Raw genomic sequence first — 57,671 nt, 5'->3', positions numbered from 1 at the left:
GGTTTTCTCTGATCGTACCCGAAAACAGCTGTGTATCCTGGGTCACAAAACCGATCTTTTCACGCAGGGCATCTAAATCAATTTTCTTGCTGGAAATGCCATTGTATAAAATTTCACCCTGTTTTGGCGGATAAAGACCAACCAATAGTTTTACAAGAGTTGTTTTTCCGGAGCCCGATGGGCCAACAAAAGCAATGGTTTGCCCGTTATGTGTGCTGAAAGAAATGTTTTCTAAAGCATTGCGGTTAGCAGTTTGATGTTTAAAGCCAACATCGTTAAAGGTTAAATCATTAATTTTTTGAATTTCGGTCGGATTCTCCGGTTTCCTATCTATCGGTGTACTTAAAATCTTTTTAAAATTACCAAGCGAAACTTCAGCCTCTCTCCAGGCTAAAATTACATTACCTAACTCTTGTAATGGTCCGAACAGGAAAAATGAGTAAAATAAAAATGTTAAATACTGACCTGCAGAAATGGTGTTGTCAAAAATCAGCAATAATAAAACCAACACCATGGTACTGCGTACCAGGTTTACGGTTGTACCCTGTACAAAGCTCATGCTCCGCACATACTTGACTTTTTTAAGTTCCAAACCAAGTATTTTATAGGTGGTTTTGTTCAATCTTTCAATTTCCTGATCGGCCAGCCCTAAACTCTTTACCAGTTCGATATTTCTGAGCGATTCGGTAGTAGAACCAGCCAAAGCAGTAGTTTCACCAACAATAGCCCGCTGGATGGTCTTGATCTTTCGACTCAAAAACCAGCTGACGAAGCTAATGACAGGAATGGCTGAAAAATATACCAGGGTAACTTTATAACTTACCGTGAACGAATACACGATCACGAATACCATTCCGATTAAACTTACGAATAAGATACTGATGAATGCGGTAATAAATTTCTCAGAATCCAAACGTACTTTCTGTAAAATACCCAGGGTTTCGCCACTGCGCTGATCTTCGAAAACCTGATAAGGCAATTTTAGCGAGTGCTGCAAACCGTCTGCATACATTTTTGCACCAACTTTTTGCACAATAACGCTGGTAAAATAATCCTGAAAGTTTTTGGCAATCCGCGATACCATGGCTGCCCCGATTGCAAGGCCGATTAAGCCTATTGAACCCCAAAGATATTGAGCATAGGTTAACGTGTCTTTTTTATTGATGAAGCGATCTAAAATTTTTCCGGTAATAAGCGGATCCATCAAAGAAAAGCCAATATTTAAACCTGCAAGCAATAACGCCAAAGCCACAATCCATTTATGGCTTTTCAGGTAACTGAGTAATAATCCCATTAAGTTTTGTTGTTTTATTACAAACATAAAAAAAGGGAACGGATAAAAATCCATTCCCCTTTTTTATGACTTTAAGCTAAGAAAGTTAGCTAAGTTAAAGGTTAAAATCCATAACGTAAACCGATTTGTGCCTGCCATGGGTTACCTGATGGAATTACAATTCCGGTATTGTTTAAGCGGTATTTGTAATTAGAACTTGCTGCGTCAAAACCGGTAACGGCATACAGTGCCTGTGTTCCTAAAGTTTCTGAAGTACCCCAGGTTTTCTTGAACAAATTGGCTACGTTAAATAAATCGCCAGAAATTTCAATGCTTTGTTTTTTACCGCGGCCGAATTTAATCTGGTAAGCTAATCTTAAATCAAATGTGCCATAGAAACCGTTTATACCGCCATTACGCTCTGCAAATGTACCTTCGTACTTGGTGATATAATCTTTCAAGCTCTGGCTTGCAGCCCCGTTATCTAATAAGGTTTGTAAAGCAGTTCTAAGCGTAGCTGGTACATTGGTATTTGATCTGTTGAAGATGTAGGCCAAATCATTTGTTGCCACGAAATCACCATTGGTATTTCCACCCGATAATAAACTATATCTGGTACCGCCAATGCCCGAATAACGAATTCCGGCTTTAATACCTTTAAATGATGGTAGTGTTCCGTAAACGACTACTTTGTTTCTAAATTGACCATTTGAATAAGTCATTCTACTTAAATCGCGCGGATCATCAACTACGGGCAAAGATAAAGTTGCTGAGTTGGCTACGTTACCATTATACGAGGTGTTATCTTTTGTATCATTCCAGGTGTAGCTCGCCGTAATTTCCCCATCTTTAAAATATCTCCAGGTACCATCTACAACAACAGCAAACTGATTTACTTTCCCTTTGCTGTTCAATTCTAACACCCTGCCGAACATATTAGTTAAACGACCTGTTTTCCAGTCAGTATTTCCATTACCTGTATTAATTGTATTAGCAGGTACAAAAACACCTCTGTTTCCTTCGTTTGATAATCTGAAGAAAGGATCGGCAACCATATTTCTATCTACATACATATAGTTGTGACGTGCAAATGTGGCATAACCGGTAATGCCTATTCTAATTCTATCGTTAATCAATTTATTATAGGACAAATTGGCTTTATAAACCACCGGTACTTTGGCATCATCGGCATAGGTATTGATGGTAGGGATCTGTAATCCGGGTAGCGTTGGTGCCGTAGCGGTCCCATTTCTGTAACCGATAAAGTCTGGAGTTGGTACGCCCGAACCGGTAACATCAACTGTTGCGAGGTGTTTACCATCAAAAGTTAAGTTGTTAATGGTAACATAATTATTTACGTCCGATCCAAAAATTCCGGCTCCCAAACGAACGTAGTCGCTATGGTTTTCATTAATATCCCAGTTGAACTGGATACGCGGTTGAATTAAAAATTGCTTTAATTCATGGTCTGTTCTTACCCCTATGGCATCAAACAATTGTTGGTTTAACGGAGATGTTGGATATTTACTGTAATCTAAGCGTAAACCACCCGTAAAATCCAATCCTTTACCCAGTTTGGTTTGCATTTGGCCGTAAATTGCGGTGTTCCATAACTTACCAACAACACTCGGATCAGCAACTAAAGGGACTTCCCTGTAATAGTTTATGGGTATCAGGTTATTAAAATTTTGTAAAGCAGTTTGCTGGTTTCCTGCTTCGGCAGTACCCGATCTGTTAAACGTAAAACGTCCATTTACCTCGCTACCATATAATGACAAAGCGTGGGTATACATAATGTCTACACCAAAAGTGTATTTAATTTTATCTGTATTGTAATATAAATTATCTACTAACTGGAAAACGTTATTAGTGAAACCTTCTTGTCCAAAACGATGCCCTCCAATTTGAACTGCAGTAGTTAATATGCTTCCTGTAGGTGAGGTAGATTCTAAGTTAGACACAACAGCCCTTGGGATGGCAAAACCCAGTTCATCATTTTGCGTACTGGCCTGATAGGTGTACAGGTGCTGTAATTTTAATTCGTTGGTAACTTTGCTGCTGATTGTTGAGCGTAAGGTAGCCAATAAACTATTATCAACGTTTTTATCGTTACCGTAACTTTCGTAAAAGTTGATGGCCGTATTATCTGCTAATCCCAGCGGGTTTCTGTCGTTGGTATAGTTATCTCTAACGGTTAATAAATTTTTATCATCAATCTGCCAGTCTAAACGAAGAAAACCTGCATCGGTGCCTCTCTTTTTTGGAAAAGAACCAAATTGTGGCGTGTTAGCTACGCCATATTTTGATCTTGCAACAGCTAAGAAATTGTTTAATGTGGCGTTTGTAATGTTGAAACGGGCCACGTCCGCATCCGAGTTGATATCAGCAATAATTAATGGGCGAGAATCTCTTTGATGATCCCAGGCTGCAAAATAATGTAATTTATCTTTAATGATCGGACCGCCTAAGCTAAAACCATATTGATAGGTTGAAAAATCATTAGTTCTTCTGTTTCCTCTGATGTCATATTTACTCGCCAGGAAATCAGCACGGTTATAAGCGAATGCACTCCCTGTAATCTCATTTGTACCAGATTTGGTTACTGCACTAATTGTACCACCACCAGAACGGCCTAAACTGACATCGTATTGATTGGTTACTACTTTAAACTCACGTACACTTTCAATGGAGATAGAGTATGGTGCACCACTACGGCTTGTTGTACTCCCTGCCGAAGTTGGGTTTTTGGCTGTCATGCCATCAATAGTGAAATTGGTAGATGAACCTAACTGACCTGAAATACCACCTGGACCTGCTAATGGCGACAGATCTGTTAAACTGGAAAAGTTACGGCCGTTTACTGGTAGCAAGTTCATCGTTTTTGATGAAATTTCTGTTGAGGCACCAAATTGCTGCACTTTATTCCTTAAAGCTGATCCATTAACGGTGATAGCATCAAGCGTTTGCGCATCTTCCTGCATATTAACCGCTACCATTACAGCATCGCCCTGGTTAAGCATATAACCTGTTCTGTTTTGCTCAGCATAACCAATGTAAGTGGCTTTAATAGTATAAGGACCGCCTAAAGGAAGCTCTTTAAACGTGTATTCTCCCTGAGCATTAGTAGATGTTCTGGTGGTGAAACCAGTAGAGTTATTTTTAATTTGAACAGAAACGCCGGGGATGGGCTTCTTTTGATTATCTGTTACAACTCCGGAAATTGATGCTTGGGTAGTTTGTGCCATGGCAGGGTTACTGGCATAACATAAAAACAGCATCACTGCAATAAGTAAATTTTTCATCATAATTAATTTTCTGATTTATGATGCAAAGGTGTTGTTGCAGTATTAAGCCGGTTTGGATTCTAGATTATGAAATGGTTTAGGATTATTTAGTTTTTTGGCTTATTGTTAAGCTAATGTTAATGACGTTATGTTTTTTAGGGACGAGAATTGAGGTTGTTAAGTATAGATTGGTGTGAAAATAATCCAGAAAAATGCTGTATCATAAATATGGAATTTCAATCCTGAGCTTGTCGAACGACCTTTGTTTAACTGCTTTTAAGGCGTTTCGAAAAGCTCAACGTGACAAACAAATTCGATTTAAATACCGCCTAGGATACAGCCTCTTCTAATTTTAAGCTTAACAGTCGATCAACGATTTAAACAATTAACCAGTTAACCACCTGAAATCTATTTCTTTTCTGCACTATATTTTTCACTGAACTTCTTATCCAATTGTTTGTGCAGGTTATCCAGGTTAATATCCCTGCCCTGAATAAATGCCTGTTCAACTTTGTTGGTACGCATATCCAATGCATCGCCAGCAGAAATAAAGAACGTAGCGTCTTTGCCAGACTCGATACTGCCGGAAGTTTTATCTACACCCATGGCTTTTGCTGCATTTAAGGTAATGGTCGATAAAGCTTTTTCTTTGTCTAAACCCCAGGCTGCAACGGTACCCGCCATAAAAGGGAGATTGCGCTGTTGCCAATAACCATCAATACTCAATACCACATTTAAGCCAGAGTTGGCCAGTATTGCAGCATTTTTGTAAGGCATGTTTACATCATCATCATTGTTGTTTGGTAAGGCATGTGGTTGTTTAACCACCAGCGTAATGTTGTTGTCTTTTAAGAAATCAGTAATCAGGTAAGCCTCGTCGGCTCCGGTAATTACCGGGCTAATACCGAACCTTTTGGCAAAATTAACTGCTGCAACAATATCTTTCTGGCTTTCGGCTGCGATAAACAACTTTTCATCTCCTTTAAATACCTTTTTCATCGCCTCGAAACGGGTATTAATAACCTCTGGTTTGCCCATTTCAGAATAAGCTTTAGCTTCCGCAAAAAATGAAGTTAACTGCGCAATGGCAGCCTGTGTTCTCTCGGCTAAAACTTCTGGCGACTGTTGCGGACGACCCAAGCCATTTCTAAAACGCGGTGTAACCGGCCAGGTCATGAGCATGGCATCGTCAGTTTTAAGTACTGCATCTTCCCAGTTCCAGGCATCAAGCTGAACAACAGACGAACTGCCCGAAACTGTTCCACCCTGTGGTGTTGGCTGCGCCATTAAAATTCCATTGCTGCGTAAAGTTGCCGGAACTTTCGAATCGGTATTATAAGCCACTATAGAACGGATGTGCGAATTAAAATCGCCAATTTCCTGAAAATCAAGCGTTGCTTTTACAGCTTCGATTTCTGTCAATCCTAAATTGGTGGTAGCTGCGATAAAGCCCGGATAAATATGTTTTCCTGTGGCTATAATACGCGTTACATTGTCCAGTGGTACTTGTCCATTGGCAGTTACAGAAATAATTTTCCCATTTCCAAAAAGGATGGTGCCATTTTCGATCACCGTACCATTACCCACATGCACGGTTGCACCGGTAATGGCAATGGTTTTACTTTGTTTTTGAGCTGGCGAAATGTTGGCTTGTGCAAAACCCATCAGGCTTGTTGCGGATAAAGCCAGGCTTATTAAATATGTTTTCATGTTAGTGTGCATGTTCTTTCTCAGTTAATTCTGCTGAATAATTTTCTAAAGTTTCGCAATTGTAAAGGCGTGGTGCATCACCCAAGGGGCGCTGTGTACGGCCACCTTTACTTTTACTATCTAACATTTTCTGGATCAGGCGGGCTTTCTCAAGCTGCATGGCTTTAATAGCCTGAGCATCTTTCTCCATATCCCAATAAGCAATTCCATCTACAAAGGTTTTTTCTGCCTTGGCATAAATGGAAAGCGGATTGGCGGTCCAGATGACTACATCGGCATCTTTACCTGCTTTTAAACTGCCCACTTTATCATCAATGTGCAGTATTTTTGCCGGGTTTAAGGTTACAAATTTAAAAGCTTCTTCTTCAGGTACATTTCCATATAATACTGATTTACCCGCTTCCTGATTTAAGTGACGGGCCATTTCAGCATCATCCGAATTAAAAGCTGTTGTAACGCCCACATTATGCATAATTTTTCCGTTGTAAGGAATAGCTTCGGCCACTTCATTTTTATAAGCCCACCAGTCAGAGAAGGTTGAGCCGGCAATACCATGTGCTTTCATCTTATCGGCCACTTTGTAACCTTCCAAAATGTGTGTAAAAGTGTTGATTTTAAAGCCTAAACTATCTGCAACGTGAATGAGCATGTTGATTTCGCTCTGTACGTAAGAGTGACAGGTAATGAAACGCTTGTTGTTTAAAATTTCTACAACCGCATCCAGTTCCAAATCGCGTCGTACGTTGTTGCCTTTCACCGCGAGGGCTTTGGCATATTCTTTTGCGCGGGTAAACTCATCAACAAAGGTTTGCTCAACACCCATGCGCGTAACGGGAAAACGGGCACCGGTACCGAAATTGCTTTGTTTAACGTTTTCACCTAATGCAAATTTGATAAAGCCATCCGCACCTGCAAATTTTAGTTCTTCCGGAGATTTACCCCAGCGTAATTTAATTAACTGTGATTGTCCACCAATGGGATTAGCTGAACCGTGCAGAATTTGTGAAGTTGTTACCCCTCCGGCCAATTGGCGGTAAATGTTTATATCTTCAGAGTTGATGATGTCTGCAACACGTACTTCGGCAGAAACTGATTGTGCACCTTCATTTATCCCCCCGGAGCCTGCAATATGTGAATGCTCGTCAATAATACCTGCGGTAACGTGTTTACCGGTAGCATCAATTATTTTAGCACCGCTTGCCGAAAGGTTTTTGCCCACAGCTTTAATCTTCCCATTTTCTAAGAGTACATCCGCATTTTGAAGGATGCCGTCTCTTTCGTTTGTCCAGACGGTACCGTTTTTAATCAGTACGGCTTCCTGTTTAGGCAATTCCGTATTTCCAAAAGCAGAGAAAGGATAAATTACAGGTCCTATGGCTAAAGCCGCTTTAGGCTCATCTTTTTTAGCTGTTTCTTTAGCTGCTTCTTTATAAGTAGCGGTAAATTTTCCGATAGTACCATCAGCTAATGCCGATTCGCCTTTTAAGGTAACCGGGTTGGCTGAAGTGATGTAACCGCTTAAACGGATATCGCCTTTAGGATTTTTCTTTAAGTTGAAATTGATGTTTACCCAATCGCCGTTCCTGGTGAAGGTAGCGGTCGTTTTGATGCTATCTACACCAACCCTTTCAATTGCTCCGGCAGAGCCACCACCTGCGCCGGTTATTTTTAAGGTTAAAGCACCAACACCATCAACATTTAAATTATAAGTGCCGCGCAAATCGCTCACATCCATCTTATTTACGATGAAACGTTTGCCCTGTACCCAGTTTTCGAAAATAATATTTCCGTTTTTGAACAAGTTATCGGATGAGATCAAAAAGTTGGCTACTTTTCCTTTTTCTAAAGAACCTACTTTATCGCTTATGCCTAAAAGCGAGGCAGGTATTTCTGTGATTGATTGTAAAGCTTGTTTTTCAGTCAGGCCATTTTCTATCGCGGTGCGGAGATTTGCCCAGAAATCGCGGCTGTTTTCTAAACCAAATGACGTGATGGCAAATCTAATTCCCGCTTTCTCCAGAGCTGCAGGATTGGTTGGCGCCAGTTCCCAGCCTTTCATTTGTGATAAAGTTATATTTCTGGCTTCTGCAGGATCTTCCACATCGTAAGCTTTAGGGAAAGTTAGAGGGATAATTAAACTTGCGCCGGTAGCTTTAACTTCATTAATGCGCTGGTATTCATCGCCGGAAGATTTAATAATGTATTTCTTGCCAAATTCTTTACCTATTTTATCCGCACGCAGGATGTTTTGCCATCCATCTACTTCAAAAATCTGTGGAATATTTTGTTGCCTGGCAAATTCATCCAACGAGATATTATATTCATCTTTTTGTTTACTGTACCACTGTGCATCATAATAGGTTTGGCGCAATAATGCAATAGATCCCATTAAGGAGGTCGGGTAATCGTTTGATGAACTTCCTTTGTTGAAGGAATAGTTTGCTGCGGTCTGATCTTTTAAAAATACATTGTTATCAGCACCCTCGTTTAAGGTTACCGCCGCAGAAATACCACGTGCAATGCCATCGCGGTTAATTACATTTACACTCCCAAAACCGACTTTCCGCAATTCATCTGCCTTTTTACTATCAGTTGAAAAAATATTTTTTACATAGGTTTCAGGCCTGATCGCTTCATTCCAGCCATAAGCACCTTTTTTCGTTGAGACAAAGATAGATTGACGCTGACCACCAAAACCGCGTTGTTGCGCAGAAACTTCAGTAAGTCCATAGTTGCTAAAGGCGTCAACCATTGATGGGTAAATGAATTTTCCCTTTAAATCGATCACCACATAACCTTTTGGCACGGCCAAGGCGGTCCCGACAGCCTGAATGGTTGAGCCTTTAATTAAAAGGGTTGCATTTGTTAAGGTTTGGTTGGCATTTACTACTATCGTTGCATTGGTGAAGGCAAACATTCCGGGTCTGGTATCATAAGAGCCATTAACAGGGAAGGAGGTTTGCTGTGCAAACAGGTAGGTAGCAGAAAATACCAGCCCAAGGGCAAGTAAAATTTTCTTCATAGTAAGTTTAGGTTTTAATTGCTTAAAACTAATATAAATAAGCGTTCATTTAATAGAATATCCTATTTTTTACAATTAATTCCTACTTTTGATTAAACATATTTTAGAAAAATGTACAATATCTTAAAATCTGCGCACTCCGGATGGCGCTACATCGTATTGATTTTATTGGTTATCGCGGTAGTAAATGCATTATCGGGCTGGTTTGGAAATAAAACATACACAGAAGGTAACCGCAAACTGAATGTATTTGCGCTAATTAGTGCACATATCCAATTTTTGATAGGTTTGGTATTATTCTTTCTAAGTCCGCTAACCAAATTGCCAATGAGCGATACCATTGGCCGCTATTTTAAAGCTGAGCACACCTCAATGATGCTTATAGCAATCATTTTAATTACAGTAGGTAATGCGAGGTCGAAAAAAGTAACCGATGCCGTAGCTAAGCACCGAACCATTGCTATTTTCTTCGGATTGGCATTAGTTCTAATTGTAGTAGCTATTTTATTAATGGTTAAGGCAGTTCCGGGAAGATCGTTTTTTGGAATTTCTTAATTGAAAATATCCTGTAATTGATATGAAATCCCGTTTTAAAAGAGCGGGATTTTTTTTGTTGTAAGCTGTCATGCTGAATGCAATGAAGCATCTGAAAGCGAAGAACTACAGGTCATTGAATGCCGCCTTATGTAAAAGATTCGTCGCTGCGCTACCATTGACAGACTCCAATAGAATGGTCGTCCTCTCGACCGGAGCAACGCGAAGTGGAGAGATCTATTTAGTTAGATTTCTCAACTGCGTTGCACTCCGCTCGAAATGACGGTAACATGAGGGATTATCCCTCAGGATGACAGATCATGTTAATTTCTCGCTGCTTTGCGTTTACCTTCGCGTTCGTTTCGGTTAAATAGAAATCTAATATAAAGACCGTTCTTTACAATCGGGGTGACAAGGGGATTGGGACTCATAACTTCTAACTAAACTTATTTTCATAAATATTTTGCTTTTTCAAAATTCTTTATATTTTTGTGGCTCATGATCAACAATATACATACCTGGCTTTGGCAAAGTAATTCGAAAACGGATTGCGCTGGCTGCGTATGAAAGAAATATAGTTTATCAACCTAAACCTTATTAAAGAACCATTAAAGCCCGGCGTAGAACCACACGCCGGGCTTTTTATTGTTAAAAATAATTTAAACGTTATTGCGATGCACGAAGCAATAGCAACATAGTAAAATCATGTATAAAATAAATACGACCTACAAAAAACTACTTGCCGATACCACCACGCCGGTAAGCATTTACCTGCGCTTGCGCGATGTTTATCCAAACAGCATTTTACTGGAAAGTTCAGATTACCACAGTCGTGAAAATTCCATGAGTTTTGTTTGCGCCGATCCGGTTGCAGGGATCATTTTAAAAGGTTCTAGACTGGAAACCTATTTTCCTGATGGTACGGTTGAGATTACCGAGAGCAAAAATCTGATCGATGAAATTGCTGATTTTAAGGGTAAGTTTAAGGAAACTGAACTGCCCGAAATCAAATTCATCTCAAGCGGCCTGTTTGGCTATTTTACCTGGAATGCCGTGCAGCATTTTGAAGATATCAAGTTCACTTCCGAAACACCCGAAGGAGAAGAAATTCCGGAAATGCAATACCACTTGTATCGTTACATCATTGCCATTGATCACTTTAAGAACGAAATTACGCTTTTCAAAAATACTTTCGATGGAGAAGAAGAGGGTGGATTGGAAAAAATGGAATACCTGATCCAGAATAAAAATTATCCTGAATACAAGTTCCAGCTTCGTGGTGAGGAAAGTTCAAATCTAACTGATCAGGGTTTTATGGATCTGGTAGAAAAACTACAGAAGCATATTTATCGTGGTGATGTTTTTCAGATTGTGCCTTCAAGGGCATTTAAACAAGCTTTTACCGGAGATGAATTTAATGTATACCGTTGTCTGCGTTCGATCAATCCATCACCTTATCTGTTTTATTTCGATTACGGTAATTTTAAATTGTTTGGTTCCTCACCAGAGGCACAGATTACGATTAAAAACAATTCGGCGAATATTTTTCCAATCGCAGGAACGTTTAAAAGAAGTGGAAACGACATTGAAGATGCAGAGCAGGCCAGAAAATTGGAACAAGACCCTAAAGAAAGTGCCGAGCATGTAATGCTGGTTGATCTGGCCAGGAACGACTTAAGCAGGCATTGTAACCGCGTTGAAGTAAAATCTTTTAAGGAAGTGCAGTACTATTCGCACCTGATTCACCTGGTGAGTAAAGTGAGCGGTCATTTGCAGGAAAATGTAAGTGCTTTTAAGGTAGTTGCCGACACTTATCCGGCAGGAACTTTAAGCGGGGCACCAAAGTATAAAGCCATGCAGCTGATTGATGAAAATGAAAAGCTGGGTAGGAACTTTTATGCAGGAGCCATTGGCTTTATGGGTTTTAATGAGGATTTTAACCATGCCATCATGATCAGGACTTTTATGAGCAAAAACAACGAACTGCATTACCGTGCGGGAGCGGGTATTGTAGCCGATTCGGTACCTGAAACCGAAATGCAGGAAGTAAACAATAAAATTGCCGCATTGCGTAAAGCGGTGCAAATGGCAGAGCAGATTTAGTTTGGAGTTTGGAGTAAAATCCAATAGTAAGGAATACAATGGAAAAAAATATAAATAATAATCCCCATTCAGAGGGCAAGGGGGTGGTTCTGGTGATCGATAATTATGACAGTTTTACCTACAACCTCGTGCATTTAATTAACGAAGTTGGTTATGAAGCTGAAGTTTGGAGAAATGATAAATTCGATTTGGCTGATGTAGAGAAATACGATAAAATATTGCTTTCACCAGGCCCGGGTATTCCGGAAGAAGCGGGTTTATTGCTGGATGTAATCAGAACTTACGCGCCGACAAAAAGTATTTTTGGGGTATGTTTAGGGCAACAGGCCATTGCAGAAGCATTTGGTGGTACATTGTACAACTTAGGCAGGCCAATGCACGGTATTGCTACGCCGGTTACTGTTGTAGATGGTGATGAGCCTTTGTTCTGGGAATGTCCGCAAACCATTAACGTTGGACGTTACCATAGCTGGGTAGTGAGTCAGGATAAATTTCCTTCATGTTTAAAAATTACAGCCAGAGATCATAAGAATGAAATTATGGCGTTAAGACATGAAACGCTGGATGTGCGTGGTGTACAGTTTCACCCTGAAAGTGTGCTTACAGAACATGGCAAACAAATGATGGAGAATTGGTTAACCGCTTCGTTCTAGCACTTTTTTCACCCGGTCTTCATGCTGAATTTGCATCAGGGTTTCAATTGATTGAAATGATAAAATTTTAGATGAGGTATATCAACCTTTTTTAAAATTTTGTTACGTTGAGCCTGTCGAAAACGCCGCGCAAGAAGTTATTAAAACTTCTTCAATAAGCCCGGGATGGAAATTACATATTTGATGATGCCCCTCTTAACAGATTGATAGATGAACATACTAGATAAAATCGTAATACGAAAAAAAGAAGAAATTGCTGATGCGAAAGCCTTGGTCTCCATAACGGATTTAGAAAATTCGCCCCATTTTAAGCGGAAATCTTATTCTTTTAAAGACTTTTTATTAGCTGAAGATCGGACGGGTATTATTGCCGAATTTAAGCGCCGATCTCCTTCAAAAGGTTTAATTAATGGCATTGCCGATGTTGGAGAAGTAACGCAGGCATATAATGCTGCCGGGGCATCTGCACTATCGGTATTAACAGATGTAGATTTTTTTGGTGGTAAAACCGATGATATTCTGGCTGCACGCGCTGCAAACAATATTCCGATTTTAAGAAAGGACTTCATGATCGATGAATACCAGATCCTTGAAGCTAAAGCCTGGGGTGCTGATATTATTCTGTTAATTGCTTCGATATTAACACCGCAACAGATCAATGATTTCGGAAAGTTTGCACATAATCTTGGTTTAAATGTGCTTTTAGAAGTGCATAACCTCGAAGAGCTGGAAAGAAGTATTTCGCCTCATTTAGATGCTATTGGGGTAAACAACCGGAACCTGGCTGATTTTACAGTCGATATCCAGACTTCGTTCGATTTAGTAAATAAAATTCCGGATGAATTTTTAAAGATTTCGGAAAGCGCCATTAGTGATCCGCAGACCATAAACGAATTGAAAGCCGCAGGGTTTAACGGATTTTTGATTGGCGAAAATTTTATGAAAACCGATAATCCCGGAGCTTCTATCAAAGAATTTGTGGCGCAGATTTAGCCTTTTATAAACCCCGCAGGTTTTAAAAACCTGCGGGGTTTGAACAAAAAAGATACACGTTCGCAAATTTTGTATCTTTGTATCAATTACATGGGAAAACAAAAATTTTATGATACTGCCGTAGTGCAGGAAAGGGCAATTTTAGTCGGTGTGGTTACGCCTGGCGAGAAGGAAGCCCAAACAAAAGAATATTTAGACGAGCTGGCCTTTTTGGTAGATACAGCCGGTGGGAAGGTGGAGAAAGTTTTTACGCAAAAAATGCTTAAGCCTGATCGTGCTACCTTTGTGGGAACCGGAAAACTGGAAGAGATAAAAGCGTATGTAAAATCAGAAGAAATTGATACTGTAGTATTTGATGATGAATTATCACCATCGCAACTGCGGAATATAGACCGTGAACTGGGTGTTAAGGTATTAGACCGGAGTAATTTAATTCTTGATATTTTTGCCAACAGGGCTCAAACTGCTCAGGCCAAGACTCAGGTAGAACTGGCCCAGTTGCAGTATGTTTTACCTCGCTTAACGGGGATGTGGACGCACTTAGAACGCCAGAAAGGTGGTATCGGGATGCGCGGTCCGGGGGAAACCCAGATTGAAAGTGATAGGCGGATCATTTTAAATAAAATCTCTTTGTTAAAAGAGCGTTTAAGAAATATCGACAGGCAGAATGAAACACAGCGTAAAAACCGTGGTCAGCTGATTCGGGTAGCTTTGGTAGGCTATACCAACGTGGGTAAATCAACCATCATGAATATGTTGTCGAAATCGGAAGTATTCGCAGAAAATAAACTGTTTGCTACTTTGGATACCACTGTACGCAAAGTAGTGATCGAGAATTTACCATTCCTGCTTTCTGATACCGTTGGATTTATCCGCAAATTACCTCACCATTTGGTAGAGTGCTTTAAATCTACTTTGGATGAAGTTAGGGAAGCAGATTTGCTGATCCATGTGGTAGACGTTTCGCATCCAAATTTCGAAGATCAGATCAATACCGTTAATGAAACCTTAAAAGATATTGGTGCAATTGATAAGGATATGATCCTGGTATTTAATAAAATTGACGCTTACGTTTCGCCGGAAGTAGAAGGAGACGACGACGACGGTAAATTAACACTGGAAGAATTTAAAAACAGCTGGATGAGTCATGGCAAAGTACCAGTCCTGTTTATTTCAGCCACTCAGAAAGAGAATATAGAAGAATTTAAAACGTTGTTATACGATAAAATCAGGGCTGCACATGTAGCAAGGTATCCGTATGATAGCAATTTGCTTTATTAGATTAAATTCCGTTGTTAAATAGAGAAATAAGCCATTAGTTTTTAAACCTAAACCACAGATTTGATTATATAATTTCTACTAAGATGCTTCTACGTATTTTTTGAACTTAGAATCGTCACCCTGAATTTATTTCAGGGTCTATTTGCTGGAGAGATGCTGAAATAAATTCAGCATGACGATATGCATAGGATATTATTAATTGAGTCCAGGTGGTGAGGTTTCAAAAGTTTTTTAGAATATTATTGTTAATGCCATTTAATATTAGCAGATGAGTTATGGTCTGATAATTGAACATTGGTTATTGATGATTTTAAAACCTTATCAATCGATATTATCTGGATTGAATCGTCTGGTAATTGATCATTGGTAATTGATAATTATAACATTATGGAAAGTAAACGTCAGCAGAAATTTGCAGGAGTATTACAAGAGGAGTTGGCACAGGTTTTTCAGCGTGAAGGTGCTGCATTTTTGCCTAATACATTGGTAACCATTACCCGCGTAAGGGTTTCGCCTGATTTGGCAGTGGCTAAAGTTTACCTCAGCTTTTTAAATACCAATAATACTACACTTTCAATCAATACGGTGAATTCGCATGCCGGAGAAATCAGGTATAAACTGGGAAGCAGAATCCGCCACCAGGTAAGGGTGGTGCCAGAACTTACTTTCTTTGTGGATGATACCAACGAGTATGTAGAACGCATGGATCATCTTTTTGATAAGATTGCAAAAGAGCCGAGGCAAAAAGACGAGGACAGCGAATAATTTTTGTGAGGAAACTAAGGGAACCCGTTAATTTCTTCACGCACTTTATACCGGCTTTGGTAGCAATCCCGGCCGGATACTTTTTGCTCCAAAAATGCAATACACCAATTGAATATACCGCTGCGTGGATTTACAGCATCGGAACTTTTATTCTTTTTGGTGTTAGTGCCATGTATCATGGTTATCCGGCTACCGATTACGGGATACGTTTCTGGCAAAAGTTTGACCATTGCTGTATTTACCTTATGATTGCCGGCTCTTACAGTCCTACAGCCCTAATGGTTTTTGATGGCTGGCTAAGTTGGGGCTTGTTTGCTGTTGTATGGATTATTGCCATTGCCGGCTGTCTGCTCAAAATTTTTAACCGTTTAAAAAGTACAGCCATATCGTTATCCATCTATATCTTAATGGGCTGCTTAATCGTTCCTTTGCTTCAGAAAATGTTGGGGACTTTGCCCTTAGGGGCCATTTTCTGGTTGCTTTTGGGCGGTATTTTTTATATAGGCGGCACTTATTATTATGCAAAAGATAAGCAATTATCCAGGTGGATGCACAGCCACGAACTTTGGCATCTATTTGTAATTGGTGGTGCATTATCGCATTACATTTATAATTTCGTGTATATCTTTAAATAATTACAGATGCGAACTTTCGGTCAGGTTATTCAATCAAATGCTGCATTAATCCAAAAGGTTGTTGATTTCGATGTAAAAAACGATCGGCTTTTGCCCCTGGATTTTACCGCATCCAATACGGAATTAACAGATGAGGTTTTGAACGATACCAATATGTTTTCCGATTGGGTAAATGAAAAGCTGCTTAAAAATGATGCGCGATACGGAATTGGCGGATACAACGAGCACCGTAGCATTTATTCGCGAAGCGCACATTTTGATACGGAAGAAGAACCCCGCAGATTGCATTTAGGGGTAGATATCTGGGGGATGGCAGGAACACCAGTTTACAATTTTTACGATGCAACCGTTCATAGCTTTGCCAATAACAACAACTTTGGCGATTACGGTGCAACCATCATTCTGACTTATAATATTGCAGGGTATAAATTTAATGCACTTTACGGGCACCTGAATTTAGCTTCTTTAAGTAATCTAAGCGAAGGAATGCAAATAAAAGCAGGTGCAAGATTTGCCGAATTCGGTAATAAGGATGAAAACGGTTGCTGGCCGCCACACCTTCATTTTCAGCTTATCGAAGATATGCACGGATTAGAAGGCGACTATCCGGGTGTATGTAAGTTTAGTGAGCGCAAAAAATACCTAACCAATTGCCCTGATCCGGAGTTTATTTTGAGAACAACTTTTTCTTAGTGTTTAACCACAGAGAAAATAGAGGGGAAGGCACGGAGACCACAGAGAGAGAATTGTTTGCGATGACGTGCTGCGGGGAACATCATATAACAAGAATGCGCTTTAAGATTACCCGCCTGCGTGGGAATGACGACCTTACCTTTAAATTAAAACGCTCATTTTCTCGGTGAAAAACTCGGTGTCTCTCTTTGGTAAAATGCTTTCAGCTTTTTTTAGTAAATTAGTACAATGAAAAAACTGTTCACCATTTGCTTGTTTTTCTCTTGCTCGCTGGCCATAGCCCAGGTTCAGTTTAAATCCGGTAAAAATGGTTTTACAAACTTCTTAACGCAAAATACCATCTATCCACAGTTCTCTAAAGATAATTGTATCCAGGGCACAGTGAACATCAGTTTTAAGCTTGATGCACAGGGGAAAGTTTATTTTTCGAAAGTGAGCAAAGGCATATTATCTGACTTAGACCAAGAAGCACTACGCTTAATTAGAATGAGCAGCGGTAAGTGGCAGGTTCCGGCGGGTTATGATACAACCGTTTCGATCGTGGCTCCGGTTAATTTTAAACTGCAAGGCTACAATTGCGAAGGGAAATCAAATGAAGCGGTTCAAGAAGCCATTCGCAATTATCAGGCTGAAGAGGCACTCACCAATTCAGTAATTAATTTCTATAAGAACATTGATCAGGCCAAACCCGGACAAGAAGTTCAGATTATAGCAATCAAAAATCAGCTGGGTATAGATGATGAATACCTCGACGACCGCGTTCAAATGGGCTTAAAAAAGATAAAACAGGGCGATAAACAAGGCGCCTGTGAAGATTTTCTTTTTGTTAAATACATGGGGAGCAAAAAAGCAGATGCTTATTTAGCAAAGTATTGTAAGTAATGAAGAACACCGGCCGATTTTTTGCTTTTTTGGATCTCATCAGTATTGTTTTGTTAGCCAGACAATTTTGGCAAATTTTAACGCATTTAAATGAAATCCCTGATCAGATCCTTTCACAGGCTAAAGTAATTTTACTATTGCCCTTATTTGTATCATTGTTTATTTCGGCAATCGGATTAATCTTATTTAAGAAATTTGGTTTTATTACCTATTACATTCAATTTCCCTTCCGTTTAATCGTATGGGTATTTTCAATCGGTTTTATCACTTTTTTGCCTGAAATGTTAAGTCTGGACGATAGGTGGTTTGATATTTTATTCCGAATCTGTTTTATTGCCGAATTTTTCAGGTTATATTTTACGATCAAAATTCATCGATCAGTTTTTTAATGCCTCAGGTAAAACCACTGTTATGGCGGCAGGAAGGATTGTTGCTTCGACTGTATTTAACTTTCCAATGTATTCTCCATCTACCTGGAAATGCGCTTTATGTTTAGAGGAAATTTTTACTTCAGCAGTTTGAAACACCTCTATTTTTTTTGGGTTGAAGGGTAATTTAGTGATCCATATCTTTATAATTTCCAGGTAGGAGTAATCTTTAACTAAAACCACTTCAAAAAGATCATCATCTAATTTTCCGTCAGGATTAATCTTTAACCCGGTTCCGTACATGGTAGCATTGGCAATGACCACCATAGCTGCTTTAGAAGTAATGGTTTTATCTTCAAGTTTCAACTGTACATCCATTCGCTTATGGTTCCACAAGGCATGCCATGTAGCTTTTGCGTAGCCCAACATACCACGTTGTGGCAGGGTATCAAATTTCTTTACCAGATAGGCATTAAAGCCCAAATCGGATAAGTGGATGCAAATCTCGTCGTTAAGTTTAACCACGTGGATTTTTTGCAGATGGCCTTCATCCAGAATGTCTAAAGCCTGTTCAATATCAGTAGGTATACCCAATTCTTTTGCCATCCCATTAGCCGAACCCGCAGGAACTATACCTATGGGAGTTTCAGTATGCAATAAACATTCTGCAACCAATTTTAAGGTTCCATCGCCACCAACGGCTACCACACGATCTGCTTTTGCACTTTTGATCTTCTCTTTAATCTTTTCTAAAGAGCAGTCTTCCGGTAGTTCAAAAAGATCAATTACTGTATTTTTTGAATCGAAATGGGTAGAAATTACTTTCTTTAAATTAGTATCATGGCTGCCTGAGCCCGGATTGATGACGAATAATAATTTCATGTGTTACCTAATGGTTTAATCAACAAACAACTTTAAATAAACTCTGTTTTAAAATAGATGAATAAATCTGTTAGTGTAAAAGTATATCACGGTTATGGCCATGCGCACAATCTGGTTGTTTATGGTCATGTTTTTAAACGTAGGGCGAAAACACGTCAGGTTTACAGTAACAATTTGTTTGTGAACATTATCCATCTTTTAAAACTCTTTATCCTGAAACCTTATGCTTTCGTTGAGGTGCGGTTGCAATTTTTGGATCAGACGGTTTACCATAAAACCGAAAGAGATGGTTTTTTTAAGTTTGAATGGGATGCCCGACATGATGTTCCGGCGGGCTGGCACGATGTTAAAGTGGAGGCTGTTGATCAGGATGGATCTGTTTTGAATACCGGAGAGGGCAGGGTATATGTACCACACATTACTCAATACGCTTTTATTTCTGATGTGGATGATACCGTGATGGTTTCTCACTCGGCAACTGTTGGCAGAAGGTTGAGAGAGTTGTTTATCAAGAATCCGCATACCCGTAAAACCTTTTCCGATACAGCCAGTCACTATCAGCAACTCGCCCTTTCACATACGGAGCCAAATCAACCCAACCCTTTTTTTTATGTCAGCAGCAGTGAATGGAACCTTTACGATTATTTGGTCGAAACTTTCAGGTTTAATAAACTGCCTGATGGTGCTTTTCTGTTAAATACAATTAAAAGATGGAAAGATTTAATTAGAACAGGCAAAACCGGCCATGAAGGCAAATTATTACGGGTGATGAGGATTTTGGATACCTTCCCCAATCAAAAGTTCGTGTTCTTTGGCGATAACTCGCAGCAGGACCCGAAAATTTATAGTTCGATAGTAGAAAAATACCCGCAAAACATTGAAGCAGTTTATATTCGAAATATCCGGCCTGAAAAAGAGGTGGAAACCATAGAATTGCTCAAAAAAGTAAAAGACAAAGGAGTGGAAGCTTGTTTATTTAGAGATAGTGAAGAGGCGATAGCGCATTCTAAATTAATAGGATTGATTGTGTAGATGATATGGTCTCTTCTTAAATTTGTATAGCTTAACTTATTACCATGCTGAAAATACCATAGGAACAGTTGCCGTCCTTTTCGACTGGAGCGCAGTCCCGAACGTTCGGGAGAGAAATCTTTCTATGCTTAAAGTCCAAAGATCTCTCCACTACGGTCGAGATGACGATTTTTGGAAGAAAGAAATCGCTCCAATTATCCCATCTCCTCCCTGCAACCCGGCCTCGCAGATTTTTTAGTAAGGATCGGTCGTCATTTCGACTGGAGCGAAGCGGAATGGAGAAATCTATGGAAGAACTTTATATTGCAGATTTCCGCTACGGTCGAAATGATGGATTTATATAGATGATAATATCAGGAAATCGATTTTCCGAAAGGTGTAAAGGCCAGATTCATTAGCTTAAAATGCTGACGACCGAACGGAATGCCCACTATACTAATGCAAAGCAGGACGCCGAAAAACAAATGCGTTAGGGCAATCCAGAAACCACCACAGAAAATCCAGATTAGATTCATGATGGTAGACAGGCAGCCGGTATTTGAGGAGGTATCGGTTATTTTAACCCCAAAAGGTGCGAGGCCTACAATGGCAAATTTAAAGCACTGAATGCCAAAAGGAATCCCAATAATGGTAAGGCAAAGGATTAACCCTCCGATAACATATTCGAAGAAAATAAAGATACCGCCAAAAATAATCCAGATAATATTGCCTAAAAAGTTCATGGTGTTTTTTACGTTAAGATTTAATATCGGATATTTTGTTACAGCTCATTCATATATTCTATTTGGATTCTTTGTAATTTAGAATTACACACAAAGGAAAGACAATATGAAAAAATTGACACTTGCAGCGGCAATAGTCGCAGGCTTTGGCCTATCTAATGCCAAACACAAAATGTTAATGGCGTTAAACTGAGCGAAATTAAAGTAGAATACATCGAAATTCGACCTGTTTATAATGGTGCTGACACTTATATCGCCAGAATAGACTTTGGACAAAAGTTTAAACGTTTAAAAGATTTGAATGTACGAGATGATGATGGTAATGATTTACTTTTTAACTCTCGGGTAGATTGCCTGAATAAATTAAGGAATTATGGCTATGAACTTTTTAGTACCTACACTGATGTGATTGATAATGACAACAATAGGCCGGTATATGTATTAAAAAGGAAGTAAATAATAAAGAAGTCAAGTTTTCATAGCAAGAGTCGGTTATTAAACTTGACTTCTTTGTATACCTTATATAAAATCCAGGGTATTAAATTTCTTATTCAGGATGTCAGCATTATTTACATCCAGCCATTTATCTAAAATAGTACCGTAAACCTGTCTGAAATCCAACTGGTATTTTAAATCTCCGGTGTCTAAATCACTCAGGTTGGGTGCTGGATTGAAAATCCCCTGTTTCTTCAATCTGCCGCCAAAAACGAACATATTATTTGCGGTTCCATGATCGGTACCGTTACTGGCATTTTGCTCTACCCTACGGCCAAATTCAGAGAATGTAATCACCAGGGTATCCTCAAGTTTATTGTTCGATTTTAGATCTTTTAAGAAAGCAGCTATACCCTCGCTGTATTGTTTAAGCAGATTGCCTTGCTGACCAATCTGGTTCACATGTGTATCAAAACCGCTTAACGATACATAATACACCCTTGTTTTTAATCCTGAAGAGATAAATTTTGAAACCGTTTTCAATTGATTGGCAAAGCCTGAATTAGGGTAGGCAAATTTAGACTGATAAACTTTGGAAGTATTTTGTATATAACTGGCTGAAGAAGAGGTTTCGATCATGGTTTTATATAAATAACCTAAGTTATCTTCATCCAAATGTTCTTTATCATTCTGCAACATGGCCTTAAAAAACGGATCGTTGGTATTGCGGAACAAAGCTGCAGGATCTTTTAACGCAATTCCCTTTTTAGTCTGACCTTTCATGGCCAAAGAAAGTGAGTCGTCAACTTCTATCGCGGTATAAGGGAATTTGCAGGTTTGACAATTGCTATCTAAATAGCGGCCAATCCATCCGGTTGATAAAAATTGATTGCTATCACTGCCGGTTTGCCAGATATCCATCGATCTAAAGTGCGAACGGTCGGGATTCGGATAGCCAACGTCATTGATTATCGCCATCCAGCCCTGATCGTAAATTTCTTGCAGGGCAGCCATGTTGGGATTTAGCCCCTGCATATCATTCAGTTTAATTATTGATTCGGGTTTAATGGCAATACTATTTCGCTTTTGATAGTAAATATCATTTCCAAAAGGAATAACTGTATTAAGGCCATCATTTCCGCCAGAAAGCTGTACAACAACCAGATTTTTATAGAGGCTTAATTCATCAAGCGCCATAGCCTCAAGCGGTTTCATAAAAGCAGGAACAAATAGCGAACCTGCTGCAACAAACCCTGTATTTCTTAAAAAATTTCTTCTGTTCATCTTGTTAGTGTTTTTGTTCACTTGTTCTGTTTGATGGTCTGGCTTTTTAGTCAAACGGCTATCAGCCATCAAACCATCAGCCAACATTTAGTCTAGCACAGCTGGTACTCCGGCATGCTGGTAATTTCTACTGCTGTACTTCGCAACCCTTTATTATCACTCACCATGGTGGTGATTTTGGAGTTTAATTTGGGTTGCAATAAAAACTCGGTAAGCTGCAACGGCGTTAATCCTTTTGGTAAAGTGCTTAAAAATTTAGGCCAATCTGCATTTGCATTGACGTATGATTTTGGTTTTGCATTGGCATTTGCGTTAGTGGTTGCCGTGCGGCTCAAAGCAATTACAGCTTCATCTTCAGGATCGGCTTTTCCGCTAAAATCAATTTCCCCATCATTTAGCACAAGCGAAGGAATCCGCATCCTTAACATTAACGATGAACTATCAATCCAGCTTTGTCCGCCAGGCCAGCCCGCAACATTGGGTGGGTTAAATAAATATTGGCCCAAACTGCTTTGTAGCTGTATTAAAACCTGAGGTTTGTTATACGTAACATAAAACTCACGGCTTAAACCAACTAAAAATTCGGCTGGCGATTTAATCTTTGTGCCTACATTTTCCGGGCTATAAAACCAATCGGAAGTAAACATTTTTTTCATCATCGACGCGATATCGTATTTCGAGTTATAAAAATGTGTGGCGAGTTCGTCAACGTGTGTCTCATTTGGATGATCATTAACGAAGAATTTATATACTTTCCAGGCAATAAATTTTGCGGTTTCTGGTTTCTCGAGAATAATATCGATAATGTTTTCGCCCTCAAAATTCCCGATTTTGCCGAAAAACGTTTTTGTGCCGTTATCGTGCTGGTTCTTCCTGAAAATAAACGAACCGTCTTTGTCGTACATCCAGCCGGTAAAGGAACGGGCAGATTCTTTAATGTCCTGTTCTGAATAATTTCCCCTTCCTAAGGTAAAAAGCTCCATCAGCTCCCGGGCGAAATTCTCATTTGGCTTACCCTTTTTATTTTGTTGGTTATTGAGGTATTGCAGCATGGCAGGCGACTTAGATACCTCGACCAATAAGGTTTTAAAGCTGCCTAAGGCATTTGCCCGTTGGATATTGTTTAATTGTTGCGCAAAAAACGGATTGTTACTGCGGCAGGCAAAATGTCCATGCCAAAACAGCGTCATCTTTTCCCTCAGTGGAGCATCAGTATTGATCATTTTGGTAACGAAAGCAATATTCAGGTCGCGGCTCACTTCATTCTGTTCACGGATAATCTGCTGACGCATTTTCTTTTCGTCTTCTGAAAGATCTTTTTTCGCATATAAACCGGCTTGTACCAAAAGTTGTCGTCTTGATTCAAAATCATTTACTAATTGAATCGGATCGTCTTTTTGGGAATCCTTAAGCAAATTGTCTACTACTTTATCTAGTTTTTTTCTGCTTAATTTTTGTAAGTCAGCATAAGAAATGCCAAAGCCTGCCCGGTTGTAAAGATGTTTTACTTTTAAAAAATTATCTTTCGTGTTCATAATGGACCGTTTTACAATATGACTTGTTTAAAACCCAAGGGTTTAATCTTTGTTTTCTTTCTTATTTTTGACCATGCTTTTTCAGTTACTAGATGATCACCCAGGTTTTCCTGATCCGGCTTTGGCAGAGGACGATGGTTTATTGGCCATTGGAGGCGACTTAAGTATGGAACGGTTACTGATTGCCTACTCAAATGGTATATTTCCATGGTTTAGTGAAGGTGAACCGATTCTCTGGTATTCGCCGCACGAACGCTGTGTGATTTACCCCTATAAAATCAAGATCAGTAAAAGCATGAGAAAAATTTTAAACCACGCGGTTTTTAAAATTACTTTTAACCAGGCTTTTGCCCAGGTGATTCAAAACTGCGCCACATCGCCTAGAAAAGGGCAGGATGGCACATGGATTACCAATGAAATGCAAAAAGCTTATATCAGGCTCCACAACCATGGATATGCATACAGCGTAGAGGTTTGGCAGGATGAGAAATTGGTGGGGGGCTTGTATGGTTTAAAGATTAACCGTGTTTTTTGTGGAGAAAGTATGTTCAGCCATGTAAGTAATGCTTCAAAAGCAGCATTAATCTTTTTAAGTAAAATGAATATCGATTTGATCGATTGCCAGTTGCCAAATGATCATTTAATGAGTTTAGGCGCTGAAATGATCAGCAGGGAGTTATACATGGAAATGCTTCAAAGTCGTTAAAGTTATAACAGCTAACGTTAAGGGTATCAATGTATAGTTGTCAGCCAAATTATAAATAAAACAAAACCTGCAAACTTTTGGTCTGCAGGTTTTTTATTGTTGTTTTTTGAAATTATAATTCTCTTACTTGTATCGTCCCCGTTTGCAACGGGGATGTATGAGATACACATTTTTAATGTGACTATAGTTCCTTTAAGCGATACAATCGCAATTCTCGTTGATCCTCGTTATAAACGAGGGCCATATTTCGTTCTGTTGAAATTATAATTCCCTTACCCAAATATTTCTGTAGCTAATGGCAGGGCTCGGATCACCGTGATCTTGTAATTTTATCGAAGCCGGACCATGTTTTTTATACTCAGGAGTACCGATATACCTGGTTGCCCCTTTTAATACAAATCCGTTCTGTAAAAGTACACCATTTAAAAACAAGGTCACACTTGCTGGTTTTAATACGGTTCCGTCTTCGTTAAAACGTGGTGCATTCCAGATGATATCATAATATTGCCATTCGCCAGGTTTTTTGTTGGCATTAGCTAAAGGAATTGCTTGTTTATAAACACTTCCTGTTTGTCCGTTCACATAAGTTTTATTATTATAAACATCCAGAATCTGGATTTCGTAACCATCATCACCGCCACCGGTTGAAGCTAAAAATACGCCGCTATTTCCACGTGCCTGACCTTCTCCAGAAATGTTCTCAGGGATTTTCCATTCCAGATGCAGTTGGTAATCTGTAAATTTTTTATTTGTCTCGATATTTCCTGTCCCTTTTTTAACGGTAAAAAATCCATCATCAATTGTCCATGCTGCTGGCTTAGATGGGTCTTTAACAGAGTGCCATGCATCTAAATTTCTACCATTAAAAAGAATAATAGCATCAGACGGTGCATCCTGTGGCAATTTACCCGGCGTAACAATTTTCGGAACAGGTTCCCAAACCTCCGTTGTTTTCGGATCATTGGCAGGATCTGGTTTCTTATCTTGTGCCATAACTTGCCCTGCAAAAAGTGCCGGGATAAATAATAGTGTGTATTTGTTCATGATTGTGGTTTAACTTGTTAAAGTTAACCAGTTTATTAAGAAATAGAAATTTAGTATTTAAAATTTTACCCTAAATCGTCAACAACATAGGTTTCTGTAATTACTACTTCATCAGGGGCGATATCTTCTTTGCGTTGCTCTGCCAGATCGCGCATGGGGCAATAGCCTGTAATACCACGGTAAAGTAGCCCGGCACCAATGGCTGCGCCAGTTAAGCCAATTACAGGATGTGAGAAAATGCTGGTAATACCCTTGAAAAGAAGATATGTGCCTGCAGCGCCTGATAACCAACGCTCTGATTTTGAAACATTTTCAAATAATTCTGGATATTTCCATGCCTCTTTTACATTGTTTACTGCGGTATTAAAATCTTGATTTGTCATAATGGTAGAATTTATGTTCTACTGTATAACAAGTAAGGAGGGAATGAGTTTGAAAAGAATTTTAAATGTAGGATCACCCTTTAGGATCGTCCTGCTGAACTCGTTTCAACATCTCATTGGTTATTAAGACTTGAAATAAATGACCTTCAGTTTGCTCGCTTAAGGCTCGGTTTACTTCGTACTTTTCGCTGCGATACAGGTCAGAGTGACATATACGGCTGATTTACCTTCAAAATTCAACTTACTCATATGGATTATATTAATCAATGATTGTAAATACTTTCTATTAATTCAAAATATCCCTGATATCCTCTTTGCTCAGCGATTTAAAGAAACTTTCTTCTGTGGTAATCAATGAATTGGCTAAAGATTTTTTGCGGTTCTGTAAAGCCAGGATTTTCTCTTCAACCGTGTCTTTTGCAATAAATTTATAAATGAAAACCTTTTTATCCTGGCCAATACGGTGCGTTCTGTCAATAGCCTGCTGTTCTACCGCCGGATTCCACCATGGATCGAGGATGAAAACATAATCGGCTTGGGTTAGGTTTAGACCAACACCACCAGCTTTGATGGAGATTAAGAAAACCTTCAGGTCCGAATTTTGCTGAAATTCAGAAACGATCTCCCCACGGTTACGGGTTGAGCCATCTAAATAAGCAAAAGGGATATGTTCAGCTTCAAAATGTTTTTTGAAAATATCCAGGTGTTTTACGAATTGTGAAAAAACCAAAACCTTATGCCCCCCCTTAAGTACATTATCCAAAGTATGGATTACATTTTCAAATTTGCCCGAATCGGATATGTACTCACCATCAATCATTACAGGGTGGTTGGCCAACTGGCGCAAAGCCGTTAATCCCTGTAAAAGCTGAACCTGTTTCTGCGCGAAGGTTCCATCATCCATACTTTGCAATAAATCGTTACGGTAGGCCGATTTGGTTTTTTCGTAATAGGCGGCCTGGTCTTCGCTCATGTCGCAGTAAATTACCTGCTCTGTTTTAGGTGGTAATTCTGCCGCTACCTGTTCTTTTGTTCTGCGCAGCACAAAAGGTTTGATAATAGATTGCAGCTTACGCGCTTTTTCTTCGTCTTTTTTCTTTTCTATTGCCTGCACATATTCTTCGTAAAAAAATGCCTGCGTACCCAATAAACCAGGGTTTAGAAAAGTTAATTGAGACCATAAATCACTTACCGAATTTTCTACCGGAGTACCACTCAGAATCAGTTTGTGTTTCGACTTTAAGCTCCTAACCGCCTTGAACGATTTTGAAGCTGGGTTTTTGATATTCTGACTCTCATCCAGAATAATATAATTGAAATAGAAATTTTTCAATTCGTCTATATCTACCCTGGTTACACCATAGGTAGTAATGATAATATCGTAATTTGCAAAATTGGCTACATCTTTATTGCGATTGGTGCCTGTATGCGCCAGTATTTTGAGCTTTGGTGTAAATTTTTTAGCCTCTGTTAACCAGTTATAAATTAAGGAAGTGGGCATGATAATGAGCGAGGTAGTCTGCGTTTCAAGCAATTGATCCTCTTCTTTCACTTTTTGCAGCATGGCCAGTGTTTGGATGGTTTTACCCAATCCCATGTCATCGGCCAAACATCCACCAAAGTTGTATTCGCGTAAAAAGCTGAACCAGTTATAGCCGGCTTTCTGGTAATCGCGCAAACTGCCTTTAAAATTTACCGGCATCTGTGTGTCGGCAATATCTTCAAAGTCTGATAACCTTTGGAGCTTGCGTTCGAGGGTCACATTTGCCAAACTATCTTCTGCCAGGTCATTGATTAAACTAATATGGTGTTTCTTTAATTTAAGCGTTTGTCCGGCTTCTGCAAGACTGAACAAACTGCCGTATTGTGTAAACCATTTGTCAGGAATAATGGCTACCTCTCCATCAGGCAGTAAAAACTCACGTTTTTTATGTAAAATATGCTGTTTTAACGATAGGAAAGGGATCTGGTATTTACCGAACCAAACCACGGCATGGATATCGAACCAGTCATTCCCTTCTTTAACCTCCAGGTCGATTTTACTGGCACCAAGTACAAATTTTTTCTGCCCGGTAGCCTGTTCAATTTCAAAACCCGATGCCTCTAAGATTTCAATATGCTCATTTACCCAGTTTATTGCGGCATAACTCGGGTTTTCTTCAGCAGAAGCTACTTCCAGATTACTGAATAAAGAACTTGTTTTCTTTAGTCCTAATGAGAGAAGTAGGTTAAACTGCTTTTTCTCCCAGTCTGCAGAACGTTTAATGCGGTGGAAAATATAGTTATCAGCCGTTTTTTCTAAACGTACGGTAACTTTATGTGCATTTTCTACCGGAAAAGTATATTCTCCATATTTGAAGTATAGCTGAATCTGAGAAAGACCACCATCAACATATAATACCTTAATCACTGGTATAGCTTCAAATTGTTCGGTCCTGATTTCGAAACCTTCCGCATATACGTGGTGTTTTTCGATCAGGGGTGCAACAAATTTTTCGAAATATGTAGCTTCGGTTGTTTTGGGTATCGCAATAAAGCGTTTGTTTAAAAAGGGCTGTAATTTTTTGCCTTCGATATCCTGGTCGAAAAAGTATAACACATCGTTTAGCAATAACCAGGCAGGTTTATTGCTGATAATCTGCGCTTCTTTAAACATGAATTCGATGCGCAGGTTCTGATATTTGATGGTCGGAAAATAACGGGTTTCTGTTTCGTTCCTCCGGAAATGAAAAAGGATAGATGCAGGCTCGTTGGCAAGTTCGATTTTACGCTCTACAGGCCAGCCATCTTTGTCCATTATATAAAGTTCATTTTTTACCTTTAAGATTTCTAAAACCTCGGCAAGTTTCTTTTCAATTTTAGGACGGACGTTTTCATAAAACTTATCGTCGAAAATTTTGGTAAAGAACTCAGTAGGCCTGATTAATTTTTTATAATATTTTTTAATCAGCGAATCCTGCTCAATATCATCCAAAATCCTGATCAGCTTATAATCAATGTCACTTAAACAGGCATTAAATTCTTCCGCGGTATGTGTGAAAATTCGTTGATAAGTAAAAGAAAAATCTCCCTGTGGATTTAGCTGAACTACATGTGGTTCAATTAAATAGCCCAAATACTCATGTTTGCACAATGAGTACACCACTTTACAGGCTTTAGCGCTATCTACACGTAACATTGATTGGTTTAAAAATTTTTCTAAGCTAAGCGCTTAAAAAAATTTAAACTTACAATATTTTGCGTTTACATCAAAAAAACCGGACCATTTTGGGGATAAAAATATACTGAATTTTAAGCTACATTGAAAAGGGACTGTAATGCAGTAGTTTAATTTTCTGATCCCGCAAAGGAGATATCTTATTTTTTAAGATTCTTCGCTGCGCTACCATTGACAGAATTTACTTGTAAGGTCGTCATTCCCGCGCATGCGGGAATCATAATGCGAACGTTTTAAGATTATTCATCAGTGTTTGCTTTTATATAGCGGCATTCATGAGCACTTCGTGGTTCCCAATCAGGTTGGGAATGACGATTTCTCGATGGACACTATCTACTTAAAATTTACCTGTCATTCATATTGATTTTTATACAATAAATAATCCCTCAGGATGAAAATTACCTCTTTATTTAACCACAAAAAAAGGCATCCTGTAATTCAGAATGCCTTTGATTTACTTTTTAATGATTATTTATTTCCAGCCACCGCCCAATGCACGGTACAGATTTACCACTGATTGCAGTTTTTGTAATCGATCGTTAATCCCATTTAATTGAGCTGTTAATAAACTTTGTTCTGAAGTTAACACATCAGTATAATTTGTTGCCGAGCTGTAGCGTAGTAACTCTTTGGTAAAATCTACTGCTTTTGTTAAAGAGGCAATTTGTTTCGTTCTTGTTTCTTCTTTCTCAGCAGCAGTCTGGTAAGCATACAAGGCATTTGATACTTCCTGGCCACCGGTTAACAGTGTTTGTTGAAAGTTGTAAAAAGCAATCTGCTGATTGGCTTGAGCGGTTTTTAGGCGGGCTTTGTTTGCTCCCCTGGCAAAAATTGGCTGAGTTAAACCGCCCACTAAATTATAAAAGATAGATTTGCTGAAAAAATCCTGTAATTGTAAACTGGATAATCCACCGGCTGCAGTTATGGTTAAAGCAGGGTAAAAGTAGGCCTTAGCAACGTTGGTGTTTTCAAACGCTGATCTAAAACCAAATTCTGCAGCGATCACATCCGGACGGTTTTTTAATAACTGTGCTGAAACACCTGTCTGTAAATTGGCATAAGGGGTCTGCTGATCTAAGGTGGTTCGGTTAATCGCATCCGGTGCTTTTCCTACCAGTACACTTAATGCATTTTCAGCCTCTTTAATGCTCCTTTTTAAATCAGGCAAAGTTACCTGTGCAGCATACAGATTGGCTTCACTTTGCACAACCGCCGCACCATTTACTACTGCGCCTTGTTTCAGCTCTTTCATGGTCTCCACATCCTGAGCTCTCACTTTAATGGTTTGTTCAGTAATGGCCAATTGTTTATCAAGTGCCAATAAAGTATAATAGTTATTGGCAATAGTAGCAATTAACTGTGTTTGTACAGCTCTTTTTGCCGCATCGGTTTGTAACAGAGTTGCATATGCGCCACGTTTTGCACTTGTTAATTTTCCCCATATATCGGCTTCCCAACTGGTGCTCAGCTGTGCCTTATAGGTTTGGGTTTCCAAGTTAATATTTATCCCGGGAGGAAAGTTCAAAGAGGCTTGCGATTGTTTATTATCAGTTACATTTACATCAGCCTGTAAGCTTGGTAGTAATGCCCCACGACTTTGGATCAGGGTAGCCTCGGCAATTTTGATCCGCTCAATGGCCTGTTTCAAGTCTAAATTTTCATTTATGCCTTGTTGGATCAGCGACTGTAAGGTCGTATCCGAAAACAATGTTCGCCATTGCAGGTCGGCCATTGTAGTGGTATCCGTTGTGTTATTATCCCGGTACAAACCCTCGCTTTTTAACTGAGGGCGCTCGTATTTTTTAGTTACGCAAGCACTCAGGGCAACGATGGCTAAACCGATTAAAAGGGAATGTTTATATCTAAAATTCATTTTCTTACTATTAATGTTTACTGTTCGCAGTAGCCAATTCGTATTCTTCTTGCGTTTGTTCATGGTCAATGCCCTCGTTAAAAGGCGATTTATTGCTGATTCGCTCTTGTAATGATTGAAAGACGATAAACAGGGCGGGAATAACGAAAATACCAAATATAGTTCCGATTAACATACCGCCTACCGCTCCGGTACCAATTGAGGTGTTACCTGCTGCACCAACACCTGATGATAACATCAGCGGCAATAAACCAAGAATGAAAGCGAAAGAGGTCATTAAAATAGGGCGTAAACGTGCTGTTGCACCATCAATTGCGGCATTGGCAATGCTCATGCCTTTTCTTCTTCTATCTACTGCATATTCTACAATCAAAATCGCATTTTTGGCTAAAAGCCCCACAAGCATAATCAGCGTAATCTGCGTATAAATGTTATTATCTACACTGAAGATTTTATCGAAAACGAATACACCTGCTAAACCAACTGGTAGAGAGAATAAAACCGCTAACGGTAAAATATAACTTTCGTATTGTGCTGCGAGTAAGAAATAAACAAAGATTACACAAAGTAAAAAGATAAAAACCGTCTGGCTTCCGCCTGCCATCTCCTCACGTGATAAACCCGAGAATTCGTAACCGTAACCTGCCGGAAGGTTTTTGGCTGCCTCTTCCTGAACAGCTTTTAATGCATCACCTGAACTGTAGCCGGCATTTGGATTACCCGTTACCGATATTGAAGTAAACAAGTTGAAACGCGAAATGGCTTGTGGTCCATATACTTTGGATAACGTTATAAACTCCGATACCGGAGCCATTTGCCCCGAAGAGGTTCTAACGAAAATGCGGGTTAAAGTTTGCTCATTTGCACGGTACTGCGCGTCGGCCTGATACATTACCCTAAACTGTTTACCAAATTTGTTGAAATTTGAGGCATAAACACCACCATAATAGCCTTGCATTACACCCAATACATCACTAACATTCAGGCCTGCCTGTTTAACCTTTGCCACATTTACATCAATCTGATATTGCGGGAAATTTGGGTTAAAAGAAGTGGAAGCATATTGGATTTCAGGACGTTTACTCAACGCTGCTAAAAATCCATTTCCAATTTCGTTGAATTTTTTGATATCTCCACCAGTTTTATCCTGTAACTGGAACTCAAAACCACCACTGGTACCGAAACCCTGAATAGTTGGCGGCGCAAAGAAAATAATTTTAGCCCCTTTAATGCCTGCTGTTTTTGCAAAAAGTTCTCCAATAATTGCTTTTACATCACGGCCTTTACGTTCATCCCATGGAGTTAAACGCGAAATTACCATACCGTATGAACTGCCTGAACCACTGATCATGCTTCGGCCAACAATCCTTAACGTATTTTTAATTTCTGGTATCTGGTGCGCAATACTATCAATCTTGGTAATGATCACACTGGTTTCTTCCTGCGAAGTTCCTGCCGGTAAGGAAATATCACTCATAATGGTTCCCAAATCCTCATTCGGCACGAAACCTTTGGGTGTAGTATTCATTGTCCAAACCAGTAGTCCAACGAAAAAGGCAATGGCCAAACCGACGATCCATTTTTTTCTGGAAAGAAAACTTACCGATTTTTTATATTTTCCGGTTACGGCATCGAAAGAGGTATTGAAAGCATCGTAGAAACGCTGTAAAAAGTTTTTAGATTTTTTGTGTTCTTCTTTATGCGGTTTTAAGAATAAAGCACATAATGCCGGACTTAATGTTAAGGCGTTAATGGCCGACAAAATAATCGAAATCGCCAGTGTTAAACCAAATTGTTTATAAAATACGCCTGATGATCCGGAGATAAAACTCACCGGGATAAACACGGCAGCCATTACCAGAGTAATCGATATAATTGCTCCGCTAATGTCGTCCATGGCATCAATAGTTGCTTTTTTGGCATCAGTATAACCTTCATCCAGTTTGGCGTGTACAGCTTCCACTACCACAATCGCATCATCTACCACAATACCAATTGCCAATACCAAGGCAAATAAGGTGAGCAGGTTGATGGTAAATCCGAATAGACTCAGGAAAAAGAACGTTCCGATAATTGCCACTGGTACACTAATTGCCGGAATTAAGGTTGAACGGAAATCCTGTAAGAAGATAAACACCACCAGGAATACCAGAATAAATGCTTCAATTAAGGTATGAAGTACTTTTTCAATCGACGCATCCAAAAAGTCGTTAACGTTAACCAATGTGGAGTAGTGTACCCCCTTTGGAAAGGATTTTTGCGCTTCATCAAGCGTTTTAATAGAATTCTCGATTACTTCTTTTGCGTTGGAACCCGCCGTTTGGTTGATGGCGATACCCAATGCCTGCTTTCCGTTGAATTTAACCGAACTGGCATAACTTTGCGCACCTAACTCAATCCTTGCAATGTCTTTTAATCGAAGAATCTGGCCATTATCAGTTGTGCGGATAATGATATTGCCAAACTGCGCTTCATCTTTTAACCTGCCTGTATATTTTAAGGTGTACTGAAATGCCTGATTACCAAGCTCTCCAAACTGACCCGGGGCAGCCTCCACGTTCTGATCGGCAAGGGCAACGCTAACGTCGTTTGGCACCAGGCCGTAAGTGGCCATCACATCGGGCTTTAACCAGATTCGCATGGTATAATCCAGCGTTCCAAACGCACTCGCATCACCAACACCATTGATCCTTTTGATCTGTGGAATGATGTTGATATTGGCATAATTCTGCAAAAACTTCTGATCGTAGGAAGGATCGTCGCTATACAAACCAAATATCAATACGTTACTCGCTTGTCTTTTCGCTGTAATCACACCCGACTTGGTTACCTCTGCAGGTAATAAACTGGTCGCGCGTGCAACCCTGTTCTGTACGTTAACTGCTGCCAGATCGGGATTGGTACCTAATTTAAAGTTTACTGTAATGGTTGCGGTACCATCGTTACTGGCGCTTGAAGTCATGTAGGTCATGTCTTCCACACCGTTTATCTGCTCTTCCAGTGGAACAACCACACTATTCATCACCACATCGGCATTGGCACCCTGGTATGATGTAGAAACCTGCACCGTTGGTGGGGCAATTTCCGGGTATTGTGAAACCGGTAACGTAGCTAAACCTAAAACACCGAGTATAACGATGATGATGGATATAACCGTTGATAAAACCGGTCTTTCTATAAATTTCTTAAACATAATTAATATTGATTACACTATGAAAGTGTGATAAGCAACATGATATTGTTATTTCTTGATCTCAGCATAAACTGAATCGGCACTTTTTTCTTCTGGTTTGATTTTTGTTCCGTCTTTTAACGATTGGAAGCCCTCCAAAACAATTTTATCTCCGCTTTTAAGGCCTTTGGTTACTACATAGAACTTTCCTTTGGCCAAATCCATAATCTCAATTTCGGTGTTAATTACTTTAGCAGAATCACCTAAAACATAAACGAACTTTTTACCCTGTAAATCGATTGTTGATTTTTGAGGAATTAGAATGGCATTCTCAATGTGCTGCGGAACCCTTACAGATGCGCTGGCGCCATTTTTTAATAATGACGTAGGGTTAGGGAAAGTGGCCCTTAAACTTGCAGAACCCGTGCTGGTATTAATCTGTCCGTTAATGGATTCGATTTTACCGTTTTGGGCGTAAACTGTACCATCTGCAAGTACCAGACTTACTGCTGGGATGTTTTTCATTTGCTGGGCCAAAGTATTTCCTTTATAGGTTCTGGAAAAATCAAGTAGTTGTTTCTCGTTTAAAGAGAAGTAAGCATAAACCTTTGATATATTGGAAACTGTTGTTAAAGGCTGTGTACTGGTACTGCTTACTAAACTTCCATTTCTGAAAGGAATACTGCCAACTACACCATCAACAGGGCTTTTAACAGAGGTATAGCCTAAGTTAACCTGTGCATTTACCAGTTCAGCCTTTGCCTGTGCCAATGCTGCTTTTCTGCTTTGCAATGTTAATTGGGCAGCATCAAGATCGTATTTGCTAATGATGTCTTTTTCTACCAATGGCCTGGTTTTGTTTACGGTTAACTGGGCCGCATTAACGTCTGCCTCTGCACTACTGATGGCCGCTCTTGCTGTGCGTACCTGTTGTTCGTACTGAGGCGCATTAATGGTGAAAAGTAACTGGCCTTTTTTGACCACGGCACCCTCGTCAACAAAAATCTTTTCAATAAAGCCATCAACTTTTGGGCGGATGTCGATATTTTGGATACCTTCAATGGTTGCCGGATAATCAGAATCTAAAGTGGTATTTTGTGTATTTACGGTAAAAACCGGATAGGCTTGTGGACCAGCTGCCGCAGCAGCAGCTGCTTTTTTCGCATCATCATTGTTTCCGCAAGATGCTAAAAGCATACCAATGCTCATGCTAAAAAAGAGAGTTGTAACTTTTCTCATGGACTATTTCTGTGTGTGTATAAATTTGAATTTCCGGGAATTAAGAGCGTCGCCAAAAATTATGACTTCGATTTCCGGAATTATTTTCCAAAAATAGCGCCTAAGCAAAAATATATCTGTCCAAATTCTGTCATTTAATCAATCGATTGATTTATTTTCGGGGTTAGATACGTCTTATGTGTAATTAAAATATTGTTTATCAGTATTTTAATCGTGTTTTGTATTCTAAAATGACGCTTGTAAATAACTTGAGACAATTGTTAAAAGCTGTTAAATCGCTTAAAATAATCTTATTTTTTTGATTGGTCCTGTTTGTTTTACTAAACAGAAAATGGCATAGGTGTATATTTTACACTAAATGCTCGATCGTTACTAAATACGTTAAGTTTCTGAAAATTGATCGTTGAGCAAACGCACTAGCCCACTTCTCCCTCGAAAACCAATTTGGCTGGTCCACATAAAAATACATTGGTAAATACTTTACCATCGTAATCGAACTCTATTTTAATGTCGCCCCCCAAAACCTTAATGTCAGTTTTGATATGACCGGTTTGGTTTTTATGTTTGGCCATGGCCATGGCAACCGCCGTAACGCCGGTACCACAAGCATAGGTTTCATCTTCAACACCACGCTCATAAGTGCGGACAAATAAATGATCGCCTTTGTCTTCAACAAAGTTTACATTAATGCCTTTTTCTACATAGGTTGAATTATAGCGTATATTTTTTCCCTCGCTAAAAACATCAAAATCTTTTAAATTACTTCTCAGTGCAACGTAATGAGGCGAACCAGTGTTTAGTACGTAGGCTTCATTATCTTTTGTAATGGTATCTACATCAATCATTTGTAGATCGATCCATTCTCCGTTTTCTGAAATTCTGGCATAATGTGGGCCATCAACTGCCAAAAAGTTTGTTTCCCGATCAATGATGCCGAGTTGTTTGGCAAAGGCCACAATGCATCTGCCACCATTGCCGCACATGCTTCCAGGTTTACCATCTGCATTGAAATAATGCATTTCGAAATCATAATCCTCATGTTTTGTAATAAACATTAATCCATCGGCGCCAATGCCAAATCTCCTATGGCATAGCTGTTCAACTAATTGGTTGTCAATGTCTTTTAATTGTTCGTTGGTGTGGTCTATTAAAATAAAATCGTTGCCTGCGCCCTGGTATTTAAAGAAATTAATTTTCATGAAAGCTTCATTTTCTAGTGCAATATTTGAGATGCGAAAAGCCAGTTAATGATTTGTGTTTTTTGATTTAACATTTTTTAACACAAAACTAAGTGCTTTGATGATACAAATATCGTTTATATGGTATTAAATTTGAACAAACTTACTCAACAAAATTTAAGCAGATGAGAACTGCTGGAGCACTCTGCTTAAATCAAAATTAAAACGCTCCTGCAAACATACTTTAATAAATGAATATTATGAGCTAAACCATTAGCTAGCAAATTAGTTTATAATAAATCATGACCATTAAAAAACATACATAAACATGAAAAAAATATTAGGAATTACCGTGTTAGCTGCTTTTATAGGTGGGGCAGCAGCAATCGGAGGTTATAAGCTATTTGAGCGTAACCAGACAGGCAGTACAATTACTGATAAACAGAATTTGTATTTTGCCAATAACCCACTAAAAGTGTCATCAGCAGGTACTGCAGATTTCACCCAGGCGGCAGCGGCAGTGGCACCGGGTGTAGTGCATATTAAAACAACTTACGCAGCACAGAGTGGTGGTGGCAGAAGTTCTTCTCCTTTTGACATGATGGAAGATTTCTTTGGTGGCGGTGGCCGTCAGATGCAGCGTATGCCTAGAGCAGCATCAGGTTCCGGTGTAATCATCAGTCAGGATGGTTATATCGTAACCAATAACCATGTGGTAGAAAATGCAGAGAAGGTTGAAGTGGTTTTAACAGACAGGCGTAAGGTAGAAGCAAAAATAATTGGCCGCGACCCCAATACGGATTTAGCATTAATCAAGGTAAATGCGACTGGTTTGCCTGTTGTAAAGATGGGTAATTCAGATAATGTACAAGTTGGAGAGTGGGTATTAGCGGTTGGTTTCCCGTTAGATTTAAATACCACGGTCACAGCGGGTATTGTAAGTGCGAAAAACCGTAGCATCGGTATAATCGGCCGTGAGCAACAAGGTAATGAAATTACAGAAGAGGAATATCGCGAATACCAACGTACCGGCAAAAGACCAGATCGTCCGGCTAATACCAGTATTGAATCATTTATTCAAACAGATGCTGCCATTAACCCTGGTAACAGCGGTGGTGCACTTGTAAATGCCAATGGCGAATTGGTGGGGATTAACTCGGCAATCGCATCACAGAGCGGATATAACCAGGGATATGGGTTTGCTATTCCGGTTAACCTGGCCCGCAAAATTGTAGACGATTTTATGAAATATGGTTCTGTTAAACGTGGTTATATTGGCGTTAACTTTGTGCCATTAAGTGGTGAAGAAAAGCCTGAAGGTATCAGAACCAATGAAATAAGTGGTTTATATGTGAGTGATGTAGTTGCCGGAGGCGGTGCTGCTGCAGCGGGCATTAAAGCAGGTGACGTAATTAAAAAAGTTGACGGAGTAGTGATTAACGATTCACCTGATCTTCAGGAAAGGGTAGGCCGTTTAAATCCTGGAGATAAAGTTAAGTTAACCGTATTGCGAGATGGTGCGCTTAAAGATTACACCGTAACGCTAAAAGGAGAAGCAAGCGTTGGCCTTACGGCTAAGAATACGGCTGGCAAAGGCATGGAAGTTTCTAAACTAGGTGCAACTTTCGCTCCGGCTACTCAGGCACAAAAAGCGAAATATGGAATCAACAGCGGTGTGGTTGTAACATCGGTTACTACCGGTAAAGCTTTCGATAATATTGGAGTAGAAAAAGGTTTAATTATCACCAAAGTAAACGGACAACCTGTAAATTCTGTGGCTGATGTTCAAAAAGCATTGCCTTTAGGCAGAAATAATATGGTAAGCATTTCTGGTGTGAGCGAGCAAGGTTCATATAACTACAGTTTTCCTGCACAGTAATTAGTTGTAATAAATAGTTAAAAGGCTTCCCAATTTGATTTGGAAAGCCTTTTTTATTTTAATCCTGATTGATTGTTTCGTGGTTGGCATGGCAGGCATCTGCGCATTCTTCGCATGCCACTGCACACTGCCTGCAGTGTTCATGATCGTGCTTGCTACATTCAGCTGCGCAAAGTCTGCATATTTCTTCACACAACAGTAAATATTGACGTCCTATAATCGAATCTCTCTGCAATAATCTGGCCGCCTGGGTACAGATATCCGCACAATCCCGATCTAGTTTAATACAGTCGATCATCATGTTGATATCTTCTTCTTTCAAGCAAGATGATGCACAATGTTCACAAGCTAGCGCACAATCCAGTAAGGTTTGGATTAAAGCATGGTTGTTTCTCGTTTCCATATTGTAATTGTTTTAGTTACACATGTTTTTATAATAATAACCTGCCAGCCTGTTAAACAGTTTTTTTTAAATTGAGTTCACGTGGTATATTGTTTTATGTCCAATATACGATAACTGTTAAAAAATCTTAAATCTTAGCTACTCAGGCTTGTTCCTGATACATAAATCAATATTCATCCGTTTTTCATAATCAAGATATAGCTTCGTTATCATCGATTGTTTACCAGCCCTTAGGGAGATTGATTAATTTTTATAGTTCCACATTAGAATCAACAAAAAACTGAATATTATGGCTTTAGCTAATATTAACCTCAGCGTAAAACAATATTTCAATTTCATGTGCAGAACGGATTTTGAAAGGCGGATATTTCATGATACTTATAAAGAATTTCAAAAAAGATCAGCCATATATAGTTTAGATCAACACCTGCATACCTTTTCTGAGATGCAGCAAGCCAATAAAAAGGCCATTGCACTAAATCAGAAGCTTCAGTACGCGGTGATGAACAGCATTGCAGCTCTGGAGTGTAAAATGCCTGTTTTAAGTGACCTTGAAAATCGTCCAGTCATTTTTGATTATGCTGAGCTACATATTTATACTTCAGATCTGCGAAATAAAGCAGCGCATGTTGTGTTCATTACCTATACCAGTCCGGAACTTGTTTTACATGAGATTGTTGATGACTTGCTGATCATGAGCTATAGCTCCAAAGAATACGAAACATTGGTTGTAAAGATTTCCGAGAATGTGACGGTGAATTATGATCAAAGCAAAAGTCTTGTTTTTAGCTGATTTTCCACCTATTCATAGATAAGGTACAGCAGATTATGAAGCTATTTTTATGGTCAATCTGTACGCGTTTTAGGCAGAAAAACCAAAGTTGACGGTCGTTCTGAAGGTGTTTTATTTCTAAAACGTAAACAACACTCGGTAAATCGTGGGCCAAAATACTTTAATGAATAGGCTCTAAAGGGCAAATAGTCAATATATTTATAGATTTTAACATAATAAAAAATAAAAAATTTATTATGGGTATTTAAGCCTATCTTTGGTGTAAATTAAAATACAATATAATGCAACAAGGAACAGTAAAATTTTTTAATGAAACTAAAGGTTTCGGATTTATCATTCCATCTAATGGCGATGCCGAAATTTTTGTTCATGCTTCAGGCTTAATCGATAACATTCGCGAGAATGATACCGTAAACTACGATGTAGAAGAAGGTAGAAAAGGCCTAAATGCGGTAAATGTTAAAGTAGCTTAAGAAAACTCGAATACATAAATCGTAAAAAGTCCCGATGTAAATCGGGACTTTTTTTATGAGCCAGGTTTGCGTTATTATTGATTGGCTAAATGTTTGCCTATTTCACTGTCCACAAAATCAAGTGAGAGGTCATTATTGCTGAGCACTATGCCATTTCTATCTGCCAAAAAGAAATATGTTGCGCTATAATTACTTAAGTTTTTTGCGTTAGGTGATTTCTCCCCCAAAAGGTCTGAATATTGCGGCCAGGGCAGTTTATCGGCTTTAATTACTTTTTTCCAGCTATCTTTATTCTTATCGAACGATACACCAATGAACTCTACGTTCTGATCCTTATATTTTTCGTAAAGATGAGCCAATATCTGGTTGTTTTTTCTGTTTTTTCCACTATAGGAAACCCAGCAGATAATTAGGTTAACTTTTTTCAATACGCTCAAATTAAACTTTTTCCCATCAGGTGTTTCGCCTTCGATGTGGGGCATTTTATTTCCGGCCATCATTTGGTTGGCCTGCATAATTTCTGAAAGCAGTTTTTTGCCTCTTTTGCTTTCCTGTACCTCCTTATCCAAACCTTTAAAAATCGACAGGTATTTTTTAGCTTCAGAACCTGCTCTTCCAAATCTGTCTAGTAAAAATATAGTAACGTCGGATTTAGGATAATTTTTGGCAAAAATTTCAATATTATTCAGTTCTGAACTAATTTTTTTTGCTCTCCATATATCAGCCTTTTCCGCCTTTTCTGCAATATTATCAGGGGTAGCGAGGTTGAATTCACGCTCTGCGAGTGCCAAGCTATCCAGCAGGTTTCTGTTTATTTCTGCTTTTTGTTTGTAAAAGCTGGTTATTTCTTCACCTTCTTTAGTCGGTAAGATTTTAAACCGGTAAGTCGCGGCATTTTTTCCGTCAAGAACCCCCTTATAATTCCCCTTATCCAGATAAAAGTAATATTCTTCATCATGGCCGTCGTCATATGTACTCAATATGGCGTAACCTGTTTTGGGCATGTTAATCCTGAACGTTTGATTTCCATTGGTAATATTTTCGACTTTCAAGGTTTCGCCGTTTTCTGAACTTTTGACCGAGATCACCGCATTGGGGCCGAAATTTTTGGTTTCGAAATTAAAAATAGCAGGAGCAGGATCACAGCTATAATAGAAGCAGGCGAATAAAATAAGTAAGTATCGCTTTTTTTTCATATTGATCAATTGGTGAAGTAATATAACGAAAAAATTAGTTTCAAGACGAAGTTTAATTCAATTATGTTTGATCATTTATCCAAGATATTGGCTTAATTATCAGGAGTTTTTTTTGTCAGATTTAACATTCAAGCGTTATTAATTACGCAACGCTAAAAACTGGTAATAAATTGGGCATTTATTTCGATAGCAGTAACGTATCAGCCAGGCAACCTGATGTTATTCTGATCGCTCAATGTTCTGAAAACCTTTGAACAGGCCACTACATTTAACCGATATTAAAATCGAAACGCTAAATAAGCATATATTCTTTCGATTAATTACGAATATGCTTTAGAATGTTTCTAAATAAATGTTTTATCGCTATTTTGTCATAATCGTTTATAAATTAAACTCATAATTAGATATTTTTGCAGGAAATTTAGATATAAATCCTAATCAAATGAGTGGTTTCGGAAATGCACTTTCTTCTTCAATAGGAAGAAAATACGTAATGGGTATTACAGGGATATTCCTGATACTTTTTTTAATTGTACACGCTGGTATTAATTCGTTAATATTTCTTGACGATAATGGTTTGAAATTTAATATTGGAGCACATTTTATGGCTACCAACTGGATCATTAGAGCAGGCGAGTACATATTGTTTTTAGGTTTACTTGTGCACATTTACCAGGCAGTTAACCTAACTATCCAAAATAAGAAAGCAAGGCCTGAAGGTTACGCAGTTTATAATGGTAGTGCAAACAGCAAGTGGTACAGTCGGTCAATGGGCTTGTTGGGGACTTTACTGTTAATTTTTCTTGTTATTCACCTGAAGGATTTTTGGGTGGTTTCCCGTTTTACAGGAATTCCGACCGTTGATGCCAACGGCAATGAAGATTTATATGCAGTAATGAAAGAGAAGTTTCAGGATCCGGTTAGAGTTGTTGCTTACGTTTTGTTAATGATTTCTCTCTGTTACCACTTATTACATGGTTTTGCATCCGCATTCCAAACAATGGGATGGAACCATTCAAAATATAATGGAATTATTAAACGTGTTGGTGTATGGTATGCCATAATTATTTCGATCGTATTCGCATTAATGCCAATTGCAGTTTACACACATTTAATTGATTAAGTTTTAGCACAAAAGATATATGTCAGATATTAATTCAAATATTCCGGAAGGCGAATTAGCCAGTAAATGGACAAAATATAAGTCTTCTGTGCCTTTGGTTAACCCATCGAACAAAAGAACTATTGAAGTAATCATTGTTGGTTCAGGTTTAGCAGGTGCTTCAGCAGCGGCTACTTTGGCTGAAATGGGTTACAAGGTTAAATGTTTTTGTTTTCAGGATTCACCACGGAGAGCACATTCTATTGCTGCTCAGGGGGGGATCAACGCAGCAAAAAACTATCAGAATGATGGTGATAGTGTTTATCGACTTTTCTACGATACGATTAAAGGAGGTGATTATCGCGCCCGCGAGGCCAATGTGCATCGTTTGGCAGAAGTAAGTGCCAATATTATAGATCAATGTGTGGCACAAGGTGTGCCTTTAGCCCGCGAGTATGGAGGTTTGTTAGACAACCGTTCATTTGGTGGTACACAGGTTCAGCGTACTTTCTATGCTGCTGGCCAAACTGGTCAACAGTTATTATTGGGTGCATATTCTGCCTTAGAACGCCAGATTGGTATGGGTAAAGTAGAGATGTATACCCGCCACGAGATGCTTGAGGTGGTTAAAATTGATGGCAAAGCACGTGGTATCATTGCCCGTAACTTAATTACTGGAGAAATCGAACGTCACTTCGGTCACGCCGTTGTATTAGGAACAGGTGGTTATGGTAACGTATTCTACCTTTCTACCAATGCAATGGGAAGTAATGTGACTGCAGCCTGGAAAGCACATAAGCAAGGTGCTTATTTTGCAAACCCTTGCTACACGCAGATTCACCCAACCTGTATACCCGTTTCTGGCGATCATCAATCTAAATTAACCCTGATGTCTGAATCGTTGCGTAACGACGGACGTATCTGGGTTCCTAAAAAGAAAGATGACAACCGTAAAGCCTCAGAAATTCCTGAGGATGAAAGAGATTATTACTTAGAACGCCGTTATCCTGCTTTTGGTAACCTGGTTCCCCGTGATGTGGCCTCTCGTGCAGCGAAAGAGCGTTGCGATGCAGGTTATGGTGTTGGTGCTTCTAAATTAGCTGTTTATTTAGACTTTAAAGCCAATACAGAGCGTTATGGAAGAATCGAAGCGGCTAAGGCGGGTAACCACAATCCGGATAAAGAGACCTGCATGCGTTTAGGTACAGCGGTAATTAAGGAAAAATATGGTAACCTGTTTGATATGTATGCGCAAATTACTGGTGAAAATCCTTACGAAACGCCGATGCGTATTTATCCGGCAGTTCACTATACCATGGGTGGTTTATGGGTTGATTATAACCTAATGACATCGGTACCAGGCTTATATTGCACCGGAGAGGCTAATTTCTCTGATCATGGAGCCAACCGTTTAGGTGCATCTGCTTTAATGCAAGGTTTAGCCGATGGTTATTTCGTTTTACCTTACACTATAGGTGCTTATTTATCAAAAGAAATTTCTACCAAAGCTATCCCGACTGATCATCCGGCATTTGTAGAGGCAGAAGAAAGGGCAGTAGGCATCTTAAATAAGCTGATCAACATTAAAGGAACTAAGTCTGTAGACCATTTTCACAAGCGTTTAGGCCACATTATGTGGGAGAAATGCGGTATGGCACGTAACGAGAAAGGCTTAAAAGAAGCCATTGAGGAAATCAGGGCATTACGTGCTGAATTCTGGAGTGATGTTCGTGTGCCTGGTGCAGTTAATGAGCTTAATCCTGAACTTGAAAAAGCAGGCCGCGTAGCTGATTTTATCGAACTGGGTGAGTTGATGTGTATTGATGCCTTAAACCGCAATGAAAGTTGTGGTGGCCACTTCCGCGAAGAGTACCAAACAGAGGAAGGTGAAGCATTACGTGATGACGTAAATTACGCTTACGTAGCCGCCTGGGAATTTAAGGAAGGTGTAAACTTCGAACTTCACAAAGAAGAACTGAAGTTTGAAAATATTAAAGTTGCACAAAGAAGTTATAAATAGCAGAGCGCATGGTGCAAAGTGCGTTAAAGCGCTCTGCTCTATGCTCCCCGCCTAAATCTCAATATCATGAGTACAGGAAATATGAACTTAACGCTAAAAGTTTGGCGTCAAAAAGATAACAAAACCAAAGGTGCTTTGGTAGATTATAAATTGGCCGATATTTCACCGGATATGTCTTTCTTAGAGATGTTCGATGTATTAAACGAACAATTGATTAACAAAGGTGAAGAACCGGTTGTATTCGACCATGATTGCCGCGAGGGTATTTGTGGAATGTGTTCAATGTTTATCAATGGCCGTCCGCACGGACCAAAAGATTTAGTTACGACCTGCCAGTTGCACATGCGTTCATTCAAAGATGGCGATACCATAGTTGTGGAGCCTTGGAGAGCTGCTGCTTTTCCGGTAGTAAAAGATTTAACTGTAGACCGTTCGGCGTTTGACAGGGTTATTGCTGCCGGTGGTTTTATTTCAGTGAATACCGGTAATGCACAAGATGCAAATAATTTACCAATCCCTAAAATGCAGGCAGATGCGGCTTTCGAAGCGGCTGCTTGTATCGGTTGTGGTGCCTGCGTAGCAACTTGTAAAAATGCTTCTGCAATGTTATTTGTATCGGCTAAAATTTCACAACTGGCTTTATTGCCACAAGGCCAACCGGAGCGTTATCGTCGGGTACAAAGCATGGTTGCGCAAATGGATGCTGAAGGTTTTGGTAACTGTACCAATACCGGTGCTTGTGAGGCGGAATGTCCGAAAGGAATTTCTTTAGAAAACATCGCACGTATGAACCGCGATTTTGCAACCGCCAAATTTATTTCAGAAGAAACTGTTTAAACATTATACTGTATTTCTGGTTTACTAGCCAGGTACTGAGCCTCCACCTAGTGGGGGCTTTTTAGTTTGGCTTAAGTTGTTTTAGTATAATAGTAATGCCCTGGCATTATTATTTTGGTAAATTTAATAAGGAAATTTTCAATGCTTTTTAAGCAGGCAGATGGTTAAAGCAATACTTGTTTCACACAATTTTCGACTATTGTGAAAACATATGAAACTTTATGTTTTGAAATCGAAAGGTTGCAAAATAAATTGCTTTCAAAATAAAAGTTTGCGAAAGTTGCAATAATCTTATGTCTGCATATTAAAATTTTGCATTTTTTGAAATTTTATTCTGCATTATTTGTATATGTATTAAAGTTTTTATAAATTTAATCTTCCGAGACAGGAGAGAAAACACGAAACCCCGGCAAGTTTGCAGGGGTTTCGTGTTTTTTGGAAAATTAAATTTTTAATACTGTTCAGTTAATTTTTATGTGATACTGCTTTTTTAGTGGTAATAATTATCACTCCATATTTACCTTTTTCACTGTATAATTTTTGAGAACCAGCATCTTTTATTACCTCTATTGCTGTAGTGCTAAAAGTTAGCGTCTTTATCTACTATAGTAGCCTCTTTTGAGTTAAATGGGCTAAAAATATTATATTTTGGCGCTTTACTGGTTACCAAAATTACACCACCTTTCGCTTTTGGTCCATATAAATCCGTTGCGGCTTTATCTTTTAATACCTCCATTGATTCGATATCATCTGGATTAACCTTACCGAGCAGATCATTATCTGCTAATTTAACACCATCTAAAATGATTAGCGGATCAACATTGCTACCCGTTGTCAATCTGATTTTGTCGTCAGAAATATGGCTTGTTTTTGTTTCTGTTATAGGATTGGCGAGTGTGAAATTAACATTGATATTATACTTTACCCTTACAGCAAAGCCATTTTTAATGCCCGGATTCCATTTTGGCGATGCTTTTAAAACCCTTATCGCTTCTTCGTCAGTACCACTTCCTAAACCTCTGGTAATCTGTACGTCAGAAAGGGAACCATCTTTTTCAACCACAAAACTAAGGAAAACCTTACCCTGTACATTATTATCCTTCGCTATCTTTGGGTACTTTATATTGCCGCCCACATATTTATAAAATTTGGCTATGCCGCCCGGAAATTCCGGTTGTTTCTCGATGGAAACAAAATCATAGATGTCATCTGTATGCTCAGATTTAATACCGCTGGTTCCGGTGTTTTCAGGAAGATAGGATAGGATATTAATTTTGTTCAGATTTATATACCCGCCCGATTTAGGCAATAGGCTGTTTTTAAATTCTTTTGAGGATTCAGGAATGCTAAAACCTACTGTTAGCGCATATTTGCCATCAGCAACAGTTTTGAACCCCTTATAAGATAAAATAACCCTTATCAATTCTTCGTCGCAGCCAGTACCTAATTTTACATTTGAGGCGATATGGATGACCTTACCTCCTTTAACATTAAATCTTACCTGGGAATTACCTTGAATCTGACTGCTGTTTGCTGCTTTCGGATATTTGATGTTTACCGCCAAAAATTTATAAAATCCCTTCCAGCTGGGATCCGTGTTACCATCAACAGAAGTTGTTCGTGCCTTAACAGTTTTCTCTTGCGTTGTAACCATGTTTTCAACCATTTCTATTGGCTTATCCATTGGGATTTGATCGGTAATAGATATCAGCTTCTCATTTTTACGTACTGTAGCAGATGAAAACAAAATGAAAAGCGCGAATAGCGGAATAAAAATTCCATACTTTAAGATAGCGATCTTTTTAGAGCGCTCTTTATGAAGCATGAAAATTCTCTTTTTGATCAGCGATTTTTCTAAAAAGCCGTTTGTTAAGCTATTTGGTGAAATACCGAATGATTTGCTGAGTAACAACATGGCGTACGCTGCCTTGTCGCCTTGAAATTCGGCTGCGAGTTCGTCAGCTAAATATTCGTGGATATTTTTAATAGTTTTCTTGTAAAAATAAATCACCGGGTTTAGCCAGGTAATAATTCCTATAATTTCGAAAAATAAAATATCCAGCGTGTGCCACTGCTTGATGTGTGCTTCTTCATGCATGTCAATCACATCCATCTGTGGTAATCCCTGATCAATCACTTTTCTGCCGAAAAAAGAAAATGCTGAGCCAGCTTTATTTATTGTGAATAGCTTTTTTACGGCCAGTAAGTTAAATATGAATCTGCCAAAAAAGAACAGGATTCCTGCACAGTAAATAAATACAAATGCATTTCCCCAACTAAAGCCATCGTTACGTTCGGTTACAATTGTTGCCTGCGCCAACACGGCTTCCCAATTAACTGATGTGTAAACCTGCTGCGCCGCTTTTTGTTCCGTCAACCATTCTAAACGGATGAATGGAGTGCATAAAGACAGTACTCCGGCAGCTACTAAATAAATACGGTTTAAAGTGAAGTAGGTTTCTTTATCTAACAGTAATTTGTAAAAGCCAAAAAAAACAATTAAGTATAAATTTACCTGTAATAAGTAATGGGCAAAACTCATTTTGGCTTATGTTTAATCTGATTAATCATTTTCAGAATTTCATCAACGTCAGTTAAATCCAGTTTTTCTTCTTTAACAAAGAAAGAAAACATACTCTCTACAGAATTCTCGAAGTAATTACCCAGGAGTTTTTCTGTAGCATGTCGTTTATATTCTTCTTTACTGATCAACGGGTAATACTGATGAGCCTTTCCGAAAGCTTCATGGCCAATAAAACCTTTGGTTTCCAAAATTCTGATGATGGTAGATACAGTATTGTAAGCAGGTTTTGGAAGGGGGAGCTCTTCGATTACCTCTTTAACAAATGCTTTTTCCAGCTGCCACAAAACCTGCATGATCTGCTCTTCAGCTTTGGTTAAATCTTTAATTTCCATAATAGTTAATAATAATAAGGATGATAGCAAATTGATTTGCTTTTAACTAAAGTTAAAACTAATTGGTTAGTTGCCCAAATTTTTACCAATAATTATTTTCAAATAATCACATAGCGTTTTTATTACCATTATGGAACTTCTATCTACGGCGAAGTAATAAGAAATAGAGTGTTTATGTTGTTGATAATCAAAATTTTGTATATTTTTCAGGTTAAATGTTGATCAGGTTGTTTTTGATGCCGTATACCACTAATCCGGTACGCGATCTGATATTTAACTTGGCAAAAAGAGATTCTCTATAGTTGTCAACTGTTCGTGGACTTACATTCATGAGGTCGGCGATTTCTTTATAGGTAAGCTCAGTGCTGCAATATTGTAGAAATGTAAGTTCTCTGTCAGAAAATGTCGGTTTCATGTCGCCCTCTTTTAAAGCTACTAAAAGCCTTCCTGATACCAGTTCATTTACATAATAACCCTTATCTACAAGTACCTTAATGGCGGTCAACAGATCAGAAGGTGTAGATTCTTTGAGCATGTATCCCCCGGCACCTGCTTTGAGCATCCCGATTATTGCTTTTTCATCCTCAAGCATGCTGAGTGCAAGTACATGAACATTTGGGTAATTGGCTTTGATCCATTTAGTAGTGGCAAAACCATCCATTTCAGGCATGTTGATGTCCATTAAAATTAGCTGAACTTCAGCATTGCGGTTGATTTTAGCCTGAAGGTCAATGCCATTCATGGCCTCGAACATCACTTCTATTTCATCAAATTCTTCCAGTAAACTGGCTAATCCGGAACGGAAGAGGGTGTGGTCGTCAACAATTGCGATGGAAATACTTGGCTGCTGCATAATTAAGGGTAAGGGATTTCAATTGTGAGAGAAGTGCCTTCTTCCGGCGCTGAATTTAATACTAATTTTCCATTGATCATCTCCATTCTTTTGTAAATAGAATTTAGGCCCATCCCTGATTTTTTACTCTTCATCTCAACCGGATCAAATCCTATCCCGTCTTCAGCTACCTTTAGATGTAAAACGTTTTTTTCCAGATACGCATTGATCTGTATATGTTTGGCGTGAGCATGTTTTATAATGTTATTGATGATTTCCTGCAACAAGCGTAGAATAATCAAATCCTTATCAGGCGATGTGATTTGCAGATCAATTAACTGGTTATTCACTTCCAGCTCATATTTGCCTGCTTTGCTAAGCCAGTTAATTTCCTGATCAATCGCATGGCCAATACCATTTTCTACCAGTTGTTCGCCATGTAATAGTTTGGCCAGCTCCCTTAACTCTTTAATTGATTTGTTAACGAGTGCCAAGGAATTGTCTATTTTCTTTTTGGCCTTCTCTCCGTCATTTAAATTTACGGAGTTTAAGGTAAGAGTGGTGAGGCTGAGTAACTGGCCCACATTATCGTGCAATTCGGCAGCGATACTTTGCATGGTCTGATCTTGCACTTCTATACGGGTTTGAAGTATTTCTGATTCAAATTTCTGCTGCATATTCTGCTTTTCCAGAAAATGGTTCTTTTTATGCCGATTGTAAGACCTGATGTATAAAATCAAAAATACGGGCACAAGGAGGAATATAAGCGTTGCGATGGCGACTAGAAATGCAATTCTCGTTGTTTCATTCTGCATATGAAGGAATATAGCCAACAGCCATATAGAATAAGGTTTAATACGATATAAATACAATATTTCACGGTTGCAAAGCCTATAAGTTTAACGGAAAACAATCCATCAAAAAGGTTAGACATTGTACTGCCAAAGTAGTAAAACAGAACGCCTGTAATCCACCAGAATTCCGGATCTGAGTGGATCTCAATGAAGTTTTCATCTTTTAACAGCAAGTAATAATAGTAAAGGCAAAAAAGAGTGAAAATCACAGACATTACAGTAATTGTAACTGTATTTAAATTCGAAAAGGGTTGCGTAATTAAAAAGAAAATATAAGTTAGGCTTATAATACCCAAACCTATCAAAATTATAGGCTTGGGATTTATATATTTTTTCAGGCAATGGTAGAGGCCGTATAATATGGTGCTGATTTCAAAAACAAGATAAATATTAAATAGCCATAAATTATGTATTCCTCTTATGGCTAAATAAGCTGCAGCCTCTTCTGTAATGAACGCCACAGCTAAATAGCAGGTAATCACCTTACCGAAAGCATTTTTATCTTTCCATATCATATTGAGTGCAGCTATAAAGCAAACAACCTCTGCTATAAATATGGGGGATAGATATCTCATTGTTATAAAGCTACCCCGCTGCATTGATCAGGACAGCCTTGCCCGCGGTTTTCAATATTGCTTAGATCATCATAATGGTCGTTTCCTCCAACGCCATTTCCCACTCTTGGGGTAGTTGGTACCAATAATAGAGTATTTCTTCCTTCGTACGATTTAGGAACACCATCAATTGCTCCCTCCAGGTATTGTGCAAAATAAATTCTTAAACCGTCATACTTGCCTTCACTCATTGATTTTGCAATGTCCAGAATCTGTTCAGCCGGAAACCATACTGCCTTAGTATAACATTCTGAAGCGTTCATGCCATCTTTGGCATAGGCATTAACCATAGCTTCTGCAACCTTTGGGTCGATAGGTTCGCTATTTAATTTTTTGCTCATAAAATTTAGATAATTTGTTTGTAAAAGCTTAAAAGTCGATAATAATTAATGATCTGTCAAGAAGTATTTGTAAATAAATACCGTAAAAATACCTTTCCATTTAGGGCATTTTACGCTAACATCATCCCTCATTTAGCTACTACTTTTGGTATACAATAGTAAGAAATAATTTTTTACTATAGTTAAATAATGATGTCTACGCTATAAAAACAAATTTTTTAAACTTATTTCAAGAGAAGTCTGTTTCTGTAAATTTTGATTTAACTACTTAATTCTCTCAAAAAATGATAACTAACATCCTATTGCAGGACAATCATGGTTCGATTAGTGAAAGAGAAATTGAAATCGTACACCTTTTATCAATGGGTTACAACAGTAAAGAAATTGGTGCAATGCTTTTTATCAGCGAACACACCGTTAATACGCACAGAAGAAATATGGTAAGAAAATTAGATCTAAAAAATTCTTATCAATTGATTGTTTGGGCGTTTAAAGAAAGAATACTGTCTCTATAAGAGTTAAGATATATACAACCTCTCAGTCTAAACAAAAAGCCTGCTATTTGATACTAAAGTCAATTCAGCAGGCTTTTATTTGTGGGTATGTTTATAAGGGAAATGAAATTTGATCTGAGTGCAATTACTTTATGCTCTTTTTGGTTACAATAAAGTAACCAATGATAAAAAGAACTGAGGCATAAATTAAACTTGTCCATATTTCCTGGGTAAAAACAGGGAAAGCTAATGGATCATCACCTTGTTTTACCTTAGTTATTCTTAAAGCCAGCGTTGGCAAAGAATAGGGGTTCAGGTAAGCATATTTCCAACCTATGTTGGCCGTGATAATCCCCATGATGGTGCCTATAAAACCAATCCCCATTGGCTTAAGAAAATCGCTCCATAACAAGCTGAATATAAATTGTAGGGATAAAATGCCCAAAGAGGCTAAAAATAATTTGGTATAAGAATTAATCAGAATTTTTAACGGATTGTATTGATCAAAGTTAAACTTAGGGACCATTAGCTGCAGTAAATGTCCAAATGCAAAAGTAAGTGTGGCAAATAAGAATAAACAGATAAATATCAATAGTATAGCATACAGGTATTTTGCCGCATAAATTGAAAACTTTTGGAGAGGCTGGGCAAATAACATTTTCCAGGTATCGTTTTTGTGTTCAATATTGTTGACCGAAAAGGCCATAAATATGACATAAAAAGGCATGATCAGGAATCCCATTACATTTAGTGATGCACCACTATAGCGTGCCCACAACAGCATGGGTGGGTAGTGGGCAGCAATGATTTTTTCAGCGTCATAGTAAAAACCCGAACTGATTAAACCACAAATGATGAGGGGTAATAAAATGGCGGCCCAAAAGGCCAGGGTTTTCCTTGATTTGTAGAATTCTGATCGTAAGGAAATATAAAGAGCATGCATGTTAGTTGGCTTTAGTGATGTCAAGGAATAAATTTTCGAGATCTTTTCGTTGCTGGTACAGACTGCTCACAATAAAACCGTTCTGGATTAATAATGTATTTAGCTCCCCGCTGTTTTGAGAAGAAATAAATGGTAAAGTAATTACCCGCTCCGTTTTGGCTGTAACTTCATATCCCTGCTTGATTAACAAGGTGCATGCATCTTCAATATTATTAACTTCGATTTCGAGGCTGGGCTTGCTCAGTAAATGAAGTTCGTTAATCGTACCCTGAAATAATAATTGACCTTGGTTTATAATGCCAACATGTGTTGCCGTTCTTTCTATTTCTGCCAATAAATGGCTTGAAACCAGTATTGTTTTTTGATGTTTTGCGGCTAAATCGATCATGAGGTTCCGGACTTCAATAATGCCATTTGGATCCAATCCATTGGTAGGCTCGTCCAGCAGGAGTAATTCAGGATCTGAGATTAGTGCCTGTGCAATGCCCAGGCGTTGTTTCATGCCCAGCGAATATTTGTTGGCTTTTTTATTTGACGCTTCTGCTAAGCCTACCAGTGACAGCATTTCATCAGCCTTTGCTTTTTTAATGCCCAATAAGATACAACGGTTAACCAGGTTTTCTTTTCCTGTTAAATGGCCATAAATAGCCGGTTGTTCTACCAAAGCGCCTATACGTTTAAGGATCGATATGCGGTTGCTGTTTATTTCCTTGCCAAATATAAAAACCTGGTCGGATGGTGACTTCAATAGGTTTAGCAGGATTTTAATGGTAGTGGTCTTGCCAGCGCCGTTAGGTCCTAAAAAACCATAAATGCTCCCTTTCGGGACCTGTAAAGATAAATCTTTTACTATAGCCTGGTTGCCAAAGTTAAAGTTTAAACCTACGGTTTCGATAGCGTAATTACCCATTATTACTATTTGAAAATAGCAGTCGCCTGTTTCACAATAGAACCTGATGTTTTTGTAGGTTTTACAACTATTTCTGCATCATTCTGATTGGTGTTAACGGTAAGCGTTAAAATAATCATCATAAATACTGGTAATAATAAAAGTAAAAATGGCGATGTGTTTGCTAACTTTTTCATGATCGATGGTTTTATTTGAGAGATTGTGGAAACACCGTCAGTAACTACTGTTTGATTTTTGAATTGGATTGCTGATGATGTTTTCATTTTGTTTTCGTTTTGATGATTCAAAGAAACTCAAGAAAAATAACCTGCTAAAATCTATTATACCAAGTGTTCAAGATTCTAGATCAACAGACATTTTTGGCGTTTGTCGATAAAATTTGCCTATTGGGCCGTTGGTAGAAAAAAAATGCCCGTTGGTAGATTGTATAAGTAAATCGATAAAACTTTATTTATTTTGTGGCTTGAATGATATGCATCGGCTAAGCCTTATCGGCAATCATTACAATTTAATATATATCTGATGAAACAAAGTAGGGGACCATTTATATTGCATGCTATTTTTTGGGGATTTATATTTCTTCTTATCATAGTTATATCTATGATGGGTAGTGAAAAGCATACGATGAAAGATTACTTTCTGTCGTATTTTGTTTTTGGTATCGTTAATGTTTCTGTATTCTATATCAATTATATTTTTCTGATCCCATCATTCATCAAAAAAAGAAAGAAGTACTGGCTATATGTCCTCTCATTTGTTCTTTTAATCGCTGTTGCAACATTAGTTAAAACTGTCATTGCTGTTTTAAATCCTGAAGAGATGCTTCGTTATACATTCGATGGTAAAAGCCATAATATGTCTGTTAATAATTTTGCTATCAACACGGTTTTTATCATTGGTTTTTTTCTAGTATCGAGTTGCATTATCAAATTCACTATTGATTGGTTTGCAAGCGAGCGGATTCAGCGTAACTTAGAAAGTGAGCGTCGTGAGATGGAACTTCAGTTTTTAAAATCGCAGTTAAATCCACATTTTCTTTTCAACTCGCTCAACAATATCTATTCATTGGCCTATCAAAAATCGGATAAAACTGCCGATGCGATTATGAAGCTTTCTGAAATTATGCGTTACATGATTTATGAAAGCAATACACCAACCGTAGCCTTAAGTAAAGAAGTAGATTACCTAACCAGTTATATTGAATTGCAGAAGATACGTTTTAAGGATGGCGCCTATATCGAACTGACTTTGAACGGTGAGATCGATAATCAAAAAATTGTTCCTTTGATGCTAATTTCTTTTGTTGAAAATGCATTTAAACATGGTGTGGTAACCGATCCCGAAGAACCCGTTAAAATCAATATCATTGCCAACCAGAAGATTTTGCATTTTAGTGTAGTGAATAAAAAGAATCAGCAAAATAAAGATGCACAGGGTGGAGTTGGGTTAACCAATGTAGAACGACGGTTACAATTGGTTTATCCTGACAGATATAAATTAAATGTTGTAAATTCGGCTACTCATTATACCTGTGAACTGATGATTGACATATAGCCTGAAATAGCCAAGCATAAGCCGGATATTGTCATTAATTAAAATAATAACCTAAAATGAACCTAAACTGTATTGTTGTTGATGATGAGCCTTTAGCGCTTGATATTTTACAGGATTATATTTCTAAAGTGCCTTTTTTAACCATGGTTAAAAGGTGCGAAAACCCTATCGAAGCTTTGCAGATTGTTCAGGGTGGGGGAATTGATCTGGTGTTTTTGGATATTCAGATGCCTGAGTTAACCGGAATCCAGTTTTTAAAAATCGCTGGCAATAAATGCCATTATATATTAACCACTGCCTACCCCCAGTATGCTTTAGAAAGTTACGACCTCAATGTTTCGGATTATCTGTTGAAACCGATTGCGTTTGATCGATTTTATAAAGCAGTAGAAAAGGTGCATAATCAGGTAAAACCGGTTGAAGTACCCGCTAGTGTAGCACAACCCATTGTTACACCTGCACCTTTTTCTGGTTCACCAAACCCGGTTCAGGATTATATTTTCGTTAAAACAGAACATAAGATCCAGAAAATTTACCTGCACGATATTTTATACATCGAAGGATTAAAGGATTACATCTCAATTTTTACCAAAGATGAACGTGTAATTACGCTGCAAAGCATGAAAAAAATGGAAGAAGCTTTGCCTCAAAGTCAGTTTATCCGGGTACATAAATCATATATTGTAGCCGTTGATAAGATTGAAAGTATTGAGCGTAGCCGCATTACCATTAATCAAAAAACGATTCCCGTTGGCGATACCTACCGCGATGAATTTTTTAGGGTGATTGGGAATAAGAATATTTAGCGTTATTGGTGTTAGTCTTTTAGCGCTTAAACTGGTTTCAACATTTTTTTGCCACGGATTCACAGAAATACGGAGTACCTAACAAAAAATCGTCATTTCGAGCGGAGTGCAACGCGGTCGGGAAATCTGTTTAGGTAGATCTTTCCCCGCCTGTACGGGCAGGCATTTCGATGCGCTACAGAGATGACGATCATTCTATGGAAATATCTCTATGCTGTCGGAATCGAAGGATCCTTAATGAGATTAATATAATTATAGAGTCGCTGGCTGAGCCATTGGCTGATTTAAAACTTTTCGGATTTCGTTTTCTATTTCGAGCGTAATCTCATTTGCTGGTTTTACTCCTGGTTCTATCGGTTTTAACACTGTCCATTTTAAAGCATTTCCTGTCGCTAAGGGAAACATGCCAAATCGTACAATTTTCCATGAATTTTCTATGGCCACCGGAACGATCAAAGCATTGGGTACCACTTTTAACAGGGTAGCGATACCGCCAAATTGAAATGTTTTCAATTTCCCGTCTTTTGCCCGCGTACCCTCAGGGAAAATAACAGTGCTCCAGTTATGTTCTTTCATTCTACGGCCAAGTTTGATGATTTCAGAAATGGCCTGCTTGTTATCTTTCCGGTTGATGTTTGCCCCGCCTCCCAAACGCAGGTTGATGGATATGGATGGAATACCTTTAGTAAGCTCAATTTTAGAAATGAATTTTGCACTGTATCTTCTTAAGAACCAAATTAGCGAGGGGATATCGTACATACTTTGGTGATTTGCTGCAAAAATAATGGGCCTATCGGTTGGCAGATCATATTCGTTTTTAAAACTGATCGAATTGAAAAGGAAAAGCTGACAATAGGTAAGGAAAAAATTAAGAATATCAACCGAAACCTTATGTGCTTTATAGCCAAAAAGTTTATAACAAAGCCATTGTATAGGATGAAAGACACAAAGGCTTAATCCAAATAAAATATAAAAAATAGGGCTTAAAATATATCCGAAAAGCTTGCTCATCTGGTTGATTTAATGGATGGCAAAGATAATAATAAATTATTTTGGTTAACTGTAGCCGTTACAATTCCCCATTCAGCATCATGAGCTTTGCTTTTAAAATTGCGGCTACGCTCATCGAATCAGTGATTTTTCCATCCAAAACCATTTGATAGGCTTCATTAAATGGCAATTTTTTTACAACCAGTTGTTCTGTTTCTTCAGGCATGGCAACACCTTCAATAAGATCGGTAGCAATATAGATAATGCTTAATTCGTCGCTTACCGAGTTGGAAAGGTGCATTCTCTGGATCTCTTTCCATGCTCTTGCACTTATGCCCGTTTCTTCCAGTAATTCTCTTCTTGCACTTTCCAAAGGCGCTTCATGGAACGGTCCGCCACCTTCCGGAATCTCCCAACTGTAGGCATTTAACGGATACCGGTATTGACCAACCAGCCAGGTATTATCGTTTTCATCTAACGGAAGAATGCCTATGGCCAGGTTCTTAAAATGAACGGTACCGTAAATCCCTTCCCCGCCAGATGGATTAATCACCTGGTGTTCGGTTAGGCGGATCCAGTTATTGTCATATTTTACCTCGCTCTTTAGCGTTTTCCAGGGGTTGATTTCTTCCATGGCTGCAAGATAAGCAATCATCCTATTTTTTGTTGTGGGTTTCTACAATATCAAAAAAAAAGCTTAGAAATGATTTCTAAGCTCTTTGGTTATTAAAATGACCCTTCATCAGGGCGGTTATCCTGCTCCTCTTTTTTCTTTTTATTTGTACCGGTAAAGGTGGTTTTTCCAAAGCGGTAAGA

At 38.6% G+C, this 57,671-nt stretch carries 50 protein-coding genes (2 of these 50 running past the window's edge); 21 read left to right on the top strand and 29 right to left on the bottom strand.

Features of this window, described 5'->3' with window-relative positions:
* The 4 genes from ACFE6N_RS00775 to ACFE6N_RS00760 form a co-directional block, all read right to left on the bottom strand.
* Positions 1-1,294, bottom strand: the 5' portion of a protein-coding gene (locus ACFE6N_RS00775) for an ABC transporter ATP-binding protein (RefSeq protein WP_378932792.1). Its footprint begins 458 nt before the window's first position; 1,294 of the gene's 1,752 nt are visible here — the first part of the coding sequence; its start codon is at positions 1,292-1,294; the stop codon falls past the left edge of the window.
* A gap of 101 nt (positions 1,295-1,395) precedes the next feature.
* Positions 1,396-4,578 (bottom strand): carboxypeptidase regulatory-like domain-containing protein, encoded by a 3,183-nt coding sequence (locus ACFE6N_RS00770; RefSeq protein ID WP_378932790.1) that lies wholly within the window; start codon positions 4,576-4,578, stop codon positions 1,396-1,398.
* Between the two features lie 387 nt (positions 4,579-4,965).
* Entirely contained in the window at positions 4,966-6,267 is a 1,302-nt protein-coding gene (locus ACFE6N_RS00765; RefSeq protein ID WP_378932787.1) for an amidohydrolase family protein, read from the bottom strand.
* A gap of 1 nt (position 6,268) precedes the next feature.
* Entirely contained in the window at positions 6,269-9,289 is a 3,021-nt protein-coding gene (locus ACFE6N_RS00760) for an amidohydrolase family protein (RefSeq protein ID WP_378932784.1), read from the bottom strand.
* Positions 9,290-9,400: 111 nt separating this feature from the next.
* On the opposite strand from ACFE6N_RS00760, the gene ACFE6N_RS00755 reads away from it, so the two are divergent.
* The 9 genes from ACFE6N_RS00755 (at position 9,401) to ACFE6N_RS00715 (ending at position 17,828) form a co-directional block, all read left to right on the top strand.
* Positions 9,401-9,844: a cytochrome B gene (locus ACFE6N_RS00755; RefSeq protein ID WP_378932781.1), complete on the top strand. Its 444-nt coding sequence runs from the start codon at positions 9,401-9,403 to the stop codon at positions 9,842-9,844.
* 684 nt (positions 9,845-10,528) lie between these two features.
* Entirely contained in the window at positions 10,529-11,926 is a 1,398-nt protein-coding gene (locus ACFE6N_RS00750; RefSeq protein WP_378932778.1) for an anthranilate synthase component I family protein, read from the top strand.
* Positions 11,927-11,964: 38 nt separating this feature from the next.
* Positions 11,965-12,579: an anthranilate synthase component II gene (locus tag ACFE6N_RS00745; protein ID WP_378932776.1), complete on the top strand. Its 615-nt coding sequence runs from the start codon at positions 11,965-11,967 to the stop codon at positions 12,577-12,579.
* Positions 12,580-12,789: 210 nt separating this feature from the next.
* Positions 12,790-13,572 (top strand): indole-3-glycerol phosphate synthase TrpC, encoded by a 783-nt coding sequence (gene trpC, locus ACFE6N_RS00740; RefSeq protein ID WP_378932774.1) that lies wholly within the window; start codon positions 12,790-12,792, stop codon positions 13,570-13,572.
* Between the two features lie 90 nt (positions 13,573-13,662).
* Positions 13,663-14,853 (top strand): GTPase HflX, encoded by a 1,191-nt coding sequence (gene hflX, locus ACFE6N_RS00735; protein WP_090984648.1) that lies wholly within the window; start codon positions 13,663-13,665, stop codon positions 14,851-14,853.
* A 387-nt stretch (positions 14,854-15,240) separates the two neighbouring features.
* Complete coding sequence (gene rbfA, locus ACFE6N_RS00730) at positions 15,241-15,618, top strand: 30S ribosome-binding factor RbfA (RefSeq protein ID WP_090984644.1); 378 nt, start codon at positions 15,241-15,243, stop codon at positions 15,616-15,618.
* Positions 15,619-15,623: 5 nt separating this feature from the next.
* Complete coding sequence (locus ACFE6N_RS00725) at positions 15,624-16,253, top strand: hemolysin III family protein (RefSeq protein ID WP_159435248.1); 630 nt, start codon at positions 15,624-15,626, stop codon at positions 16,251-16,253.
* A 6-nt stretch (positions 16,254-16,259) separates the two neighbouring features.
* Entirely contained in the window at positions 16,260-16,946 is a 687-nt protein-coding gene (locus ACFE6N_RS00720; RefSeq protein WP_378932770.1) for a peptidoglycan DD-metalloendopeptidase family protein, read from the top strand.
* Between the two features lie 228 nt (positions 16,947-17,174).
* Positions 17,175-17,828 (top strand): TonB family protein, encoded by a 654-nt coding sequence (locus ACFE6N_RS00715; protein WP_378932767.1) that lies wholly within the window; start codon positions 17,175-17,177, stop codon positions 17,826-17,828.
* A gap of 377 nt (positions 17,829-18,205) precedes the next feature.
* On the opposite strand, the gene ACFE6N_RS00710 is transcribed toward ACFE6N_RS00715, so the two are convergent.
* On the bottom strand, positions 18,206-19,078 hold the full coding sequence (locus ACFE6N_RS00710; RefSeq protein ID WP_378932764.1) for a diacylglycerol/lipid kinase family protein: 873 nt from the start codon (positions 19,076-19,078) through the stop codon (positions 18,206-18,208).
* A 57-nt stretch (positions 19,079-19,135) separates the two neighbouring features.
* Between ACFE6N_RS00710 and ACFE6N_RS00705 the strand changes: the two genes are divergently transcribed.
* On the top strand, positions 19,136-20,110 hold the full coding sequence (locus tag ACFE6N_RS00705) for an App1 family protein (protein ID WP_378932762.1): 975 nt from the start codon (positions 19,136-19,138) through the stop codon (positions 20,108-20,110).
* 353 nt (positions 20,111-20,463) lie between these two features.
* On the opposite strand, the gene ACFE6N_RS00700 is transcribed toward ACFE6N_RS00705, so the two are convergent.
* Positions 20,464-20,832 carry a YccF domain-containing protein gene (locus ACFE6N_RS00700; protein WP_378932760.1) on the bottom strand — a complete coding sequence of 123 codons (369 nt, stop codon included), beginning with the start codon at positions 20,830-20,832 and terminating at the stop codon, positions 20,464-20,466.
* A gap of 297 nt (positions 20,833-21,129) precedes the next feature.
* Here ACFE6N_RS00700 and ACFE6N_RS00695 point away from each other — a divergent pair, with 297 nt between their 5' ends.
* The gene (locus ACFE6N_RS00695; protein WP_378932757.1) at positions 21,130-21,288 is read left to right on the top strand and encodes a hypothetical protein; all 159 of its coding nucleotides are present in this window, start codon (positions 21,130-21,132) and stop codon (positions 21,286-21,288) included.
* A 63-nt stretch (positions 21,289-21,351) separates the two neighbouring features.
* On the opposite strand, the gene ACFE6N_RS00690 is transcribed toward ACFE6N_RS00695, so the two are convergent.
* Both ACFE6N_RS00690 and ACFE6N_RS00685 read right to left on the bottom strand, forming a co-directional pair.
* The gene (locus ACFE6N_RS00690) at positions 21,352-22,551 is read right to left on the bottom strand and encodes a DUF1501 domain-containing protein (protein ID WP_378932755.1); all 1,200 of its coding nucleotides are present in this window, start codon (positions 22,549-22,551) and stop codon (positions 21,352-21,354) included.
* 92 nt (positions 22,552-22,643) lie between these two features.
* Positions 22,644-24,086, bottom strand: coding sequence for a DUF1800 family protein (locus tag ACFE6N_RS00685; protein WP_378932753.1), 1,443 nt, complete (start codon positions 24,084-24,086; stop codon positions 22,644-22,646).
* Positions 24,087-24,159: 73 nt separating this feature from the next.
* Between ACFE6N_RS00685 and aat the strand changes: the two genes are divergently transcribed.
* Positions 24,160-24,792, top strand: a complete 633-nt coding sequence (aat, locus tag ACFE6N_RS00680; RefSeq protein WP_378932751.1) for a leucyl/phenylalanyl-tRNA--protein transferase — start codon at positions 24,160-24,162, stop codon at positions 24,790-24,792.
* A gap of 261 nt (positions 24,793-25,053) precedes the next feature.
* Here the strand turns inward: aat and ACFE6N_RS00675 are convergent, their stop codons facing one another.
* The 7 genes from ACFE6N_RS00675 to dapF form a co-directional block, all read right to left on the bottom strand.
* On the bottom strand, positions 25,054-25,836 hold the full coding sequence (locus tag ACFE6N_RS00675) for a DUF1080 domain-containing protein (protein WP_293742786.1): 783 nt from the start codon (positions 25,834-25,836) through the stop codon (positions 25,054-25,056).
* A 65-nt stretch (positions 25,837-25,901) separates the two neighbouring features.
* Complete coding sequence (locus tag ACFE6N_RS00670; protein WP_090984618.1) at positions 25,902-26,219, bottom strand: DUF2892 domain-containing protein; 318 nt, start codon at positions 26,217-26,219, stop codon at positions 25,902-25,904.
* A gap of 286 nt (positions 26,220-26,505) precedes the next feature.
* Positions 26,506-29,397: a DEAD/DEAH box helicase gene (locus tag ACFE6N_RS00665; RefSeq protein WP_378932749.1), complete on the bottom strand. Its 2,892-nt coding sequence runs from the start codon at positions 29,395-29,397 to the stop codon at positions 26,506-26,508.
* A 511-nt stretch (positions 29,398-29,908) separates the two neighbouring features.
* Complete coding sequence (locus tag ACFE6N_RS00660; RefSeq protein WP_378932747.1) at positions 29,909-31,309, bottom strand: efflux transporter outer membrane subunit; 1,401 nt, start codon at positions 31,307-31,309, stop codon at positions 29,909-29,911.
* Between the two features lie 10 nt (positions 31,310-31,319).
* On the bottom strand, positions 31,320-34,502 hold the full coding sequence (locus ACFE6N_RS00655) for an efflux RND transporter permease subunit (protein WP_378932745.1): 3,183 nt from the start codon (positions 34,500-34,502) through the stop codon (positions 31,320-31,322).
* A 48-nt stretch (positions 34,503-34,550) separates the two neighbouring features.
* Positions 34,551-35,720, bottom strand: coding sequence for an efflux RND transporter periplasmic adaptor subunit (locus tag ACFE6N_RS00650; protein WP_145857614.1), 1,170 nt, complete (start codon positions 35,718-35,720; stop codon positions 34,551-34,553).
* A 416-nt stretch (positions 35,721-36,136) separates the two neighbouring features.
* Positions 36,137-36,919, bottom strand: a complete 783-nt coding sequence (dapF, locus tag ACFE6N_RS00645) for a diaminopimelate epimerase (RefSeq protein ID WP_378932742.1) — start codon at positions 36,917-36,919, stop codon at positions 36,137-36,139.
* A 307-nt stretch (positions 36,920-37,226) separates the two neighbouring features.
* On the opposite strand from dapF, the gene ACFE6N_RS00640 reads away from it, so the two are divergent.
* Positions 37,227-38,777, top strand: a complete 1,551-nt coding sequence (locus ACFE6N_RS00640) for a trypsin-like peptidase domain-containing protein (protein ID WP_378932740.1) — start codon at positions 37,227-37,229, stop codon at positions 38,775-38,777.
* 58 nt (positions 38,778-38,835) lie between these two features.
* On the opposite strand, the gene ACFE6N_RS00635 is transcribed toward ACFE6N_RS00640, so the two are convergent.
* On the bottom strand, positions 38,836-39,180 hold the full coding sequence (locus tag ACFE6N_RS00635) for a four-helix bundle copper-binding protein (protein WP_378932737.1): 345 nt from the start codon (positions 39,178-39,180) through the stop codon (positions 38,836-38,838).
* A 289-nt stretch (positions 39,181-39,469) separates the two neighbouring features.
* On the opposite strand from ACFE6N_RS00635, the gene ACFE6N_RS00630 reads away from it, so the two are divergent.
* Positions 39,470-39,973: a hypothetical protein gene (locus tag ACFE6N_RS00630; RefSeq protein WP_378932735.1), complete on the top strand. Its 504-nt coding sequence runs from the start codon at positions 39,470-39,472 to the stop codon at positions 39,971-39,973.
* A 281-nt stretch (positions 39,974-40,254) separates the two neighbouring features.
* Positions 40,255-40,446 (top strand): cold-shock protein, encoded by a 192-nt coding sequence (locus ACFE6N_RS00625; RefSeq protein ID WP_090984599.1) that lies wholly within the window; start codon positions 40,255-40,257, stop codon positions 40,444-40,446.
* Between the two features lie 74 nt (positions 40,447-40,520).
* Here ACFE6N_RS00625 and ACFE6N_RS00620 read toward each other — a convergent pair whose 3' ends face one another.
* Positions 40,521-41,642 (bottom strand): TlpA family protein disulfide reductase, encoded by a 1,122-nt coding sequence (locus tag ACFE6N_RS00620; RefSeq protein WP_378932733.1) that lies wholly within the window; start codon positions 41,640-41,642, stop codon positions 40,521-40,523.
* Between the two features lie 442 nt (positions 41,643-42,084).
* Between ACFE6N_RS00620 and ACFE6N_RS00615 the strand changes: the two genes are divergently transcribed.
* The 3 genes from ACFE6N_RS00615 to ACFE6N_RS00605 all read left to right on the top strand — a co-directional run bounded on the left by ACFE6N_RS00615 (position 42,085) and on the right by ACFE6N_RS00605 (position 45,601).
* Complete coding sequence (locus ACFE6N_RS00615; protein WP_090984595.1) at positions 42,085-42,765, top strand: succinate dehydrogenase cytochrome b subunit; 681 nt, start codon at positions 42,085-42,087, stop codon at positions 42,763-42,765.
* Positions 42,766-42,784: 19 nt separating this feature from the next.
* Positions 42,785-44,764, top strand: a complete 1,980-nt coding sequence (locus ACFE6N_RS00610) for a fumarate reductase/succinate dehydrogenase flavoprotein subunit (protein WP_378932730.1) — start codon at positions 42,785-42,787, stop codon at positions 44,762-44,764.
* A 66-nt stretch (positions 44,765-44,830) separates the two neighbouring features.
* Positions 44,831-45,601 carry a succinate dehydrogenase/fumarate reductase iron-sulfur subunit gene (locus ACFE6N_RS00605; protein ID WP_090984590.1) on the top strand — a complete coding sequence of 257 codons (771 nt, stop codon included), beginning with the start codon at positions 44,831-44,833 and terminating at the stop codon, positions 45,599-45,601.
* A 580-nt stretch (positions 45,602-46,181) separates the two neighbouring features.
* Here ACFE6N_RS00605 and ACFE6N_RS00600 read toward each other — a convergent pair.
* The 6 genes from ACFE6N_RS00600 to ACFE6N_RS00575 all read right to left on the bottom strand — a co-directional run bounded on the left by ACFE6N_RS00600 (position 46,182) and on the right by ACFE6N_RS00575 (position 51,158).
* Positions 46,182-48,143: a TonB family protein gene (locus tag ACFE6N_RS00600; protein WP_378932727.1), complete on the bottom strand. Its 1,962-nt coding sequence runs from the start codon at positions 48,141-48,143 to the stop codon at positions 46,182-46,184.
* Positions 48,140-48,517 carry a BlaI/MecI/CopY family transcriptional regulator gene (locus ACFE6N_RS00595; protein WP_090984584.1) on the bottom strand — a complete coding sequence of 126 codons (378 nt, stop codon included), beginning with the start codon at positions 48,515-48,517 and terminating at the stop codon, positions 48,140-48,142. Before ACFE6N_RS00595 ends, ACFE6N_RS00600 begins: the two co-directional genes overlap by 4 nt.
* A 211-nt stretch (positions 48,518-48,728) precedes the next feature.
* Positions 48,729-49,370 carry a response regulator gene (locus tag ACFE6N_RS00590; protein WP_378932724.1) on the bottom strand — a complete coding sequence of 214 codons (642 nt, stop codon included), beginning with the start codon at positions 49,368-49,370 and terminating at the stop codon, positions 48,729-48,731.
* Between the two features lie 2 nt (positions 49,371-49,372).
* On the bottom strand, positions 49,373-50,164 hold the full coding sequence (locus ACFE6N_RS00585; RefSeq protein ID WP_378932721.1) for a sensor histidine kinase: 792 nt from the start codon (positions 50,162-50,164) through the stop codon (positions 49,373-49,375).
* On the bottom strand, positions 50,131-50,778 hold the full coding sequence (locus ACFE6N_RS00580) for a hypothetical protein (protein ID WP_378932718.1): 648 nt from the start codon (positions 50,776-50,778) through the stop codon (positions 50,131-50,133). Before ACFE6N_RS00580 ends, ACFE6N_RS00585 begins: the two co-directional genes overlap by 34 nt.
* A gap of 2 nt (positions 50,779-50,780) precedes the next feature.
* Entirely contained in the window at positions 50,781-51,158 is a 378-nt protein-coding gene (locus tag ACFE6N_RS00575) for a hypothetical protein (RefSeq protein WP_378932716.1), read from the bottom strand.
* A 284-nt stretch (positions 51,159-51,442) separates the two neighbouring features.
* Here ACFE6N_RS00575 and ACFE6N_RS00570 point away from each other — a divergent pair, with 284 nt between their 5' ends.
* On the top strand, positions 51,443-51,673 hold the full coding sequence (locus ACFE6N_RS00570) for a response regulator transcription factor (RefSeq protein ID WP_090984574.1): 231 nt from the start codon (positions 51,443-51,445) through the stop codon (positions 51,671-51,673).
* A gap of 124 nt (positions 51,674-51,797) precedes the next feature.
* Here ACFE6N_RS00570 and ACFE6N_RS00565 read toward each other — a convergent pair whose 3' ends face one another.
* From ACFE6N_RS00565 to ACFE6N_RS00555, 3 genes are read right to left on the bottom strand one after another with little or no spacing between them, the layout of a single operon-like run.
* Positions 51,798-52,595, bottom strand: a complete 798-nt coding sequence (locus ACFE6N_RS00565; RefSeq protein WP_378932713.1) for an ABC transporter permease — start codon at positions 52,593-52,595, stop codon at positions 51,798-51,800.
* 1 nt (position 52,596) lies between these two features.
* The gene (locus ACFE6N_RS00560) at positions 52,597-53,505 is read right to left on the bottom strand and encodes an ABC transporter ATP-binding protein (RefSeq protein ID WP_378932710.1); all 909 of its coding nucleotides are present in this window, start codon (positions 53,503-53,505) and stop codon (positions 52,597-52,599) included.
* Between the two features lie 5 nt (positions 53,506-53,510).
* Positions 53,511-53,768 carry a hypothetical protein gene (locus ACFE6N_RS00555; protein WP_378932707.1) on the bottom strand — a complete coding sequence of 86 codons (258 nt, stop codon included), beginning with the start codon at positions 53,766-53,768 and terminating at the stop codon, positions 53,511-53,513.
* A gap of 361 nt (positions 53,769-54,129) precedes the next feature.
* Here ACFE6N_RS00555 and ACFE6N_RS00550 point away from each other — a divergent pair, with 361 nt between their 5' ends.
* On the top strand, positions 54,130-55,059 hold the full coding sequence (locus ACFE6N_RS00550) for a sensor histidine kinase (protein WP_244950881.1): 930 nt from the start codon (positions 54,130-54,132) through the stop codon (positions 55,057-55,059).
* Positions 55,060-55,115: 56 nt separating this feature from the next.
* The gene (locus ACFE6N_RS00545; protein ID WP_090984566.1) at positions 55,116-55,865 is read left to right on the top strand and encodes a LytTR family DNA-binding domain-containing protein; all 750 of its coding nucleotides are present in this window, start codon (positions 55,116-55,118) and stop codon (positions 55,863-55,865) included.
* Positions 55,866-56,117: 252 nt separating this feature from the next.
* On the opposite strand, the gene ACFE6N_RS00540 is transcribed toward ACFE6N_RS00545, so the two are convergent.
* The 3 genes from ACFE6N_RS00540 to ACFE6N_RS00530 form a co-directional block, all read right to left on the bottom strand.
* On the bottom strand, positions 56,118-56,876 hold the full coding sequence (locus tag ACFE6N_RS00540) for a lysophospholipid acyltransferase family protein (RefSeq protein WP_378932703.1): 759 nt from the start codon (positions 56,874-56,876) through the stop codon (positions 56,118-56,120).
* Positions 56,877-56,934: 58 nt separating this feature from the next.
* Positions 56,935-57,489 (bottom strand): NUDIX domain-containing protein, encoded by a 555-nt coding sequence (locus ACFE6N_RS00535; RefSeq protein ID WP_378932700.1) that lies wholly within the window; start codon positions 57,487-57,489, stop codon positions 56,935-56,937.
* A 92-nt stretch (positions 57,490-57,581) separates the two neighbouring features.
* Positions 57,582-57,671 carry the 3' portion of a TonB-dependent receptor domain-containing protein gene (locus tag ACFE6N_RS00530; RefSeq protein ID WP_378932697.1) on the bottom strand. Its footprint extends 2,397 nt past the window's final position, so only the last 90 of its 2,487 coding nucleotides appear in the window; the start codon falls outside the window, past its right edge; it ends in the stop codon at positions 57,582-57,584.

The sequence above is a fragment of the Pedobacter sp. BG31 genome, assembly GCF_042464845.1.
Classification (GTDB): Bacteria; Bacteroidota; Bacteroidia; order Sphingobacteriales; family Sphingobacteriaceae; genus Pedobacter; species Pedobacter suwonensis.
Note: the sequence above shows the minus strand (reverse complement) of the source record. Positions and strands in the feature narration are given on the sequence as shown.

What these genes read in the sequence shown, in the direction of transcription:
- ACFE6N_RS00770 (WP_378932790.1), bottom strand. Translation starts at nt 4,578, where the DNA reads ATGATGAAAAATTTACTTATTGCAGTGATGCTGTTTTTATGTTATGCC.
- ACFE6N_RS00765 (WP_378932787.1), bottom strand. Translation starts at nt 6,267, where the DNA reads ATGAAAACATATTTAATAAGCCTGGCTTTATCCGCAACAAGCCTGATG.
- ACFE6N_RS00760 (WP_378932784.1), bottom strand. Translation starts at nt 9,289, where the DNA reads ATGAAGAAAATTTTACTTGCCCTTGGGCTGGTATTTTCTGCTACCTAC.
- ACFE6N_RS00755 (WP_378932781.1), top strand. Translation starts at nt 9,401, where the DNA reads ATGTACAATATCTTAAAATCTGCGCACTCCGGATGGCGCTACATCGTA.
- ACFE6N_RS00750 (WP_378932778.1), top strand. Translation starts at nt 10,529, where the DNA reads ATGTATAAAATAAATACGACCTACAAAAAACTACTTGCCGATACCACC.
- ACFE6N_RS00745 (WP_378932776.1), top strand. Translation starts at nt 11,965, where the DNA reads ATGGAAAAAAATATAAATAATAATCCCCATTCAGAGGGCAAGGGGGTG.
- trpC (WP_378932774.1), top strand. Translation starts at nt 12,790, where the DNA reads ATGAACATACTAGATAAAATCGTAATACGAAAAAAAGAAGAAATTGCT.
- hflX (WP_090984648.1), top strand. Translation starts at nt 13,663, where the DNA reads ATGGGAAAACAAAAATTTTATGATACTGCCGTAGTGCAGGAAAGGGCA.
- rbfA (WP_090984644.1), top strand. Translation starts at nt 15,241, where the DNA reads ATGGAAAGTAAACGTCAGCAGAAATTTGCAGGAGTATTACAAGAGGAG.
- ACFE6N_RS00720 (WP_378932770.1), top strand. Translation starts at nt 16,260, where the DNA reads ATGCGAACTTTCGGTCAGGTTATTCAATCAAATGCTGCATTAATCCAA.
- ACFE6N_RS00715 (WP_378932767.1), top strand. Translation starts at nt 17,175, where the DNA reads ATGAAAAAACTGTTCACCATTTGCTTGTTTTTCTCTTGCTCGCTGGCC.
- ACFE6N_RS00710 (WP_378932764.1), bottom strand. Translation starts at nt 19,078, where the DNA reads ATGAAATTATTATTCGTCATCAATCCGGGCTCAGGCAGCCATGATACT.
- ACFE6N_RS00705 (WP_378932762.1), top strand. Translation starts at nt 19,136, where the DNA reads ATGAATAAATCTGTTAGTGTAAAAGTATATCACGGTTATGGCCATGCG.
- ACFE6N_RS00700 (WP_378932760.1), bottom strand. Translation starts at nt 20,832, where the DNA reads ATGAACTTTTTAGGCAATATTATCTGGATTATTTTTGGCGGTATCTTT.
- ACFE6N_RS00690 (WP_378932755.1), bottom strand. Translation starts at nt 22,551, where the DNA reads ATGAACAGAAGAAATTTTTTAAGAAATACAGGGTTTGTTGCAGCAGGT.
- ACFE6N_RS00685 (WP_378932753.1), bottom strand. Translation starts at nt 24,086, where the DNA reads ATGAACACGAAAGATAATTTTTTAAAAGTAAAACATCTTTACAACCGG.
- aat (WP_378932751.1), top strand. Translation starts at nt 24,160, where the DNA reads ATGCTTTTTCAGTTACTAGATGATCACCCAGGTTTTCCTGATCCGGCT.
- ACFE6N_RS00675 (WP_293742786.1), bottom strand. Translation starts at nt 25,836, where the DNA reads ATGAACAAATACACACTATTATTTATCCCGGCACTTTTTGCAGGGCAA.
- ACFE6N_RS00670 (WP_090984618.1), bottom strand. Translation starts at nt 26,219, where the DNA reads ATGACAAATCAAGATTTTAATACCGCAGTAAACAATGTAAAAGAGGCA.
- ACFE6N_RS00665 (WP_378932749.1), bottom strand. Translation starts at nt 29,397, where the DNA reads ATGTTACGTGTAGATAGCGCTAAAGCCTGTAAAGTGGTGTACTCATTG.
- ACFE6N_RS00660 (WP_378932747.1), bottom strand. Translation starts at nt 31,309, where the DNA reads ATGAATTTTAGATATAAACATTCCCTTTTAATCGGTTTAGCCATCGTT.
- ACFE6N_RS00655 (WP_378932745.1), bottom strand. Translation starts at nt 34,502, where the DNA reads ATGTTTAAGAAATTTATAGAAAGACCGGTTTTATCAACGGTTATATCC.
- ACFE6N_RS00650 (WP_145857614.1), bottom strand. Translation starts at nt 35,720, where the DNA reads ATGAGAAAAGTTACAACTCTCTTTTTTAGCATGAGCATTGGTATGCTT.
- dapF (WP_378932742.1), bottom strand. Translation starts at nt 36,919, where the DNA reads ATGAAAATTAATTTCTTTAAATACCAGGGCGCAGGCAACGATTTTATT.
- ACFE6N_RS00640 (WP_378932740.1), top strand. Translation starts at nt 37,227, where the DNA reads ATGAAAAAAATATTAGGAATTACCGTGTTAGCTGCTTTTATAGGTGGG.
- ACFE6N_RS00635 (WP_378932737.1), bottom strand. Translation starts at nt 39,180, where the DNA reads ATGGAAACGAGAAACAACCATGCTTTAATCCAAACCTTACTGGATTGT.
- ACFE6N_RS00630 (WP_378932735.1), top strand. Translation starts at nt 39,470, where the DNA reads ATGGCTTTAGCTAATATTAACCTCAGCGTAAAACAATATTTCAATTTC.
- ACFE6N_RS00625 (WP_090984599.1), top strand. Translation starts at nt 40,255, where the DNA reads ATGCAACAAGGAACAGTAAAATTTTTTAATGAAACTAAAGGTTTCGGA.
- ACFE6N_RS00620 (WP_378932733.1), bottom strand. Translation starts at nt 41,642, where the DNA reads ATGAAAAAAAAGCGATACTTACTTATTTTATTCGCCTGCTTCTATTAT.
- ACFE6N_RS00615 (WP_090984595.1), top strand. Translation starts at nt 42,085, where the DNA reads ATGAGTGGTTTCGGAAATGCACTTTCTTCTTCAATAGGAAGAAAATAC.
- ACFE6N_RS00610 (WP_378932730.1), top strand. Translation starts at nt 42,785, where the DNA reads ATGTCAGATATTAATTCAAATATTCCGGAAGGCGAATTAGCCAGTAAA.
- ACFE6N_RS00605 (WP_090984590.1), top strand. Translation starts at nt 44,831, where the DNA reads ATGAGTACAGGAAATATGAACTTAACGCTAAAAGTTTGGCGTCAAAAA.
- ACFE6N_RS00600 (WP_378932727.1), bottom strand. Translation starts at nt 48,143, where the DNA reads ATGAGTTTTGCCCATTACTTATTACAGGTAAATTTATACTTAATTGTT.
- ACFE6N_RS00595 (WP_090984584.1), bottom strand. Translation starts at nt 48,517, where the DNA reads ATGGAAATTAAAGATTTAACCAAAGCTGAAGAGCAGATCATGCAGGTT.
- ACFE6N_RS00590 (WP_378932724.1), bottom strand. Translation starts at nt 49,370, where the DNA reads ATGCAGCAGCCAAGTATTTCCATCGCAATTGTTGACGACCACACCCTC.
- ACFE6N_RS00585 (WP_378932721.1), bottom strand. Translation starts at nt 50,164, where the DNA reads ATGCAGAATGAAACAACGAGAATTGCATTTCTAGTCGCCATCGCAACG.
- ACFE6N_RS00580 (WP_378932718.1), bottom strand. Translation starts at nt 50,778, where the DNA reads ATGAGATATCTATCCCCCATATTTATAGCAGAGGTTGTTTGCTTTATA.
- ACFE6N_RS00575 (WP_378932716.1), bottom strand. Translation starts at nt 51,158, where the DNA reads ATGAGCAAAAAATTAAATAGCGAACCTATCGACCCAAAGGTTGCAGAA.
- ACFE6N_RS00570 (WP_090984574.1), top strand. Translation starts at nt 51,443, where the DNA reads ATGATAACTAACATCCTATTGCAGGACAATCATGGTTCGATTAGTGAA.
- ACFE6N_RS00565 (WP_378932713.1), bottom strand. Translation starts at nt 52,595, where the DNA reads ATGCATGCTCTTTATATTTCCTTACGATCAGAATTCTACAAATCAAGG.
- ACFE6N_RS00560 (WP_378932710.1), bottom strand. Translation starts at nt 53,505, where the DNA reads ATGGGTAATTACGCTATCGAAACCGTAGGTTTAAACTTTAACTTTGGC.
- ACFE6N_RS00555 (WP_378932707.1), bottom strand. Translation starts at nt 53,768, where the DNA reads ATGAAAACATCATCAGCAATCCAATTCAAAAATCAAACAGTAGTTACT.
- ACFE6N_RS00550 (WP_244950881.1), top strand. Translation starts at nt 54,130, where the DNA reads ATGAAAGATTACTTTCTGTCGTATTTTGTTTTTGGTATCGTTAATGTT.
- ACFE6N_RS00545 (WP_090984566.1), top strand. Translation starts at nt 55,116, where the DNA reads ATGAACCTAAACTGTATTGTTGTTGATGATGAGCCTTTAGCGCTTGAT.
- ACFE6N_RS00540 (WP_378932703.1), bottom strand. Translation starts at nt 56,876, where the DNA reads ATGAGCAAGCTTTTCGGATATATTTTAAGCCCTATTTTTTATATTTTA.
- ACFE6N_RS00535 (WP_378932700.1), bottom strand. Translation starts at nt 57,489, where the DNA reads ATGGAAGAAATCAACCCCTGGAAAACGCTAAAGAGCGAGGTAAAATAT.